Below are 55,840 nucleotides of genomic sequence, written 5' to 3'. Positions count from 1 at the left end.
ACCTCAGCGCCGCGGTTGCGGCCGTGCGCCGCCCTGTGCCTTGATCGCGCGCAGCACTTTCTCCGGCGTGATCGGCAGATCGTCGATCCGGACGCCGACGGCATTGAAGATCGCGTTCGCGACCGCGGGCAACACTGGATTGGCGCACATCTCGCCGGGTCCCTTGGCGCCGAATGGGCCGTCCGGCGCCGGGCGTTCCAGCACCGCAATGTCGTGCGGGCAGATGTCGCCGGGGCCCGGCATCAGGTATTCGACGAAGTCGCGCGGGCCATGCACCGGCTCCGGATAATACGGCTCCGGCGTCTCGTAGAGCGCGTGGCTGACGCCCATCCAGGCGCCGCCGACCAATTGCTGCTCGACCAGCCGCGGATTGAGCGCGCGGCCGAGCTCATAGGCAGAATCCATCCTGACCATGTCGACCTCGCCGGTCTCGTCGTCGACCTCGACCTCCGCGACGAGACAGGCATGCGCATAACAGGTCGCCGGCGACATCTCGCCGGTTTCAGGGTCCACGTCGGACAGCGGCACCAGGAAGATGCCGCGGCCGGAGATCGTCTTGCCCTGCTTGAACTGCGCGGCGATCGCGACGTCCTTGGTCGAGATCGAACGATGCGGCGCGCCCTTGACATGGATGTTGCCGCGGCCGTCGGTCTCGAGGTCGGCGGCGTTGACCTCAAGTTCCTCGGCGGCCGCCTCCATCATCACGCCACGGGCCTCCCGCGCCGCCGCCATCACGGCGTTGCCGACGCGGTGGGTGCCGCGCGAGGCGAACGAGCCCATGCAGTGCGGACCGGTGTCGGAATCCGCGGTGTCGACATAAACATCCTCGACCGGCACGCCGAGCGTCTCGGCGCAAATCTGGCGCGTCACCGACTTCATGCCCTGGCCGAGATCGATCGATGACAGCGCCACGGTGAACTTGCCGCTCGGGTTGGAATGTACCAGCGCCTGGCTCGGATCGCCGCCGAGATTCATGCCGATGGGATAGTTGACCGATGCGATGCCGCGTCCGCGATGCCGGGTCATGGTCAGCGCCTCCTGGTGCCGAAGACGGAAGAGAAGCGGGTGGCGCCATGCGACGGCGAGGCCGGCCGCGGTGGCGGCGGCGATGACGGGGGCGGCGGAGAGGGCGGCGGCGGCGGTGGCGGCTCGCGGGTTGCGGCCGGCGCGCGGTCATACGTCGTGCGCTGCTGGGACGGTGCGGCGGGCGGTGCATGCGACTCCCGCGGCGTCAGCGTCACGGCGGCACGGAGACCGCCACCATCCTTGCGCGACGACATCCGCTTGAACTCCTCGCGGATCGGCCATTTGGCCTTCTCCGCGGCGACCTGCACGCATTCGATCAACGCCGTGTTCTTGGCCTCGCGCCGATGCGCCTTCATGTCGCCGTCGCGATACGCATTGAGGATCCGGAACTCCATCGGGTCCATGCCGACCAGGTGGGCGAGCTTGTCCATCTGGCATTCGATGGCGAAATCCATCGCCGTGACGCCGAAGCCGCGCATCGCGGTGGCGGGCGTGCGGTTGGTGAAGACGCAGTAGACGTCGCCATGGACGTTCGGGATCGTGTACGGGCCAGGCAGATGCGCGGCGCATTTCACCGCCGCATAGCTCGACAGCCGCGTATAGGCGCCGCTGTCGAAATAGGCGCGCACCTTGCGCGCGACCACGCGTCCGTCGCGCATCACGCCGTCCTTGATGTAGATGCGCTCGGCGCCACGCGGCGGGCCGTATTGCATCTCCTCTTCGCGCCCGAACACGTAGCGCACCGGGCGCCCCGTCAGCATCGCGCCGAGAATGCACAGCGGCTCGGTCAGGGTATCGACCTTGCCGCCGAACCCGCCGCCTACCGTGCCGCCGATGAAGTGGAAGGTGTTGGAGGGAACGTCGAGGATCTTGGCGCAGGTGTCGACCGAGAAGAACAGCGCCTGCGTCGAGGTATAGACGATATAGCGGCCGTTGGTGTCGGGTGCTGCGATGGAGCCGTTGGTTTCGGTCGGCGCGTGCTCGATCGGCGACATCTGGTAGCGCTGCTCCAGCACATGGTCGGCCGTGGCCAGTGCGCGATCAGCGTCGCCGAAGCGCAGCTGCTGGCGATCATAGGTCTCGTGATAGGTGAAGGTGTTCTTGGGGTAGACCTCGTTGACGACGGGCGCGCCGGGCTTCAGCGCCTCCTCGACGTCGAACACCGCCGGCAGCGGCTCATAGTCGATCTTGACCTTGGCAATGGCTTCGAACGCCTCGCGCGGACTGTCGGCGACGATGGCGACGATCGGTTCGCCCTTGTAGCGCACTTTGTCGACCGCGAGCGACGGCTCGTCGTCCTTGCCGAAATTGATCAGACTGAGCAGCGTGTTCAAATTGCGCGGCACGTCGGAGGCGCGGATCACGCGTCGCACCCCCTGCGACCGCTCGGCCTCCGAAGTGTCGATGCGGCGCAGCCGTGCATGGGAATGGGCGCTGCGGACCACCTTCAGGTGCAGCATGCCTTGCAGCTTGTGATCGTCGAAATAGGGCGAGGTGCCGGTGACATGGCCAAGCATGTCCTGACGCTGCGTGCCCTTGCCGATTTCCTTCAGATTGTCGTCGCGCTCGTCGGCGAAGATATCCTTGCGCAATTCCAGCATGGCACTGTTCCCTTACGCGCGGGCCCGGCCGCCGGAAGCGGCCGCCAGCACGGCGTTGATGATCGGCTCATAGCCGGTGCAGCGGCAGATATTGCCGGAGATCGCCTCGACCACCTCCGCACGGCTCGGTTGCGGATTGCGATCGAGCAGCGCTTTCGCGGCCATCAGCATGCCCGGCGTGCAGTAGCCGCACTGCGCGGCGAAATTGTCGGCGAAGGCGCGTTGCAGCGGATGCAGGGTGGGACCGTCCTTGATGCCGTCGAGCGTCTCGACGGAGCGGCCGGCGACCGTCTCGGCGAGCGTCAGGCAGGAGAGATGCAGCTCGCCGTCGATCAGCACGCTGCAGGTGCCGCAGCCGCCCTGGCCGCAACCGAATTTGGGCGTCATGTCGCCGATCAGCTCGCGGAGCGCGACCAGAAGATTGGTGCCGCCGTCGACGAAGATCGCGACGTCGCGGCCATTGTGGCTGAATTGCAGAGGGGTCTTGGCCATGACGATCTATTCCTGACCGGACAACAGGCGCCTGAGATGCACGCCGACGATCTCGCGGCGATACCAGGCGCTGGCGAGCGCATTGTCGCCGGGCGAAGTTCCTTCGACGGCTGCCGCCGCCGCCGCGCTGATCGTGGAGGCGTCGAGCGAGCGTCCTTCCAGCGCGCGCTCGGCGGCGCGGGCGCGGATCGGGGTCGGCGCCATCGAGCCGAGCGCGACGCGGGCGCCGACGATGCGGCTGCCGTTGACCGGCAGATGCGCCGCGAGCGTGATCACCGCGCCGCCCTTGGGCTTGATTCGCGCGATCTTGCGGTAGCGGAAGGCCTCGGTGCTGCCGGGCTTGGCAAAGGAGATCGCGAGCACCAGCGTGCCGGCCTGCCGGTCGCGCGATTGCAAAAATTCCTCGATTCCGACCTCGCGGCCGCCAAGCCCGCCCTGCACCGACACGACGGCATCGAGCACAAGCATCGCGACCGTGAAGTCGCCATATGGCACCGGCGCGAACAGATTGCCGCCGACCGTGCCCATGTTGCGCACCGCCGGTCCGCCGATCGAGCGGGCGGGGGCGTGCAGGAAGCCGAGATCGCGCTCGGCCAGGATGCGCGCGAAGGTGACGCCGGCGCCGAGCGTGATACGCGAGCCGGACGCGTCGATCCGCGTCATCGCCTGGTCGCTTGCGCGCACGACGGTCGAGATCGAGATGTCGCCCTCGTTCAGCGCCCGCATCACCAGCGTGCCGCCGCCGAGATAGCGCGCGCTGCGATCCGACGACAGCGCCGCCGCGGCGTCATGGGTGCTGGTGAAGGTCTTCACCGTGACTGGCATGATGTCCTTCCCCGCTTACGCGGCCTCCTTCAGATGCCGGCGGATGGCGTCGAAGCCGGCCTGGTAGATGTCTTCCGAAACCATGTGCGTGATGCGGTCCGTGTCCTCGGTCCGCGTCGTGAAGCGCGACTCCCAGTGCCAGAATGTGCGGTCACCATCGGTGACCGGCAGCAGGCGGACATGCGCCACGTAGTTGAACATCGGAACCGGCGTGTCGAGCAGGCAGTAGCTGAACGATTGTTCGAGATCCGATAGCGCCAGCAACTGCTCGCGCAGCTCGGAGCCGTCCTTCAGCTTGAAGCGCCTGACACAGCCGATCTTGTCGGACGGCTGCGCCCGCTCGATACCGCTGGTCGCGACCGCCGGGTGCCAGCGGTCATGGCCGTTGAAATCGCGCAGCACGGCCCACACCGCATCGGTCGGTGCATCCAGGATCGTGCTCTTGACGATGTGCGGCACGGTCAGCTTCCAATATCTCGCGTTTGCATCAATGCGGCCGCGCGTATCACCTCTCCCGGACGGGGAGAGGTCGGCGCGTAGCGCCGGGCGAGGGGGCTCCGGCCCCACGAGGGACGGCAACCCTTCACCCGGATCGCATCATGCGATGCGATCCGACCTCTCCCACAGGGGGAGAGGTGGACCGTCTGCACGGCGATATCTGGCCTATGCATTTCGCTATCCCCCGAACGCACGCTTCAGCGCGTCGAACCCGCCCTGAAACACAGCGCCGCCGATATTGTTGACCAGTTCCGTCTCGCGCTCCGGCGCGCAGTCGAACTCGGCGGTCCACTCCATGAACGTCTGGTCGCCATCGGTGACCGGCGTCAGCCGCAGCGTCGCGACGTAGTTCTCGACGCCCATCGGCGATTCCAGGATCGAGTAGGTGCAGAACATGTCGTAGTCGGACAGGCCGAGCAGCTTCTCGCGGATGCGATCGCCGTTGCGCAGGCGGAAATCCCTGACGCAGCCGATCTTGTCGGAGGGCTCGCCGCCCTCGATCCGGCTTTCGGCGATCGCAGGGTGCCAGTTCGGCAGCCCGTTGAAATCACGGACGCGCGCCCAGACCCGGTCGTTGCGGGCGTTGACGACGGTGGAGACGTAAACCCGTGCCATGTTCCCAGCTCAGTCCTTCTTGCGCGGCGTGCGTTCGGGGCGCGGCTCGCCGCCGCCTTCGGGCGCTGCCGGCTTGGCGTCGGCGCCGCTTTTGCGTGCGGAGTCCTTGATGCCCTGCATGTCCCGAGCCTCGCGGATCAGGCCGGGCATCTTCGCGAGGCTGCCGCCCTCGACGCCGATATCCGACAGGATGGAGTCGATCAGCGGCGCCTGCACGCGGTAGCGCAGCGCCGAATCGATCACCTCGTCGGTGGCGCTGCGCGAGGTGCCGCCGCCATTGCCGTTGCCGTTGAGCCCGTCGACCTGGAGGATACGGATGCCCTCGATCTTCTCCATCGGCTTGACGCTCTCGCGCACGATGCCCTCGATCCGGTCGAGCAGCTTGCGGCGGAACAGCGAGTAGCGCGCCTGGTCGGTCAGCACGTTCTCGGCCTCATTGAGCAGGCGCTGCGCCTCGGCCTCGACGGTAGCACGGACCCGTTCGGCCCCGGCCGCGATCCTGGTTTCCTCGGCCTGCTTCTCGGCGAGCAGCACCTCGACGGTCTTGCGCCGCTTGGCGATCTCGCTCTCGCGCGCGGTGACGACGCGCTCGGCCGCCTCGGTGGCATGGACCCTCGCGTCCTCGGCGGCGGCGCGCGCCGCGGATTCCTCCAGCGACTTCTGGTGCAGCGCGATGGCCTTCTCCATCAAGGCGGTCTCGACGTCCTTCTCCCTGTTCACCTCGAGCTTGCGCAGCTCGCGCTCGCGGCCGATCCGCGCCTCGTCGAGGCCGCGGTCGGAGGCGATGCGGGCGCGCTCGACCTCCTCACGCGCCGCGATCTCGGCCTCCTGCAGCGATTGATTGCGGGCGACCTCGAGTTGCTCGATCGCGCGGCGCCGTGCGATGCGCGCCGCCTCCAGCGCCTGCTCGCGGGAGACGTCGGTGGTCTCGACTTCCTTGCGCGCCGTGATCTCGGCCTGCTTCACTTGCCGGTCGGCATCGATGCGCTCCGATCGCTTGGCGGCGAGCGCGATCACGCGCTCCTCGTCGGCGAGCTCGATCGCCCGCTTCTGGTCGATGTTGAGCACCTCGCGGGTCCTGGAGGAAGCGATCCGCTCGCTCTCCAGCGCCAGCTCGACATCGATCCGCTGTCGCTCGATTGCGTCGCGGCGCTTCAGCTCGGCGGCCTCGATCGCTCCGGTGCGCTCGATCTCGAGCGCGCGGGTCTCGCGCTCGGCACGGATGCGCTGTGCCGCGACTGACTTTTCTTGCGAAATGCGTGCCGCCTCGATCGATTCGCGCGAGGCGATGTCGGCTTCCTCGATCGCGCGGGTGCGCGCGATCTCCAGTGCACGGACATGTTCCTCCTGGGCGATCCGGGACGCCTCGGTGGCGTCGCGCGCGGTGATCCCGGCGATCTCGATCGCCTGGTTGCGCTCGATCTCGAGCTTGCGCGTGGTGTGATCGGCGGCGATGCGCTCGGCGGCAAGCGTCTTCTCTCTGATGATCCGGGCGGCCTCGACCGCCTTCTGCGCCTCGATCTCGGCTTCCTGGATGGTGCGAACCTGCTGGATCTCCAGCGCGCGGGTGCGCTCGTCGGAGGAGATGCGCTCGACATTGACCGTCATGGTCTGGGCGATGCGCGCTTTCTCGGTCGCCTCACGGGCCGCGATCTCGGCTTCCTCGACGGCGCGGGTGCGCTCGATCTCGCGGCGACGGGTTTCTTCTTCGTTTGCGATGCGGGCATCGGTGACGACGCGATCCTGCTGGATGCGGGCCTTTTCGATCGACTCGCGGGCCGCGATCTCGGCCTCTTCCACCGTGCGCATCCGCTCGATCTCGCGCTGGCGGACCTCGCGTTCCGAGGCGATGCGGGTGGTGTCGACCGAGCGCTGGTTGGCGATCCTTGCTTTCTCGATCTCCTCGCGCGCCAGCAATTCCCGTTCTTCCACCGCGCGGGTGCGTTCGATCTCCCGGTGCCGCGTCTCACGCTCCGACGCGATCCGGGCCTCGGTGATCGCCTGCTCGTTGGCGATGCGCGCCTTTTCGATGGCTTCGCGCGCGGTGATCTGGGCCTGCTCGGCCTCGGTCTCGCGCAGCGCGCGCTCGCGTGCGACTTCGGTGCGCTGCAGGGCGCGGCGCATCTCGATGTCGCGTTCCTGTTCGAGGCGGGCGGTCTCGCTCTCGCGCTCGATGTCGAGCGCCTGCCGCTCGGCCTCCAGGTTGCGGGAGCGGATCTTGATCATCGAGTCCTGCTCGATGTCGTTGCGCAGCTTGCGCTTGGCCTCGATGTCCTCCATCAGGCGAGTCAGGCCTTCGGCGTCGAAGCGGTTCGACGGGTTGAAATGTTCGAGGTCGGTCTGGTCGAGATCGGTAATCGCGACCGACTCGAGCTCGAGGCCGTTCTGCGCCAGCGCTTCGGCGGCGTTGGCCTTGACGCGGGCGACATATTCGCCGCGCTGCTCGTGCATCTGCTCCATGGTCATCTCGGAAGCAACCGAGCGGATCGCGGAGATGAACTTGCCAGAGAGCAGGGTGTGCAGCTGCTCCGGTTCCATGGTGCGGCGGCCAAGCGTGGCGGCGGCGATCGAGACGGCTTCGCGGGTCGCCTGCACCCGGACGTAGAAATCGGCCTCGATGTCGACGCGCATGCGGTCGCGGGTGATGACGGCATCCTGCCTGGAGCGTACGATCCCCATCGGCAGCACGTTCATGTTGACCGGCGTGTAGTCGTGGATGAACGGCAGCACGAAGGCGCCGCCATTGATCACCACCCGTTCGCCGAGGAAACCGGTCCGGACGAAGGAAATTTCCTTCGATGAGCGGTGGTAGAGCCAGTTCACCACATAGACGATGATGACGATCGCGACGATTGCGACGATGAGCCAGAGGATCAATTCACCGACCAGCATCCCCGACATGTCTTCCTCCCTTGGTCACGGCGCGTTAGCGCGCGCCGATCGCCTTGAACTTGCGAACCTGATCCGTCAGCGCCCGCTCGACCGGCAAGCGCTCCATCGAGGAGGCGCCGTAGAAGCCGTGGCAGTTGCGGGTCTGCTTCATGATGAAATCGGCATCCGCGGGGTCCGCGATCGGGCCGCCATGCGCGAGCACGATGATGTTCGAATTGACGCTGAGCGCGGCCTCGGCCCAGGCCTCGATGCGGGCAGGGCAGTCGGCGAGCTTCAGCGCGGTCTGCGCGCCGATCGTGCCGCCCGTGGTCAGGCCCATATGGCAGACGATGATGTCGGCGCCGGCGATCGCCATCGCGGTCGCCTCCTGCTCGCTGAACACATAGGGCGTGGTCAGCATGTTCTTGTCATGCGCCTTCGCGATCATGTCGATCTCGAGCGCATAGGATATCCCGGTCTCTTCGAGATTGGCGCGGAAGGTGCCGTCGATCAGGCCGACGGTCGGAAAGTTCTGCACGCCGGCGAAGCCGATCGCCTTGAGCTGGTCGAGGAACACATCCATGTCGCGGAACGGATCGGTGCCGTTGACCCCGGCGAGCACCGGCGTCCTGGTCACGACCGGCAGCACCTCGCCGGCCATCTCGACGACGATCGCATTGGCATCGCCATAGGGCATCAGGCCGGCGAGCGAGCCGCGGCCGGCCATGCGGTAGCGGCCGGAATTGTAGATCACGATCAGGTCGACGCCGCCGGCCTCCTCGCATTTTGCCGATAGGCCAGTGCCGGCGCCGCCACCGACGATCGGCTCGCCGCGGGCGATCATGGCGTGAAACTTCTTCAACAGCGCCGCGCGTTCAAACCTGGGCATGGGTCACCTCGCCACTCTCCGCCGGCCACCGGCGCGTCCGAGCAGCGGACGGAACGCGCTGACGATGGCGGCGGTGAACTCGGCATCGTTGATGTTGCGCTTGATGCGGATGATCTGCCGGTTGGCGGTCTGGCGCACGGTGCGCTCCAGCGCGCGGAACAGCGCCGTGTCGGCATCGGGGTCCCAGAACGGCTGGCCGGGCGCATCCAGCGCGGAGACGCCGCCTTCGGGCAGGAAGAAGCGCACCGGCCCGTCCATCTGGTTGAGGCGTTCGCCGATCCAGCGGCCCATGCGCTCGTTCTCTTCCGGCGTGGTCCGCATCAAGGTGACCTGCGGATTGTGGACGTGGAATTTGCGCTGCCGGTAGCGCTCCGGAATGGTGTCGGGCGCGCCGAAGTTCACCATATCCAGCGCGCCGACCGAGCCGACATAGGGCACGCGGCTGCGGATGATGGCGCCGAAGCGGTCGTCGGTCGCCGGGAACACGCCGCCGATCAGGAGGTCGCAGACCTCGGTCGTGGTAAGATCGATGACACCGGCGAGCTGGCCGGATTCGACCAGCTTCTCCATCGAGCGGCCGCCGACGCCGGTGGCGTGGAAGACGAGGCACTCGAAATCGTCGCGCAGGTCAGCCGCGATCTTCTGCACCGCCGGCGTGGTGACGCCGAACATGGTGATGCCGATGGCCGGAAGATGAGCGCCCGTATCACGCGGCTTGGCGGCCTGTTCGTCGAGCCGCGCCTTGACCATGCCGACCATGGCGTGGGCGCCGTTGCCGAGCACGCTGCGCGAGATCGAATTGAGGCCCTGCACGTCGGTCACCGAATACATCATGGTGATGTCGGCGGGCCCCACATAGGGACCAACGTCGCCGGACGCGACCGAGGAGATAATCAGCTTGGGCACGCCGACCGGAAGCGCCCGCATCCCTGGGGCGACCAGCGACGCGCCGCCCGAGCCGCCCGCGGAGATAATGCCGGCGACATTGCCCTGGCGGCGCAGCCATCGCTCGAATGCCTCCGCCATCGCGGTCACCGAGGCGCCGCGATCGGTGCCGAATACGCTGGAGCCGCCACGGCCGTGGTTGAGGGCAATCTCCTGCGCGGTGACGTCGCAGCTCGCCGCCTTGCCGCTGGTCGAGACGTCGACCAGCCGGGTGCGCAGGCCGCTGCCCGCGACGATATCGCGGATGAAGCGCAGCTCAGCGCCCTTGGTGTCGAGCGTGCCGACGACCAGCACGACGGGCGGCCCCGATGTCCTCGACGTCGCCGGTTCGCGCCGCGTGCGGGTCGTCTCCTCGAGACGCGTGACGGCGATGGACTGCGTCCGTGCAGCGGCCTCGATACGGGCGATCGGCACCGGTTGCGACCAGCGCGTCGGCAGCACGGGATTGGAGACGTAGATGCGAACCGGACCCTTGCGTTCCAGCTGCGGCGCGCCGGCCGCCTCAGCTTTTTTCGGCGCCGTCTCGGCATCGATCTCGTCAGCGCCGTGGGTGCCGACGCCGAGCAGCCGCTGCTGCAGCTCGCGGTCGGTCGCGAGGCGGGCGGAGGCGATGATGCGATTGATCCGGCCATTGACCATGATGGCGACGTTGCGCGACACCGCGGTCGCCACGCCGATGTTCTGCTCGATGACCAGCACGGACATGTCGCCTTCGTCGCCGAGGCGCAGCAGCATCTCCTCGACTTGCGCGACGATCACAGGCGCAAGGCCCTCGGTCGGCTCGTCCATGATCAGGAGCTGCGGGTTGGTGAGCAATGCGCGCGAGATCGCAAGCATCTGCTGTTCGCCGCCGGAGAGCTGGTTGCCGCCGTTGTTCTTGCGTTCGGCAAGGCGCGGGAAGGTGTCGTAGATGCGCTCGACGGTCCAGGCGCCGCGGCGCAGGCCGCCGGCGAGCGCCAGGTGTTCGTCGACCGTCAGCGAACGCCACAGCCGCCGGCCCTGCGGCACATAGCCGACGCCGAGTCGGGCGATCCGCGCCGGGTTCAGCCGCGTGGCCTCTTCGCCCCGAATCCGGATCGAGCCGCTGCTGGCGCGCACCAGTCCCATGATCGCCTTGCACAGCGTGGTCTTGCCCATGCCGTTGCGGCCGACCACCGAGAACACGCCGGAATCGAGCGTGAGGTCGACGCCCTGCAGTGCATGCGAATGCCCGTAGTAGACGTCGAGGCCTTTCACCTCGAGTGCGGGAACTGGGCGGCGGTCATTCATGGCCGCCTCCGAGATAAAGCTCCTGCACCTCGGGATCGGACTCGATTTCGCGCGGCAGGCCTTCCTTGAAGATGCGGCCGTTGTGCATCATCGTGACGCTCTCGACGACGCGCAGCGCGACGTCCATGTCGTGCTCGATGATGATGTAGCCGATATGCGCAGGCAGCGAGGTCAGGATCTCGATCAGCTCGCGCCGCTCGGTCGGCGACAGTCCCGCCGCCGGCTCGTCGAACAGGATGAAGCGCGGCGCGCCGGCCAGTGCCAATGCGATCTCGAGCTGCCGCTGCTGGCCGTGTGCCAGCTCGGCGACGCGCTGATCCTTGACGCCGGCAAGGTGCACGGCCTGCACCAGCGTTTCGGTCGCGTGCATCAGCGCATCGTTCTGCCCGGGGCGCAGCAACGAGAACCGGCCGCGGGAGACGCCGCGGCAGGCGAGATAGACGTTGTCCTGCACGGTGAGGCCGGGGAACAGCGCCGAGATCTGGTAGGTGCGGCGCAAGCCCCTGCGGATTCGCTCATAGGGCGGGAACTGGGTGATGTCCTCGCCGAAGAAGCGGATCGTGCCGGAGGAGGGCGGGAAGTCGCCGGTGATGCAGTTGAACAGCGTGGTCTTGCCGGCGCCGTTGGAGCCGAGGACCGCGCGCCGCTCGCCCGGACGCACGGTGATGGTGACGTCGGTCAGCGCCGCCAGCGCGCCGAACAGCCGGGTCACGCCGCGCAGCTCCAGGGCTGCCCCGGCGCCGACCACGGACAGTCGCTGCGCGACGCTATCCATGGCGGCCTCCGCCTGAACGTTGCGTCGAGGCTGCGCTGCGGCGCCGCCAGCGCTCCCAGAGGCCGATCACGCCATCCGACGACCAGAACACGATGGCAAGGAAGCCGAGTCCGATCAGCAGCCGGAAGCGGTTGCCGTCGAGCCCGAACTTGATCAGCACGTCGAGCGCGAAGGTGCGCAGCAGGACGAAGATCAGCGCGCCGATGAACGGGCCGATCGGCCGGGTGATGCCGCCGACCACAGCGATGATCAGGACGTCGATGCAGGCGCCGACGCTGACCGAGCCGGGCGAGATCTGCCGGTAGTTCCAGACTTGCAGCACGCCGCCGAGTGCCGCGATGAAGGCGGCGAGGGCATAGGCCGCGATGCGATGCGCGTTCGGATTGAAGCCGAGTGCGGCCATGCGGCGGGGGTTGTCGCGGACGCCTTGCAGCGCGAGGCCGAACGGCGCGCGCGAGACATACTGGACGGCGAAGTAGCAGATCGCGGCGACGCCGAGCGTCACATAGTAGAAGGCGATATCGGCGCGCCAGTCGACGCCCCAGAAATGCGGCGTCGCGACGGTGTTGATGCCGGTGTGGCCGTTGAAGATCGCCCAGTTCTGGTTGGTGAAATAGTAGAAGGCCGCACCGATCGCCAGCGTGATCATGATGGTGTAGATGCCCTCGGTGCGCACCGCGAGCGCGCCGCCGAGTGTGCCGAACAGCGTCGCCAGCGCCAGCGCCATCGGGGTCGCGAGCCACCACGGCCAGCCGAGGCTGATATTGGCGTTGCCGCTCATGCCGAACACCGCGACCATGTAGCCAGCGAAGCCCGCGATGGTGAGCTGCATCAGGCTGACCATGCCGCCATAGCCGGCGAGGAACATCAGGCTCAGCGCGATGATGCCGAGGATCAGCGTGGTGGCGAAGATCTCGATCAGGAAGAAGCCGTTGGCGATCAGCGGCATGATCACGAGGATCAGCGCGACCAGCCAGGCCGCCGGATTCTGGAATTCCGGCCAGGTGCGGATCAGGGCGCGGCGGGTCGCGTTGGCGGATGGGTCGGGGCGGAACTGGGTGCTCTGCAGCAACGACATCTCATCGCCTCGCGAGCAGGCCCTGCGGCCGCAGCGCCAGCACCACGACCATGATCAGGAAGGTGACGACGATGGCGTAGGTCGGGATGTAGACCGAGCCGAGTTGCTCGGCGAGGCCGATGATGACGGCGCCGAGCGCAGCCCCCGGGATCGAGCCCATGCCGCCGACGATCACGACCACCAGCGAGGCGAGCAGGAAGCGCGTGTCCTCGCCCGGCGAGAGCGACTGGAAGGTGCCGCCGACGACGCCGGCGATGCCGGCAAGGCCCGCGCCGAGTGCGAACACCAGCACGAACACCAGCTGGATCCGCACCCCGGTCGCGGCCAGGATGTCGCGGTCGTCGACACCGGCGCGCACGATCATGCCGATCCGGGTGCGGTTGAGCGCCAGCCACATCGCGATGCCGATCACGACGGAGGCTAAGAAGATCACGAGCCGCACCAGCGGATATTGCAGATAGACCGGCTCGCCGGATGATTTGATCGCGGTCAGCAGCGGCAGCTGCACCGGGCCGATCAGCCAGCTCGGGGTCTGGACCTGGTAGAAGTCGCCGCCGAACACCCAGAGCATCAGATCAGCGAACACGATCGAGAGCCCGATCGTGACCATGGTCTGGCGCAGGTCCTGGCCCTCCATGCGGCGGAACACGGCGAGCTGCAGGATCACGCCGACCAGCGCCACCGCGATGAAGGCCACGACGAAGCTGAGGATCCACGATCCCGTCCAGGTGCTGATCGCATAGCCGATATAGCCGCCGAACAGATAGAGCGAGCCGTGCGCGAGGTTGACGTTGCGCATCAGGCCGAAGATCAGCGTGAAGCCGCTGGCCACCAGGAAATACAGCCCGCCGAGCGTGATGCCGTTCAAGACCGCGTTCAGGAACACGCGCTTGCGGCCGATCGCGGCCTCCAGTCCGGGCGGCCAGATCGCGAACACCAGCCACAGCAGCACCGCGACCGCGATGATCACGATCAGCGCCCAGGCCGGATGGCGTTCGATGAACCTGGCCATCTCCGTCGCGTTCCCTCTGACGTCGCGGCCGTCTGCCGGGCCGCGTATCAGTGCATCCTACCGAGGGCGAAAGCGGCGGATTTGATCGAGAGTATCTTTTATCGTTTCAGATGGAACCTCCGTTACGGCCGCAACACCTTGGCGGCGCGGCGATAGTCGGTCGGGGCCATGCCGACATTCGCGGCGAAGAAGCGGGTGAAGCCGCTCTGCGAGGAGAAGCCGAGATCGAAGCCGATATCGGCGATCGGCGCCTCGGTCGCCACCAGCGCATCCAGCGCCTGCTCCATGATCAGCGTGTTCATGTAGAGGTGAGGGGTGACGCCGGTCTGGGTGCGGAACAGCCGGTAGAAGTGCGGCCGCGACAGGCCCGCTTCGCGCGCGATCGCATCGAGCTCGATTTCGGCGCCGGGGCTTTCCGACATCAGCTTGATCGATTTGCGGACCCGGAAATCGGTCACCGCGGCGGCGGCGCGCGCGTCCTGCGCGGCCTGCCAGCTCTCCTCGTAGCAGGAGTCGATCAGCTGCCTGAGCTCGCAATCGAGGCTGCGCAGTGACGGCGCGCCGCACACCAGTGCTGCGGTGCGGCGGATCAGCCGGTCGAGCGCCTCGGTGCGGGGAAAGAAGGTGCGGCCGAACCGCAGGCCCTGCGCGCTCGCCGGCTGCGGCGCGAACCATTCTGAATTGACATAGAGCACGAAGAAGATCGCGCCGTGGTCCATGTCGGTCGGCAGAAAATTGTGCGGTTCCCACGGGTTGACCGCAACCACGGTATCGTCCTTGAGCAGCAGGCGCTGCTCGGAGACATCGATCTGCGCCGGCGTTCCGCCGACATGAAAGATCAGGTGCCCTTCGCGGTGCGCATGCACGTTGAAGGGACGGTTCAACTGATAGACCGTCGCGCGACCGAACCGGCCGTGGAAGACGGCAAGCGCCCTGCTCATGCCTCCCCTCCCGCGGGATGTTCTTGTCTTTTCGACAAGCGTTGATCATCCGCCCGCGGAAAGCAAGGGCGAGCAGGGCTGCTCATGCAACCGCGCGGTTTGGTCACGGCTGGCTTGCTCGCACCTGCAACAAATACGTCAGTACTTCTTGCACTCCGGGACCGTGCGGCTCGGCAGGCCGATCTTGGCGAACACCGCCGGATCGTAGCCCAGCGTCTGGTTGACGTTCGGGATCACCTTCACGACTTTGCTGAACAGCGCGCCTTTGCCGTCGTCGACGACCTCGGTGACGAAGTTGGTGCCGATCGCCTGGCGGTTGGCGTCGAGCCTGATCTTGCCGTTCGGCGCGTCGATCTCGATCTTGGCCAGCGCGTCCTTGAGCTTGGCCTGGTTGTTGGAGAGATCGCCATTGACCTGCCGCAGCGCCAGGATCAGCGCCATGGTCGAGCCGTAATAGTTGGTGGCCAGCAGCGACGGGCTAGGGAAGCGTTTGCTCTCAGGGAACGAGTCCTGATAGGCCTTCACGAACTTCTGCCAGCCCGGATCCTCCCAGGTATCGGCCTGGCCGCTCGCAGCGATGGTGCCGATCAGCGCGTTCTTGGCGCTGCCCTTCGACGACAGGATAGTCTGGTCGATCATGATCGAGCCGCCCATCAGATGCGCCTTGCCGCCGGCCTGCTGATACTGGTTGAGGAAGTTGACGGCGTCGGCGCCGCCGAGGCCGAGATAGATCGCATCGACATCGTCGGGAAGTGCTGCGATGACAGAGGCGAAGTCCTTGGTGCCGAGCGGCACCCATTGCCGGTTGGTGACCTGGCCTCCGGCGCCGCAGAACTCGAGCACCAGGCCGAACACCTGCGTGTAGATGAACGAGTAATCCTCGCCGACGGTCGCAATCTTGCGATAGCCCTTGGTCTCATAGGCATATTTGCCGAGGCCGACCTGCCATTGCGCGCCGTCCATGTTGAAGCGGAAGAAGTTCGGCGCCGGATCGACATAGGTCGTCTCCTGCGCGCCGGAGGCGGCGTTGACGAAGGTCAGTTCCGGATGGGTCTTGGCAAAATTCTTCACCGCGATGCCCTCGTCGCCGGACAGCGGCGATAGCAGGATCTGCACCTTGTCCTGCTCGATCAGCTTGCGCACCGCGCGCACCGCGGAGTCCGGCGTCGCGTCGGTCGAGGCGACGACGAATTCGAGCTCCTTGTCGCCGATCTTCTTGCCGAGCACGTTGAGCGCTGTCTGGTGGCCGCGCATGCCATCCTCGCCGAGCACCGTGTAGGTGCCCTCGAGCGTCGCGGTGACGCCGACCTTGATCTTCTCCTGGGCGAATGCCGTGCCCGAAAGCAACAGGCTGCTCAACGCAATCAGTCCCAAACTGCCTTTCAACATCGCTCTCCTCCCTCTGTGTTGTCGCCGGCGTCCACTTGGCCTCACGAGGGCTGATGGGCGTCCGGTTGTTGCCGGCAAAGCTAGCCGAAGCCAGGCGCGGCGCGGATGTCGTCGCAGCGGGGGTGCTTAACGGGCAGTCTCATTTTGATTGTTGCGCCGCAACGAGACTCGCGGCGCCATGTCGCGGAGGTTCGGCGTAGTAGTTCCGTCATCCTGAGGCGCGCGCGTAGCGCGTCTCGAAGGATCGACGGCCACCGGCCGGGCCGTGCATCCTTCGAGGCTCGCTGCGCTCGCGCCTCAGGATGACGGGATATGCGTTTGCGTTCTCGCGACATGATTTGTCCGAGCTTTTGCTTTTCGTTTCGTCCTCTGTTCGGAGGGCGCATGGGAAGCTCGGTGTCGATCGCACCCACGGGTCCCGTTCAACAAAGCACGGGAGGTAGGACCACATCGCCTTGCTACGTCATGTGGTGGCCGGCGGCCTGTCCGCCGTCGACGTGGAGCACTTCTCCGGTCACAAATCCTGCGCCATCGAGGTAGAGCACCGCGTCGGCGATGTCGGAGATCTCTCCCATCCTGCCGACCGGGTGAAGCGCTGCCAGAGCTTGATGCGCCTCCGCCGGGTGCATCGGGGTCTTGATGATTCCGGGCGACACTGCGTTGACGCGGATCCCGCTCCTTGCATATTCGATCGCGAGCGCGCGGGTTGCGGCGTTCAGGGCGCCTTTGGTCAGCGAGGCGAGGGCGGCGGGAACGCTGCTCATCGGCTGGTCGACGAGACTCGTCGTGATCGTGACGACGTGACCGTGGCCCTGCTTGCTCATCAGTTCCAGCGCGCGCCGGGTCATGTTGAAAAAGCCCGTCACGTTGGTCGAGATGTAGCTGGCGTAGTCATCCTGCGTATAGTCGGTGAATGGTTTCGCCATGAAGATGCCGGCGTTGTTGACCAGCGTGTCGACGCGGCCGAAGCGCTCCAGCGCCGCCTTGAATACGTTCTCCGCCGTATCGGCTGCACCGACGTCGCCCGCCACCGTGACGATATCCGCGTCAGTCGCCGGCTTGATCGAGCGCGACGTCGCGACGACCCGGCAATTGCGATCCCTGAAGGCCTGAACGATGCCGGCGCCGATCCCCTGCGATGCGCCGGTGACGATTGCCACTTTCCGTTCCGTGCTCATGATTGCACTCCTTTTCGCGCTACGCCGCGCCGCTTGCAGCCAGCGGGCTGTAGTCGCGGCTCTTGAACATCGTGTGCAGTTGCCGCCGTCGGATGCCGAGATTGCCGCCGTCGAAGATCGGCAGCGCGAGCGCGTCCTGCAGCAGGCCACCGAATGGCGCCTCATGATCGTAGCTGTCGATCCCGACCACCCGCATCAGATCGGTGATGACGCGCACGGCGGCCTCGGAGCCGAAGATCTTGGCCTGCACCGCCAGCTCCTCGGCTGCCGGCGATTGCGTGTCGAGGGCATGGCAGGCGCGCCAGCTGAGAGTGCGCGCCGCTTCGATCGTGGTCTTGGCATCGGCGAGCGCGTATCCGACCGCTTGATGCTCGATGATGGGGTGAACGCCGCCGCGCTTTTCGCTGCGTGCAAAATCCAGTGCGAACGCGAAGGCCGAGCGCATCAGCGCGACGCCGAAGATTCCGACCAGTGCCGCGGTGCCGGTGAACGCCGCCGCGGTCAGCGCCAGGCCGGCACCTTGCTTTCCGAGCAGATTGTGGTGGGGCGCCGCGACATTCTGAAAGCCAAACTGCGGGACGAGGTGCGCGCGATGACCGATGCTGTCGATCGCGCGTTCGAATACAAGGCCGGTCACCGGTCCTTGCACGGCAATGATCGAGATCGCCGCATCGGGTGCCGCTGCCGGATCGGTGCGGCACACGACGGTCAGAAGATCGGCGCCCTCGCGATTCCAGCCGGTGGCCGAGGACACCCATTTCTTGCGGCCGTTGATCAGCCAGTTGTCGCCGTCGCGCCGCGCGGTGGTGCGGACGCCCTCGCCGGGCGGCGGCGAGGCGGCGTTGGCGCTGCCGCCCGGCTCGCTGGAGCAGAAGGCGGCGAGCGGCGCGCCGCTGGTCTTCAGGAACGGCGCAAGCAATCGCTGGCATTGCTCGGGCGTGCCGCCGAGCAGCAGCGGCAGCAGGCCGAGCACGCTGCCGAGCATCGTGAGGGTCACGCTGGGGTTCACGCTGTAGAATTCCTCGGCGAGGATCGCCATGTCGATCATGCCGGCATTGTCGCCGCCCGCCGGCACCGGAATGCATTTGCGCAGATAGCCGGCCGCCACCATCGCCTCGTAGGTCGGCTTGGTCGCGAGAAAGCGCTGCTCGGGCGTCGCCAGCTTTTCGGCGGCCCTGGCATCGGCCAGCACCTCCCTGGCAAACTTGCGGGAGGCGAGCTGCAGCTCGCGCTGCTGTGCCGTGAGCGTGAAATCGATCGCCATGCCAATGCCCTCCGTGTCGGCGGTTCGGACTATGGCTAGCGCGGTGTGGTCAGGAAATCTTGGACGGCAGTGCCCGATTTCTTGGCGCGGAGTGAACCTATCTCGTCGCGCCTCAGTGCGCGGCGGCGCGGCGGAACTCGCGCGGGGCGAGGCCATTGTGGCGCTTGAACAGGCGGTTGAAATGCGAGATGTCGCGGAAGCCCGCGGCAAAGGCGATTTCGGCGATGGTCTTGTGCGCTGAAGTGCGATCGAGCAGGGCGCGCGTGCACGCCGCGATCCGCTGTTCGTTGACGTGTTCGCCCACGGAATGGCCGGTGCTTGCAAACAGGCGGTGCACGTAGCGCTCGGAGCAGCGGAATTTCGTAGCCAGCGCCGGCGCCCCAAGCTCGGGGTCGTCGCTGTGACGCGCGATATGGTCAAGCATGACAGACAGCAGCACCGGCGTATGCACGCGCTCCGCGGACAAGTCGGCGAGGATGTCGGGTGCGTGCGCGATCAGTTCGGCGATATGCGTGCCGACCATCGCCGAGGTCGTTGCGAGGCGAGCGCCGCTCAGGCAGAGCTCGGCGTAACTCGCCAGCGTCCGCGACAGCGCGCGGCCGGTTTCTGTCGCAGACAGACCGAGCCGCGGGCGATCGAACAGCGTGTCCGGCAACAGGTGCCGCGGCACGGCAAAGCAGAACAGCTTGAAGTGATGCCGGTGGGCGATCTCGAACGGCTGGGTCGTATCGGCAATCGCGAGGTCGCCGGGGGCGCTGATCTGCTCGTGGCCGCGCTGCGAGGTGCGTCCCAGCCCTTCGAGCTGGAGGTTGACGAAGCAGAGGTCGTCGGTGCTCGCAGCGATGTGCGAGGCGAGCCGGTGCACGATGTGTCCGCTGGCCGTGACCCGTGATATCTGAAGCGGCGCGGCGTCGACCTTGCAGATCGCGCCAGCGAACGATTCCTCGGCAATCCGGCGCGGCTCCAGTCGCACGAAGGCAGCTGCGAGGTCGTCCGCCCAACTACCGAAGGGCTGATCCGGACGGGCCGGTCTGGTCGACCATTCCATGCGCGCCTCGAATAGACCGTCACTGCGAAGGGTCCAGCGGGGCGGAAGATATCGCCGGCCAAACCGGCGGTCAAATTCCGCCGGCGGTCTGTTTTCCATGCAAGGAAAGGCGCGTGCGCGCAGGGAACGGGGACCTCACTTCATGGTGTAGCCGGCCTCGGGCTGTTCCAGATTCCCGCCTACGACGTGAAGCGGCATCTCGATGTCGGCGAGCTGATGCCGCAGCACCGCGCGGCGCCGATGACCCTGCTCTATCCGCATCGCCAGCATCTGTCGCGGCGGCTGCAGTTGTTTGCCGATTGGCTGGCAGCGCTGCTGAAAGAGCAGCTCCGTGTCGCGGGCTAGAACTTCGGCGTGACGCCGGCCTGGAAGCCGCGGCTCGTCATCGCCTGCTGTTGGTGGCGCGGATCGAGGCCGTCCTCGCGCGCTTCACCTCGGCCTTGGGCTGGAAAAACAGGCCGGGCATCACCGAGACCAGTCCGAAGGTCATTCCGAGGAATGCCAGGAACGTATCGAGAAAACTCATCTCCATTTCAGTTGTCTCCATTCGGCTTGCACCGGGCTGCCCCGGTGCAATGCGTTCGATGAACCTAGATATGGTCCGGTACATTACTCGGTACAATAGAAACATTGATCTCGGAGCAATACTTTCAATGCTCCGCGTCTAGGCGGCAATCCGGCCCCGAGGAAGCGCATGGGCCTGCCGCTGCTCGATGGCTTTGACGGATTTTTCGAATGCTTTCTCCAGGACGCCTCTGCCGATGGACCCAAGCATGAGACCGAGGACCCATCCCCTGAGATTCCTGCCTTCGCGCACCACGACGACGTCAATGTCGGTCGTGCCATCGGACCGCCGCGTGAAGGTGTAGGTGTGGCCCGACCTGCCGCCCCACACATTGGAGTCGGTCGTTGTCAGGACGACATGGTCGGGATCGGACCAGTCGTAGTGCAAACGCTCCCAGATGCCGTTCGAGCCTTCGGTCACGTCAGCATCCGAGGGGCCGCGATGATGCACCTTGAGATAGGCGTCGGCGCTGTTGCCGAACAGTTTGGAGCGGCTCGGCCCGAAGTCGGTGAGACCGGTGACGTACTGCTCGGGCGTCAAGCTGGTCGTTCGATGAAGGTGGATCGTGGACATCTGTCGCTCCTGCACCTGTGATGGAAGGCTCCGCTGTGGGGACTAGTTGGAGAGTGCGCCCGACTTGCGGACGGTCACGCTGTCGCCGCTCCGGCTGATCTCCAGTGCGCCTGCATGGTTCGGCGTCGAGAGCAGGGCACGCTGACCGGGCGCCAGCACCGAGACGAAGCGAACCGGCGTTCCGGCCTCGCCTTGCGCGAGGGTGGTCACGACGCGATATCCGTCGGGCTCGACCGTGTAGTAGGCGACGCCGGACACGTCGCCCAGATGAATGCTTTGGGCCTCGATCGGCCTGAGCCCGCGAGCCTGCGCGGCTCCAAGCGAGGTTCCAAGTGCGGTCAGGGTGACGGCGGCTGCGAGAACTGTGCTGCGGATCGACATGGGATCCTCCATTGGCTTGAGTGTCAGAACCTGGGCGGCGAGCGATTGCCCGTCTGCTCCCTTGCCGGAGGAGTTGGTCAGGCTATGATCATCGATCAAACAGATAGGATCGATAATGGCCATCGATACCGTCAATTTGGGTCGCATCGACCTGAATCTGCTCGTTCATCTCAATGCGCTGCTCACCGAACGGAGCGTGACCCGGGCGGCCAGCTCCGTCGGCATCGGCCAATCCGCGATGAGTCACAATCTCGCCCGCCTGCGCGAACTGTTCGATGACGAGCTGCTCACGCGAGGGGCCGATGGCATGCGCCTCACCCCGCGCGCGATGAGCTTGCTCGATCCGGTGCGGACCGCGCTCGCACAGGTCGAGGCGGTGCTCCGGCGCGACCAGTCCTTCGATCCGGCTACGGCGGTGCGAACGTTCAGGCTCGGCCTGTCGGACAGTATGGAAATCCTGATCGTGCCGCGCCTTCTGGCGCGCATGCGCGAGATCGCGCCGGGCATTCACTTGCGGCTCTATAACGTCGATACGTCCCGGCTGCTCGACGACCTCGACGCCGACGAAGTGGATCTCGCGCTCTCCTATGGGCCGATCCAGCAGGGACAATTGCATCACATGCAGCGCGTGCTGTTCACCGAGAGTTTTCTTTGCATGTTCAATGCCGAGAAGACCGGTGTCACGCCGCCAATCTCGCTTGAGGACTACATCCGGATTCCGCACGTGCTGACCAGCCTGCGGCCGGGGCGCAGCGTGCGCGGCTTCGTCGATGAAGCGCTCGAAGAGCTCGGCCTGCAGCGGTCCGTTGCGCTGACCACGCCGCGTTTCCTGACCGTGCCGTATCTGGTGGCGCAAGCGCCCGTGATCGTCACCATGGGCGCGCGGCTGGCGCGCCGCTTCGCCGCCGATCTCGGGCTCAGCCTCAGTCCGCCGCCGGTGAAGGTGAAGGACGTCACGGTGTCATTGCTGTGGCATGCGTCCTACCATCACGATCCCGCCCATGTCTGGTTGCGGGACCAACTGGTCAAACTGGTCGCCGAACTGTGAGCCGGCACGGCGGGCGCGCGCCGCACGCCGCGCCCGCTTCTGGGTGTCGCGAACCCTGGCCTCGTCAGAACTTCTGCGTGATGCCGGCGTAGAAGCCGCGGCGCGGGCCGTATTGCGGCGCGAACACGCCGATGCCTGAGCCGTCGCGGATCTGGTAGACGGTGTCGAACAAATTGACGACGTCGAAGCGCAGCGTGGTCGGCTTGTTCGGCGCGACAATGTTGAAGTCGTGCGAGACGCCGACGTTGACCTGCGCGTAGGGCGGCACCGTGCCCGTATTGGCAAAGCCGTCGCGCAAGCCTGAGCCGTAGATCACCGACGCGCTGAATTTGGTGTCGCGCCATTGGTACCAGCCGCCGACCGATGCGGTGAGCGTCTGGGCATGGTCGGTGTTGACGTAATTGTTGGCGATGTAGGCCAGTTCGTCCGGATCGAACAGATACTGGTTCGAGACGACGTTGGTCGCAACCTGCCTTGCGATCGCGACGTTGCCGTAGAGATGCAGATTGTCGTGGTCGTATCGCGCCGTCAGCTCGACGCCCTCGTTGGTGCCCTTCGCATAGTTGAAGGCGGTCAGGACGTAGGCCTGGCCGAACTGGCCGTCGTCGAGCAAATCGGTCGCGATCTTGTAATAGGCGTCCATGCCGACCTCTAGGCCGGGAATCGCATATACTTTCTGCGTGACGCCGATGTCGAACACGTGCGAGCGCTCGGGCAGCACGGGGTCATTGGCCGTGGTCGCCGGCTGCGCCGTCGTGTTCTGCACCAGCGCAAGATTGGTCGGTGCCGCCAGCACCTGTTCGGGCGGCGTGAAATTGCGCGCATAGCCGGCATGGAAGGTCGTGCCGTCATAGGGCTTCCATGTCAGGCTGATCCGCGGGCTCAGCTGGTTGGCATCGACATATTGCCACATCTGGTCGAAGCGCAGGCCGGCATTGAGTGTCAGCTGGTTCGTGATCTTCCATTCGTCGGCGATGTAGGTGGAGAACAGATATCCGGTCTTGGCGCTGGAATCGAACACCGAAAGCGGCGCATCGATCGGGTTGCCGGAATCGTCGAGCGGCAGCACAGTCGAGCCGTTGTTGACCAGCGAGCGCTCGGCGCTGACCGCGACGCCAAACTTCAGCGTATGCGCGAAGCCCAGCCTGTAGGACGTATCCTCCTGGATGCCGTTGATGAAGCTCTGGCGATACACGTCCGACGCGACCCCGTTGAACACGAGATCGCCGACCGGATCGGGCATGAAGTGCAGCTGGCTGTAGCGATTGAAATAGGCGACCTGGTAGTCGAACCCGTCGCCCGACTTCTGATAGGCCACGACGTTGAACTGGTTGAATTCGTGTTGCCGTTCGTTCAGCAGCGCGGAATCGAAATTCGAGACGCCGTAGGCGGTGAAGGCGGGAGCCTGGCCGGGATTGTTGGGGATCTGATAGCCGCCGTTCGAGACGCCGCCGATATAGGTCAGCCGGCTGGTCGGATCGATGGCCGTCGAGACATAGGCAAAGCCCCTTTCCTGGTCGGTCCGGTCGTGGATGGCGTTATAGGCCGGCGTCGGGTTCTCGATGCCGACGTCGCTGCCGAAATAGCGGCCGGAGACGTAGTACTGGGTTTGTCCGATCGTGCCGCCATAGTCGACGCTGGTCGTGAAAGTGCCGTGGCTGCCGCCATAGACACTGACGCTGCCGGAATTGTTGAAGGCATCCGTCTTGGTCTGGATGTCGAGCACACCGGCGGTGCGCAGGCCATACTGCGCGGGCAGCGCGCCCGTGATCAGCGCCATGCTGCCGACGATCCCGGTGTCGATAATCTGGCCGAAAGCGCCGACGCCGTCCGGCAGCATGATCCCGTTGATGCGGTATTGCAGGTTAGCGTGCTCGTTGCGCACATGCAGTTCACCGCTTGCGGCCGAGTCCTGCGAAACCCCGGGCGCCTGCAGCAGGGCCTTGTCCAGGGTGGTGTTGGTGCCCTGAGGCAGCGACTCGAGGCGCTGCTGGTTCATCTGGTAGCTGTTGGCGCCGGTGGGCGCCAGCAGCGCGGCGCGGGCCTGATCGAGCCGCGTGTTCTGGCTTGCGACGGCTTGCGCCTCGGTCTGTTCTGGAGATTCCGGTGTAGCCGATACCGCGCCGGTCCTTCGCGCGCGGCGACCGCCGCCAGTCGCAACGCGCGTCTTCGGCTTGTTCGACCCGGCTGGCGCGGTGTGGCGCTGTGGCGCCGTCACCGTGATGTTGGGAAGTTTGGTGGTCGGCGCGGCCGTCTGCGCGAATGCGGCGCCGTTCATCCCGTAGACAAGGAGCGATGCAGCGCCGGCGGCTGCGTGTCGTCTGATAGTTCCTGACATGTTGATTCCAGATCTCACAAGGCTGCGATCCGGATCCTCCCCGAGGACGCGGTCGAGCCCGCCGTCGATGCGCGACGGCGAAATTCCCCATTGATTAAACGGCAGCCGAATGGTGGCTGCGTTCGAAGTTCAGTCGTGCAGGGAGTTCAGGAGATCGGAGGCGCGCGCGGCTGATAGTGCAGCCGGCCGATGTCGAGCGGCGCCGCATAATTGTCGATCTGCCAGGCGAGCAGAGCTGCGGCATCCGGCAGTTGCAGTGGAGGCAGCGCCGGCACCGGCATTGCCGAGTTGACCATCGCCACGACGGCGCAGATGGCGCAAAGGTCGGCGGCCTGATCGGAATCGGGATTTGAACGAGGCCCGTCGCGCGAGACGTTCTCGACATGCGCCGCGAGCGACGTTGTCGCATGTGTCGACGCGATGGCATGAAAATGGCCGAACGACAGCACGAACTGGATCGCCAGCGCCAACAGCGCCAGCCGAGTCCCGTGCCTGATGTTCGAACGAAACCACTTCATGACGACACCATTTCCGCGTCGAGAGGGTCAGACGACCGATGGACGGCGCCTGCGACGCGGTGTCGCACAGTTTCGAAGCGGTGTCGCACCGTTTCGAAAACGAGCCGGCCTGTCAATCCGCATTGCTTATGGATGCGATCAATTTCCGGCCGTCCGGGTGATCGTGCAACACCGCGACGTTGGCACACAACTGCTCCACGATCGCGTCCCTGGTCCCGGCCGTTCGTCGATGCGACGTCGATGCTTCCCGCGACCAGGCCTGGCCGCTTCCTCCCGCCGAGGGTCGTCAGCGGCTCGCGGGAGCTTGGCGAGCTACGTCCCGATCGGGCGCCGCGCTGGCATTGTCGACGTCCGACGGGTATAGTTTGGCCGCACGTGACGGTAACCTGATGTCGACTTTCGCAAGCAAATCCGGTCTCGCAATCATCGCCGCGGTGCTCTGTCTCGGCGCCCAGCAGGCCAACGCCCAGGCCGGCCCGGTGCGCTACTGGACGCCGGGCTCGCTGTTCGGCTTCGGCGGCAGCCTGGCCGACGGCCAGAAGGCGGACACTTACGGCAACTTTCCGGGCTTTGACGCCACCGCCCCGCAAGGCGGCGACTTCTCGTATCTGAACGGCCGTCCGGATGGCTGGTTTGTCGGCGGCGAAGGCGGTCGCGCCGGTTGGAACACGCTCGGTCAATCGGCGGCATTCGGTTCGCTCGAATATCAGGGCGCGCAGGTCGGCTACAATTTCAAGGGCGTCGGTGATACGCCGGTGACGTTCTTCGCCGGCTTCGACTCGTTGAAATACAATCCCCCCGGCGCCGGCGGGCCGCTGGCGCCGTTCAGCGGCAATCCCGGCGTCAACGCCGGGTATACGGCGCGTGCTGGACTGGAGTTCCGCCCGACCTCGAATGTCACCCTGTCGTTCGGGGCCGGTTTCACCCAGCTCGGGGCGGAGCGCATGGACAGCGACATCCATTCGCAGCTGCTGCCTGGCCAGTCACCGGTTCTGTTCGGCGGCCGCTAGCGCGATGAGACGAGGTCGAATCGTCATCGCGCTTTAGCTCCTTGTTTGAGCATGGTCTTTTCGGAAAACCGCTTCGCACTTTTCCGGATCATGCTTTAGCGCGTCCGAACAGATCGAGGACATGAAGTAGCGCTTCAGCGCAAGACTTTGGCGTTGCGGTCCTGATCCAACCAAAACTTCAATCAGAACCAAGAAGGCTCGAGCTCGCGAGCACAATCAGGATCGAATCATGGACATGCAAGGCAAGATCGCACTCGTCACCGCCGCGGCGTCGGGCGCCGGCCGCGCCGGCGCGCTCATTCTCGCGCGCGAGGGCGCCGCGGTCGCGGTGGTCGACCAGAACGAGGCTGGCGCGAAGGCGGTAGTCGACGAGATCAAAACGGGCGGCGGCCGCGCGCTCGCGCTGACCGGCGACCTGCGCGACGACGGCTTTGCGCGCGACATCGTCGCTGCAACCGTGAAGGAGTTCGGCGCGCTCGATTGCGTCTGGAATCATCTCGGCATTCCCGGGCCGTCTGTCATCGACGATCTGGAAGGCTGGGACCTCAGCGTCGATCTCAATCTGCGCTCGCAGCTGATCACCACCAACGCCGCGCTTGGGCAGATGACGGCGCGGCGCAAGGGCAGCATCCTGTTCACCGCATCGACCTCGGGCCTGGTCGGTTCGCCGTGGAGTCCGACCTATTCGGCGGCCAAGGCCGGCGTGATCGGGCTGGCGCGGGCGCTCGCCAAGCGCCACGCCAAGGACGGCGTGCGCGTCAATGCGATCTGTCCCGGCGCGATCGACACGCCGATGCTGCGGGTGTTCGTCAACCGGCCCGACCAGCCGGGCCACAACGAAGCCGACCCCGAGGAATTGATCAAGGCCGCGGTGACCCGCAACCCGATGGGCCGCGCCGCGCGCCCGGAGGAGATCGCCGAGGTCGCGGCGTTCCTGCTGTCGGACAAGGCCTCGTTCGTCACCGGCATCGCAATGCCGGTCGACGGCGGGACGGTGGCGTAGCGTCGCTTCTCAGAAAACCGTCCTAAAACTTCGCCCTGATGCCGGCATAGGCGGCGAGCGGCATGCCGGGCACGAAGGTGCGCGGATCGCTCAGTTGCGCCATCAGGTTGGGCAAGCCGCCCGCACTGGTGAAGCCGCCCGTTTGATAGAATGCGCCGTGCAGGTAGTAGTGCTGGTTGAACACATTGTTGATCAGGCCGAACACCTCGATGTTCTTCGTGACCTGGTATGACGTGTGCAAATTGACGACCGAGTAGGCCGGCACCTTCGGGCTCTGGTTGGTGTCGTCATGGATGATCCACTGGCTGCCCACCACGTTGAGATCGGCGCCGACCTTCCACGCATCTGTCACGTTGTAGTCGACGCCGGCCTTGAAGCGGTGCGCGGGAATGCCCGGGATGTGGTCACCCGGCGTGACGTTGACAAATTGCGCGCCGGCATCGTTGGTCAGCGCATTCGGATTGTTCGGCGAAGACAGCGTGATCGCGCTTCGATAGGTCGCGTCGACATAGGTGTAGTTGGCGTAGGCGTTCCAGCGATCGATGCGATAGTCGAGCTTGGCCTCGATGCCCTGCCGCAGGGTCTGTCCGGCATTCTGGAAGAAGCCGAAATTGTTGACGCCGAGCGGGCTTGCCACCTGGATGATGTCGTCGTCGGACAGGGTGTGGAACACGCCCAGGCCCCAGCTCAGCACGCCGGTCCTGGCATCGCGGCCCCAGCTGCCGCGCAGGCCGGCCTCGACGGTGTGCGCCACCACCTGCTTGAGCGGCGGGTCGGCCACCAGGAAGCTGTCGATCATGCAGGGATGGTTGGGATCGGAGCAGCCGAGCTCCAGCGGCGTCGGTGCGCGGTTCGCTTCCGAATAGCCGGCATAGGCGGTGAGGTTCGACGTGATCTTGTAGGTGCCGCCGATCACCGGGTTGAAGCGCTGGAAGCGGTTGCTGCTGTTCAGCAGCGGATTGGTGCCGGTCTGGTCCTGCAGCTCGATCTGGGCATAGTTGAACCGTCCACCGGCGGTGACCGAGAACCTGTTCGTCACGTCGAACGTATCGGTGAGGTAGACGCCGGTGTAAGTGTTGGTGGCGCGCAGATCGACCGGGCTGAGGCCGGCGTCGGGCTGGTTGATGAAGATCCCGGTGCCGGTGACGAACAGGTTGTTCGGATCGATCGTGCCGAGCTCGCTGGTCGCCGTGAATTTGGTGTTGCCGTGGTCGACGCTGACGCCCATCACGACGTGGTTGTCGTGCCCGAACAGCCTGTCCGAGTTGGTCAATTGGGCCGTGCCGCCGTAGCTGTTGGTAGCGGCGCGGTTACGGTCGACTTCGCCAAGAAAAGCGTTGCCCAAGGTGTTCGGAACCGACGGACCTCCCGCCGGACCGAAGATCGGAAGGTCGTCGCCGATGCACAGATTATCCCCTCCGTCGCACGGCGCAACGTCAGTGCCGTTGCCGTCGACATGGGTCTGCCGGAAGCCGCGGAAATAGGCGTTGCCCTGGAACGACCAGGTGTCCGAGAAATTATGGCTCAGCGTGGCGTTGACGAAGGCGAGCTGCAGCATCGTCGATTGCGGCCAGGTGTAGACGCTCGACCAGCGCTGGTTGAGCATCTCGACCGGCGTTGCGGCGACGTTGCCGAGCAGATTGCGGGCGCCGGTGAAATTGACGTGGAATTCGGTGTCGTCGTTGCGTGCGCCGATGTCGACATACATGCGGTTGACGTGCGAGGAATTGGCGTAGTCGCGCCAGCCGCGGTCATAGGCGGATTCGAACGCGGCATAGGCCGAGATATTGTCCCGCTGGCCGCCGGCCTGCACGCTGCCCTGCACGCGCCCGTATGAGCCGCCGAACACTTCACCCTCGACGCCCTGATAGGTGAAGCCGTTCTTCATCTGGATGCTGAGCGCGCCGCCGATCGCGTTGAGGCCGAACACGGGGTTGTTGGGAACCAGCGACACCCGGTCGATGGCCTTTTCCGGGATGAAATCCCAGTTGACCACATCGCCCCAGGATTCGTTGATGCGGACGCCGTTCTGATACACCGCGATGCCCTGCGGCGTACCCTGAACCGGCGAGGCAACGAAGCCGCGATAGTCGAGATTGCGCTGGAACGGATTGCCGGTCTGATCGGTCAGCGTGACGCCGGGCAGCTTGCGGTTCACCGAGTCCAGAAAGTTCGTCGAATAGTTGTGGCTGAAATCCGCCGAGGTCAGCACCTCGCTGTTGGACGGGATCTTGTCGCGATCGAGCAGGCTCGAATCCCGGTCGGAAGGGCCAGGGACCCCGGTGCCGCCCTCCGGCGCCGCCGCGGTTTGGGCCGGCGCGGCCCGTGTTCGGGCGGTTCGCGAGGTCCGCACCACCGGCCGGGCGGCAGGCTTGATGCTGCGTGTGCCTGAAAGCGGCGAGGGGGCAATCACGGTGACCGGCGGCAGTTCGGTCGGGGCGGGGGTCTGGGCCTGCACCATCGTCAGCGGCGCTGCGGCTCCGATGGCGGTGAGCATGGCCGCAGCGCCGCGCGTCGTGACCGAACCAGACAAAAATCGTGTTGCCGTACGCAACAACGCACCAGCCATAACGCCCACCCTGTTGTGCCGGTTCGGCTTTTATCCCCGACGAACCTTGGTTTTGGAGACTGCGGGAGCGCTGGTGCTTTGGCAAACAAGATGTGTCCCGGAGGTCCGGGATTCTTTTCCATCTGTAATCGGGAAAAATTCCCGATGCCGGTGGAGGGACGCGCCAACCGGTTGCGGGGTGGTGATTCTCGCCGATTTTGCGGAGACTTTGCCCAAGAGGCAGGCATCCCGCCTCCCGGGCAGCGGCGGCTAAGGCGCGATGAGATAGGCGGAGAAGGCGGCGGCGCTGCGCTCCCTGTCCCCGTTCTTACGGGGAGAGGGTTGGGGTGAGGGGCCGTCTCCGCGTATTCGGCGATAGCTGTGTTTGCGGCGACTCCCCCTCACCCGGAACGCATCCAACGATGCGTTCCGACCTCTCCCCGCACGCGGGGCGAGGTGCGGCGGGATCCGTTGCTCGCTTCGGAGCAAAGTCATCTTGTTCTAGTCCTTGAACTCGCAGCCGAGGCGCTGCAGGGCCTCATCGACCCAGCGGCGGTCGCTGGTGCCGGCGAGGATCTGCTGGATGGCCTTTTCCTCGGTCGCCTTCTTGGCCTCGGTCAGCTTGCAGACGGCCTCGGCCTCGTCGTGCGGCACGCAGAGCACGCCGTCGTCGTCGGCCACGAGGAGATCTCCGGGCTCGACGATCATGCCGTCGATCGAGATGGCGCAATTGATCTCGCCTGGGCCGTCCTTGTAGGGGCCGCGATGGGCGACGCCGGCGGCGAACACCGGGAACGATCCGGCGCGGATCGCGCCCGCATCGCGGATCGAGCCGTCGATCACGAAGCCCGCCACGCCCTTCTTCTCGGCCAGCGTCGACATGATCTCGCCGATGATGGCGTTGACCAGGATGCCGCCGGCGTCGACCACGATCACGTCGCCCGGCTGGGCCAGGTCGATCGCCTTGTGCACCATCAGGTTGTCGCCGGGCCGGGTCTTCACGGTCAGCGCCGGGCCGCCGAGCCAGCCGCCGGCATGCATCGGCCGCAGCCGGTTGGTGCCCGCGATCCGCGACATCACGTCGCTGATATTGGCGACCGGAAGCGTGCGGTAGCGCGCGACGAGGTCGGGCGACACTTTCCGCTTCGCCTTGTGAATTGCAAATCCTATGGCCATCGGTGTTCTCCGGTGTGTTGTCGGCGCGGTCGCTCAATGCGTGCCGCGGTCGAGATGGGCGTTGAGGCGCGCATAGACGCGGCGGGCGTTGCCTTCGAATATCTTGGCCTTGTCTTCCGCGCTCAGGGGCAGCGCATCGATGTAGCGGCGGGTGTCGTCGAAGTGATGACCGGTCTCGGGATCGATGCCGCGGACCGCGCCAACCATCTCCGACGCAAACAGGATGTTCTCGACCGGGATCACCCTGGTCAACAGCTCGATGCCGGGGAGGTGATAGACGCAGGTGTCGAAGAACACGTTCTGCAACAGATGCTCCGACAGCGGCGGCAGCTTCATGTCCTGCGCGAGGCCGCGGTAGCGGCCCCAGTGATAGGGGACCGCGCCGCCGCCATGCGGGATGATGAACCGCAGGGTCGGGAAGCGCTTGAACAGGTCAGAGGTCAGGAACTGCATGAAGGCGGTGGTGTCGCCGTTGAGGTAGTGCGCGCCGGTGCCGTGGAAGCAGGGATTGCAGGACGAAGAGACATGGACCATCGCCGGCACGTCGAACTCGACCATCTTCTCATAGAGCGGATACCACCATTCGTCGGTCAGCGGCGGGTCGCACCAATAGCCGCCGGCGGGATCGGGATTGAGGTTGCAGCCGACGAAGCCGAGCTGCGTCACGCAGCGCTCGAGCTCCTCGATGCAGTTGGCGGGCTTGACGCCCGGGCTCTGCGGCAGCTGGCACACGGGCACGAAATTCTGCGGAAACAGCGTGCAGACCCGGTGCACGAGGTCGTTGCAGATCGTGGTCCATTCCCGGCTGGTCGCTTCCTTGCCGACATGGTGCGCCATGCCGGCGGCGCGCGGCGAGAAGATGGTGACGTCGGTGCCACGCTCCTTCTGTAGGCGGAGCTGCGCGCCCTCGACGCTGGAGCGAATCTCGTCATCGGTGATGCCGAGATTGGTGGTGAGCGGCCGGCGCGATCTGTCGGCGAGGCCGGCGAGCTGCTTGTCGCGGAAGATCTGCAGCTTGACCGGCTCGGTGGTGTAGTGGCCGTGACAGTCGATGATCATGGTTGCGTCCTTGGCAGGGTTGTCAGTGGGCGACGGATGACGGGATCGCGCCCGTCAATTCGGTCTCGCGCGGTTTGACGCGCATGGTGGCGGCGATGGCGGATGCGACGAACAGGAAGCCGGCTTCCGCGACGCCGAGGCCGAACCGTATCACGTAGAGGCTCAGCGGATTCCAGACAAAGGCGGTCAGCGTGGCGACGAGGCCCCGGGTGATCAGGATGCGCGCGAGCCAGATCCGGGCGCCGAGCCAGTGCAGCATCAGATTGCTCGGCACCTCGAGCACCATGTAGCCGAGGAAGAAGATGCTGGCCGCAAAGCCGAGGGTCGCGGGGCTGAGGCCGAGGTCCTTGTTCATCATCAGCCCGGCATAGCCGAGATTGATGCGGTCGAGATAGTTGAAGAACATCATGACGAAGAGGATCGGGATCAGCCGCCAATAGACCCGGCGGATGGTTTGCCGTTCGAGCTCGCTGAGGGACGCTTGGCCCATTGGAATCCTCCCTTGCTTTTTGTTATCGCGCCTGTGATCCGAACCTAGCGGAGCGCCTGCTATTTGCGGCGATTTCGCATGGCTGACCGGCTGCGCGTGTTGCCCCTTGGAGCATCCGCGTTTTGTCGCCAAGATCGGGAAACGGAGCTGGCGGGTCAAATACCGCTTTGGCCCGTCCCTTATAGGGAAACGGAATAAGCGTCATGAACGTTGTCGCGAAGGCGCTGGACACGCCGGATGCGGAGAGCCGCATGCTGGTGGCGATGCGCTCGAACGCCTCGCTGCTGCCGCGCCGGTTCGTCGAATGCGCGCTGCAGGCGGCGTCGCGAAGCGCACCGCCGCTGGTCCCCGAGGTCGCTGCGGCGATCCGCTGATCGAGCCGCGCCGAAGCCGAACGCGCGCGCTTGAGATGGCGAGTTGCCGTGCGCGGCATGCGACGGCCCGCGCCCCCAATACTTTCGTCGGCCGTAGTCTCCCGGAATGCAGTCTGGCGTCGGTCTTGCATACTTGAATACAAGGTGCTGGGGCGCCGCTTCGTCGTGTTTCGCCCGCAACGGCAATGTTGCCGGCGAACGGTAGTTGATGCTCGCCCGCAGCTGGATCAGATCTGCGGAGACGACACCATGCACGCCATTACGCGTGCGGCACTGCTGCTGGGGGCGATGTGGTTGACATCGCCGACCCTGGCGCGCGACGACGGCCGCTACGCCAATTCACCTCTGAAGCCCTGGTTTGAAAGCCTGCACAGCGGCTACGGGCAGTGCTGCTCAGATGCCGACGGATATGTGGTCGCGGATCCCGATTGGGAGTCGGATCACGGCCACTATCGCGTGCTCATCGACAGTGAATGGGTTGTTGTGCCCGATGAGGCCCTTATCACCGAGCCGAACAAGATCGGGCGAACCATGGTGTGGAAGCACTATATCGACGGCCACCCGCGCGTGCGCTGCTTCATGCCGGGCAGCATGACCTGAGGCGCTGTCTTACGCGGGCTTATGGCCGGTGAGGAAGCGTGTGACCACGCCGCCAAGCGTCGCGTGGTCGAGCGGTGCGGCGAGCGATGCCTTGGCCGTCTCGACCACGACATCGGGCGCGAGGCCGCGGCGCAGGTCGCACAGCGCGTCGGCGTAGTCGACGGTGAATTCCGGATGCGGCTGCACCGACAGTGTGGTGCCGTTGGCATAGAGCAGCCCGGCATGCGGGGTGAACGCGGACGCCATGATGGTGCGTGCGGAGGCGGGCGGGGCGATCACCTGGTCCTGATGCGAGGCGGCCGCCGCGATCGTCTCGCCGTCGATCAGCCCGTTGTCCGGCGCCAGCTGATAGACGTGACGGCCGATGCCCCAGCCCTTTTCCGATTTGCGCACCGTTCCGCCGAGCGCTTGCGCGATCAACTGGTGGCCGAAGCAGACGCCGACCATCGGAATGCGCTTGTCATGGGCGGCGCGCACGAAGGCTTCGAGCGGCGCGATCCATGCGACATCGTCATAGACGCCGGCCGCCGATCCCGTGATCAGGATCGCATCCAGCGTGGCCGGATCCGGAAGTGCCTCACCGTTGGCAACGCTGACGACGTCGCAGGCGATCGACGGATCGGCTGCGGCCACCATCCGCTGGAACATCTGCGGATAGCTGCCGTGGCGCTCGCGGAATTGCGGACTGACGAGCCCGGTTTCGATGATGGTGATGCGGGGCATGGAACGCGCTGACGGATGGGCGGGATGCCTCCGCGTTTACTCCGGAAGCGCCGACGGCCGCAAGCCGCGCGGCGCGGCCGCCGCTCAATTCCGCGAGGGCGCCGCCGCGTCGATCGTTGCGGTGTGCTGCGCCGCCGGCGTCGTGCTGAAGATGACCGGTGTCGGGCTTTCGATCGCCGGCGTGGTCGCGACGATCGCAGGCTCGGTACGGTAACGCGGCAGCTGATCCTCAAGCGAGTAGCCGACGCAGAGCGCGAGGCTCGACCAGACCGCCATGCTGAAATACAGCGACATCCAGGCGATCTCCTCGCGCCATTCGGCGATGTCGTGGGTCACGACCCAGCGCCGGCTGACGTCGCGCAGGCCGTCGAGCGGATGCAGCAACGTGCCGCCGGCGGCGAGGTTGGCGCGCCAGCGGTTCAGATACATCGGGACGTCGACGGTCATCAGGAAGGCGAGGAAGGCGGCGATGCCGACGATCGCGACGATGAAGGCCCAGCGCACCGGCCCATGAAACTCGGGCAGCAGCCGGCACAGCGCGATCCCGACCAGGAAGAACACCACGGCCCAGATCGAGTTCTCGATTGCGTTGCAGAGATAATGGGTGGTCAGCACCGCATACCAGGAGAAGCATTCCGCCAACACGATCAGCGGCACGATGATCCAGGCGATGTTGATGGTGGTCTCGGCGCCGGTCATGGTGCCGAGCTGATACAGGATGATCGCCCATTGCGCGGCGAAGCAGACCTCGGCGACGGTCGCGACGGTGCGGCCGACCACGACGCTCGACAGCCAGGTGTCGAACAGGCAGATGCGCTGCACGTCGGCGCGCGGCAGCACCGAGCGGAAGGCGCAGCCGAACACATAGGCCGCGCAGAGCAGCAGCATCAGGCCGATGCCGGACGTATTGCTGAGGCTGCCGTTCGACTGCTCTTGGAACTGTCGGTACAGCGCGAACCAGATCGCGATGTTGGCGGCGCTGACGAGGCTCAGGAAGCCCCACCACCGGACCACTGGATTCGACCAAGCCAGCGAAACCGGCTGCGCCCGCTCCATGCTCATTCACCGCTCCGCGTGTAACCGAATTGATATTGAACTGTAGTAATTCTGTCATAGAAGGCGGCGAATCACGACTAAAAAATGCGTGTGGGGCGGGGCCGGGCGGCTCCGATTGTGACAGCGTTTGTGACAGCGACCGCGGTTTATGACAGCGAGCGCGTGGCGAGCCCTCCGTTCGTCATTTCGGGATGCGCGGTAACCTCTTCGTCGTTCCGGGATGCGCCGAAGGCGCAGGCCCGGAATCCATCGGGCTGCCGTGCTGCGGTTGAATGGATTCCGGGCTCGCGCTTTGCGCGCCCCGGAATGACGAGGGAGGGAGCCCCGGCCTTCGCGATCGTGATCGAAGGTGACGCCCGCGCCGGTAGGCAGGCGTCGCGCGATCATCTATGGAACGGCTTCCTTTTTCGGGCCGAACCCGCACGGGCCGGCTTCAAGCGAAGGCGCCTTGTGACGACGGACATGACGGCCAGCTACGATCCGCTGTTGCGCAGGATTCACTGGGCGACGGCGGTGCTGTTCATCGCGGCGATGCTGATCGGGCTCTATTGCGGGCTGCAGCCGGCAGGGACGCCGCCGCGGCGCGAGCTGCTCGAGGTGCACAAGTCGCTCGGCGTCACCCTGTTCTTCCTGGCGATCCTGCGGCTGATGGTGCGGGCCGTGACCACGGCGCCGCCGGAGCCGGGCTCGTTCTCGCCGCTGATCAGGATCGCCGCACGGCTCAATCACTGGGCGCTCTACGCCATCCTGTTCGTGATGCCGGCGACCGGATACATGTTCTCGTCGGCCGGCGGCTATTCGCTGCGCTATTTCTGGACCTTCAGCTGGCCGCGCCTGTTCGCCGACAACAAGGCGGTGGCGGAGGCGGGCGAGCTGGCGCATGGCGCGCTGGCCTATGTCGTCTATGCCCTGGTCGCGCTGCATATCGCCGCGGCGCTGTGGCATGTCGTCGTCAAGAAGGACGAGACGCTAGCGCGGATGTGGCCGCGCGCGAGGGCGCAATGAGCAACTTTGTCCGCGGGCTCCGTTCACCTCTCCCAAGGGAGAGGTGGGTCGGAGCAGCCCTCGGCGATCAGCCGCGCAGCGCGGTTTCCGGAATGGTGCGGCGGACCACTTCGCGCATCGCGAAGCTGGAATGGATGCGGGCGACGCCCGGCATCCGCGACAGATGCTGCTTGTGGATGCGCTCGAAGTCGGCGATGTCGCGGGCAATCACTTGCAGATGATAGTCGTCGCTGCCCGACATCAGGTGGCAGGACACGACGTCGGGGCAGCGTGAGATCGCGGCCTCGAAGGCTGCGAGATAATCCTCGCTCTGCTTCTCCAGCGTGATGGTGACGACGACGGTTGTCACGAGGCCAAGCGTTGATGGTTCGAGGTCGACGCGGTAGCCGCGGATCACGCCGATTTCCTCGAGATGGCGGATGCGCCGCGCGCAGGCGGTCGGCGACAGCCCGACCTTCTCGGCAAGCTCGATCTGGCTGGCGCGCGCGTCGGCGACCAGCTCGGCAAGGATTCTGAGATCGATACGATCGAGACCGTCCACGCAGTTTTCCTTCGAGCGGTGAGCTGGAAACGAAGGATATGAGCGTATCTGTATGTGCACAAGCCGGAAATCGCTGAGAAACGCCATGTGACGAGGAATAGCCTTGCGGTTAACGGAAACGAATCCTTCAAGGAGCAGACCATGCGCATCGGCGTGCCCAAGGAAATCAAGGTCGAGGAATATCGGGTCGGGCTGACGCCTGCCTCGGTGCGGGAATATGTGGCGCACGGCCACGAGGTCATGGTCCAGCGCGGCGCCGGCGACGGCATCGGTGCCGGCGATGACGTCTACACCCAGGCCGGCGCACGGATTGCCGACACCGCCGAAGAGGTTTTCTCGGTCGCCGAGATGATCGTGAAGGTGAAGGAGCCGCAGCCATCCGAGTGGATCAGGCTGCGCGAGGGGCAGATCCTGTTCACCTATCTGCATCTCGCGCCCGACGTGCCGCAGACCGCGGGGCTGATCGCCTCCGGCTGCACGGCGGTCGCCTATGAGACCGTGACCGACGCGCATGGCGGGCTGCCGCTGCTCGCGCCGATGAGCGAAGTCGCAGGCCGGCTGGCGATCGAGGCCGCGGGCGCCGCGCTGCGCAAATCCGCCGATGGCATGGGCAAGCTGCTCGGCGGCGTGCCGGGCGTTCCGCCGGCGCGCGTTGCGATCATCGGCGGCGGCGTGGTCGGCACCCATGCGGCGCGCATGGCCGCCGGGCTCGGCAGCGACGTCACCATCCTTGACCGCTCATTGCCGCGGCTCCGCGCGCTCGACGACCTCTTCCTCGGGCGTGTCCGCACCCGTTACGCCACGCTGGAAGCGATCGAGCAGGAAGTTTTCGCGGCTGACGTTGTGATCGGCGCGGTGCTGGTGCCCGGCGCCAGCGCGCCAAAGCTGGTGTCGCGCGCACAGCTTGCAGGCATGAAACGCCGTGCGGTGCTGGTCGACGTCGCGATCGATCAGGGCGGCTGCTTCGAGACCTCGAAGGCGACCACGCATCAGGCGCCGACCTATCTGGTCGACGACATCGTGCATTATTGCGTCGCCAATATGCCGGGCGCGGTGCCTGTCACCTCGAGCCACGCGCTCAACCACGCCACCTTGCCGTTCGGCCTGGCGCTGGCCTCGAAGGGGCTGCGCGCGCTGGTCGAGGATCCGCATCTGCGCGCCGGCCTCAACGTCCATCGCGGCCGCATCACCAACCGCGCGGTGGCCGAAAGCCAGCATCTGTCGGCCGTGATGCCCGAGGAAGCGCTGGCGTCGTGAGGCGAAATCCGAAAGGTCTAATTGCAGCGCGGGTTCAACCTCCCCTTGAAAAGGGGAGGTCGCTTTGCTCGCCAGAGCAAAGCGGGTGGGGATCGGCGTTCTCCACATAGAGCGTCGCTGCGGCGGACCCCCATCTCGACCTTCCCCCTTTCAATGTCGGCTATGTTTTCCAGCGCGACACGCTGTTTCCCGAGGGGAAGCCTCGGGCATGATGGTCGCGGTCGTGGTGCTGATGCTGGTCGGTGTCGTGCTGTCGGCAATCATCTGGCGGCCGCAGGCCTATCTGCTGCGCTGGCAGCGGCAGCGCAGCGCCGAATAAGAAGCGGCCCGCGGCGACGTTTCATTTGTCGCGCGCGGGCCATTTCCAGATTGGGATTTTCAGACTTGGGCTGGCTTCGATTTGGGCTGGCTTCGATTTGGGCTGGCTCCGATTTGCGCTGCGGTTTCCGACGGAGCTGCGGCTGCGGTCTCCGACGGCGAGGTTTCGCCGTCGAGCCAATCCTGCTCCTTGGCCAGCGCTCGCCAGGCCGCCTCCATGCGCTTGAAGCGATTGTAGGTCGGCTCGTCGTCGGCGCGCACGGCAAGCTGCGCGCAGTTCTCTGCATTGTCGAGGAAGTGCTGCGATTGTTTCATGGAACGTCCTCCTGTTGATGGGGACGTGGGCCATCAAATCTGGCTATTCAACGTGTGGAACATGAGCATTTCGCCACACAGGTGAATGTCTGTTCAGCGAGGTTCCCTACAGGATGCTCCGCATTTGCGCCGGGGCGATTGCACTCTGATCGACATAGGAACACTATGTCGCACCCGACGTTCCTCCTCTCATCGCCACTCGAGGAGGAGAGACGTCATGAGAAAGTATCTGTTTGCCGCGGCCATGGTGACCGCGATCGCATCGCCTGCATTCGCCGATGAAATCGGTGTTCGTGCCGGCCCCGTCGGCGCCGGCGTCACGGTCGGCGAGTCGCATGAATATCGCGATCGGGATCGCGACCGCACCACCGTGATCAGGGAGCGCGAGCCGCGTCATGACCGGACCACGGTCATCAAGAAGCAGGACGAGCTCGGCAATCGCAGCAAGACCGTGATTCATCACGACGACGATTGATGCCGATCAAGAAAAATGGAAGTCCGCCGCTGACCTCGTCGCGGCGGACTTTCATGTTTTAACGCGATAATTGGCAGATCGGCGAAGCAGCACTCGGAGGGCCGAGGTAATTCGTCGCGATGCGATTGCGGCATTCTTCGGCGTAGGCGCGCAAGCGCTCGGCGGTCACCGGGTCCATGCCGGTGCGCGCCAGTCGTTCGGCGCGGTCGGCCTGATCCTTTAGATCGTTGATTGTCGGGGTCATGTCAGCCTCCATGTCCAGACAATTTGAATCGAATTGCAACGTTCCCCGGCCACTCGGAGCGTGGCTAACAGGCGGTTAATCCGTGACGGGATCGCCCTCAAGTCACCGGCGCCGGGTTGAACAGCGTCAGATCGTTGTGGATACCCCAGCGGTCCGACCACGGCTTGGTTCGGCCGCTCGCGACGTCGAGGATCATGCGGAACAGGTCCCAGCCGGTTTCCTCGATCGTCTTCTCGCCGGTCGCGATACAGCCGGCGTCGAAATCGATCAGGTCCTTCCAGCGCCGCGCGAGCTCGCTGCGGGTCGCGACCTTGATGACGGGCGCGGCCGCAAGACCATAGGGCGTGCCCCGGCCGGTGGTGAAGACCTGCAAGGTCATGCCGGAGGCGAGCTGCAACGTGCCGCAGATGAAATCGCTGGCCGGTGTCGCGGCAAACAGCATGCCCTTCTGCCGCGCCTTCTCGCCCGGCGACAGCACGCCCGCGATCGGGCCGGAGCCGGATTTCACGATCGAGCCGAGGGATTTTTCGACGATGTTGGCGAGCCCGCCCTTCTTGTTGCCCGGCGTGGTGTTGGCGCTGCGGTCGGCGCCGCCGCGGGCGAGATAGGCGTCATACCAGGCCATCTCTCGGATCAACGCGCGGCCGACATCCTCGTTGACGGCGCGGCGGGTCAGAAGCTGGATGGCATCGCGCACCTCGGTCACTTCCGAGAACATCACGGTAGCGCCGGCGCGAACCAGTAGATCAGCGGCGAAGCCGACTGCGGGGTTGGCGGTGACGCCGGAGAACGCATCGCTGCCGCCGCATTGCAGGCCGATCACGAGATCGGCGGCCGGGCAGGTTTCGCGCGTGCGGGTGTTGAGCACCTTCAGGCGGGCCTCGGCCTGGGTCATGATCGCATCGACGATGGCGCCGAAGCCGTCAAAGGCTTCGTCCTGCATCCGCACGATGGCGTCGCTGACGCCTTCCGGCACCAGCCGTTCCGGCGCGAGCTTCTCGCAGCCGAGGCCTACGACGAGAATCTCGCCGCCGAAATTCGGATTGAGCGCGAGGTTCTGCAGGGTACGGATCGGCACCACGGCGTCGGGCGCCGTGATTGCGACGCCGCAGCCATAGGCATGGGTCAGCGGCACGACGTCGTTGACATTGGGATATTTCGGCAAGAGCTCGGCGCGGATGCGCTTCACCGCGTATTCCATCGTGCCCTTGACGCATTGCACCGAGGAGGAGATGCCGAGGATGTTCTTGGTGCCGACCGAGCCGTCGGGATTGCGATAGCCTTCGAAGGTAAAGCCTTCGAGCGGCGGCAGTGCCGGCGGCACCGCGGTCGCGATCTCGAGCTGATCGAGCGGCGGGGCGTCGGGCATGCGGATGCGCGCCTCGTCGACCCATTCGCCGGCTAGGATCGGCGACAGCGCATGGCCAATCACCTCGCCATAGCGGATGATCGGTGCGCCCTCGGCGATGTCGTCCAGTGCGGTCTTGTGGCCTTGCGGCACGAAGGCGCGCAGCGTCAGGCCGCAGGCGAAGCGCGAGCCGGCAGGCAAGCCGAAATCATTGACGACGATCGCGACATTGTCGCGCGCGTTGAGCGTGATGTAGCGCGGCTGCTCCTGCGCGCCGATCGACTGGTCCATGCCGTATTCCTCCTGGCTTGGCTTCACCTCCCCCGCAAACGGGAGAGGGGGCGCACCTCCCGTGCGGTAAGACTCAACCCGGGAACGTGTAAGCCGTCTTCACCGTGGTGTAGAACTCGCGGGCATAGGCACCCTGTTCGCGCGCGCCGTAGCTCGAGCCTTTGCGGCCGCCGAACGGCACGTGGTAGTCGACGCCGGCGGTTGGCAGATTGACCATCACCATGCCGGCCTCGCTGTTGCGCTTGTAATGCGAGGCGTATTTCAGACTGGTCGTGCAGATGCCCGAGGCGAGGCCGAACTCGGTGTCGTTGGAGATCGCCAGCGCTTCCTCGTAGTCCTTGGCGCGGATCACGCAGGCGACCGGGCCGAAGATCTCCTCGCGGGCGATCCGCATCCGGTTGGTCGCCTCGGTGAACAGCGCCGGCTGCAGATAGAAGCCGGGCGTCTCGCGGTTCAACAGCTCGCCGCCCCAATGCAGGCGGGCGCCTTCGTCCTGGCCGATCTTGATATAGCGAAGGTCCTGGTCGAGCTGGCTCTGGTCCACGACAGGGCCGACATGCACGCCGCTCTTCAGCGCGTCGTCCACCGAAAGCCCCTTCATCCGCTCGGTCATCGCGGCGACGAAGCGATCGTGAATCCCCGCGGTGACGATCAGGCGCGACGACGCCGTGCAGCGCTGGCCGGTCGAGAAGTAGGCGCCGTTGACCGCGACCTCGACCGCGACCTTGACGTCGGCGTCGTCGAGCACGACCAGGGGGTTCTTGCCGCCCATCTCGAGCTGGAATTTCTTCATCGGATTGGAGAGCACGCAGGCCTGCGCGATCTTGCGGCCGGTCTGCACCGAGCCGGTGAAGGAGATCGCGGCGACGTCGGGATGCTCGAGCAGGGTCTGCCCGACCACCGAGCCCGAGCCGACCACGAGGTTGAACACGCCGGCCGGAATCCCGGAGCGCGCGATGATCTCGGACAGCGCGTGCGCGGAGCCCGGCACCAGTTCGGCCGGCTTGAACACCACCGTGTTGCCGTAGCAGAGTGCCGGCGCGATCTTCCAGGCCGGGATCGCGATCGGGAAATTCCACGGCGTGATCATGCCGATGACGCCGACCGGCTCGCGGGTGATCTCGACATCCAGGCCGGGCCGCACCGATGCGCCCTTCTCGCCCATCAGCCGCAACGCCTCGCCGGCGAAGAACGCAAAGATCTGGCCGGCGCGCGCCACCTCGCCGATGCCTTCCGGAAGCGTCTTGCCTTCCTCGCGCGCCAGCAGGCGGCCGAGCTCTTCCTTGCGGGCGAGGATTTCGACGGAGATCCTGGTCAACGCGTCAAATCGCTCCTGCGGGGTCGCGCGCGCCCAGGCCGGGAAGGCGGCCTTCGCGGCGGCGATCGCCTTTTCGGTCTGTGCCTTGTCGGCCTTGGCGTATTCGCCGACCACGTCGGCCGTGTTGGAGGGGTTGATGTCCCGCGTGATGCTGGTTCCGTCGACCCATTCGCCGGCGATGAAGTTCTTCTGATGAGCGGTCATGTTTCCAACCTTTCTTGTTAGCGCACGAGGCAGGGACGCTTGTCGTCGAAGGTCCAGCCGGGGATCAGGAACTGCATGGCCAGCGCGTCGTCGCGGGCGCCAAGGCCATGCTGCTTGTATAGCGCGTTCGCCGCCTCGATGGCAGCGCGATCGAGCTCGATGCCGAGGCCCGGCCGATCCGGGATCGCGATCTTGCCGCCCTTGATCTGCAGCGGCTCCTTGGTCAACGCTTGGCCGTCCTGCCAGATCCAGTGGGTGTCGATCGCGGTCACCTTGCCGGGCGCGGCGGCGCCGACATGGGTGAACATCGCCAGCGAAATGTCGAAGTGGTTGTTGGAGTGCGAGCCCCAGGTCAGGCCGTTGTCGCGGCAGGTCTGCGCTACCCGCACCGAGCCCTGCATGGTCCAGAAATGCGGATCGGCCAGTGGAATGTCGACCGCGCCGAGCCGCAGCGCGTGGCTGAGCTGGCGCCAGTCGGTCGCGATCATGTTGGTTGCGGTCGGTAGCCCCGTGGCGCGGCGGAACTCGGCCATGATCTCGCGACCCGAGAAGCCGGCCTCCGCGCCGCAGGGATCCTCGGCATAGGCGAGAACGCCATGCATGTTGCTGCAAAGCCGGATCGCCTCGTCGAGCGACCAGGCGCCGTTCGGGTCGAGCGTGACGCGGGCTTTCGGAAAACGCTTGGCGATCGCGGTGACGGCCTCAATCTCCTCTTCGCCCACGAGCACGCCGCCCTTGAGCTTGAAATCGGCGAAGCCGTAATGCGCCTGCGTCGCCTCGGCGAGGCGCACGATCGCCTCCGGCGTCATCGCTACCTGATGGCGTAGGTTGAACCAGTCGGGCTTGCCGGTCTCGCCTTCGACATAGGGAAGGCTGGTCTTCCTGCGGTCGCCGACGAAGAACAGATAGCCGAGCGTCTCGACATCAGCGCGCTGCTGGCCTTCGCCGAGCAGCGCCGCGACCGGGAGATTGAGATGCTGGCCGAGCAGATCGAGCAGCGCGGATTCCACCGCGGTGACTGCATGGATGGTGACGCGGAGGTCAAAGGTCTGTTTGCCGCGGCCGCCGGCGTCGCGGTCGGCGAAGGTCCGGCGCATCGATGCGAGGATGTTGTTGCAGGCGCCGATGGTCTGGCCGACGACGAGGTCGCGGGCGTCCTCGAGCGTCTTGCGGATCTTCTCGCCGCCCGGCACCTCGCCGACGCCGGTGTGGCCGGAGTTGTCGGTGAGGATGACGAGGTTGCGGGTGAAGAACGGCGCATGTGCGCCGCTCAGATTGAGGAGCATGCCGTCGCGGCCGGCGACCGGGATCACCTCCATCGCCGTGACGATGGGGGCGCCGGCAAAGCCGGTGCGGATCGTGTCTTGCACCATCTGCTCCTCCCTTGGTCGTTGGCCGTTCGGCTTATTCCGCCGCCTGCCGGGTCGCGGCCTGCGGCAGCTTCGCCACCAGCGCCGCGAGCTCGGCGATCTCCTGCTCGGTGAGCTCGGTGAGCGGCGGGCGCACCGGGCCGGAATCGCGGCCGATCACCTTCATGCCGGCCTTGATGATCGACACCGCATAGCCCTTCTTGCGGTTGCGTATCGCGATCAGCGGCAGAATGAAATCCTTCAAGCCTGCATGGATGGTCTGATGATCGCGCCGGCGCACCGCGGCGTAGAATTTGGTGGCGAATTCCGGCACGAAGTTGAACACCGCCGACGAATAGGTGGTCACGCCCATGTCGAGATAGGGCAGTGCAAAGGTCTCCGCGGTCGGCAGGCCGCCGATATAGGTCAGGCGGTCGCCGAGCCTGGTGTAGACCCGGGTCATCAGCTCGATGTCGCCGATACCGTCCTTGTAGCCGACGAGGTTCGGGCAGCGCTCGCAGAGCCGCGCCAGCGTGTCGGGCTGCAGGATCGCATTGTCGCGGTTGTAGACGATGACGCCGATCTTGACCGACGAACACACCGCCTCGACATGGGCGGCGAGGCCGTCCTGCTCGGCATGGGTGAGATAGGGCGGCAGCAGCAAGAGGCCGTCGGCGCCGGCCTTCTCGGCGCCAACGGCGATCTCGCGCGCGATTGCGGTGCCGTAGCCGGTGCCGGCCAGCACGGGAACGCGGCCCTTGGTCTCGTCGACCGCGATCTTCACGACGAGGGGAACTTCAGCCGGCGTCAGCGAGAAGAACTCGCCGGTGCCGCCGGCGGCGAACAGGCCGGCGACGTCATAGCCGCACAGCCAGTCCATGTTGGCGCGATAGGTCGCCTCGTCGAACGAATAGTCCGGCTTGAACGGGGTCACGGGGAAAGACAGGAGGCCGCCACCGATTCTCGCGGCCATCTCCTGAGGGGTCAGCTTGCTCACGGCGCCACTCCTGGAATGATGTTGGGATAAGGGATGCGCGAGCAGCGCGCGTCCACGGCCGAATTCTTAAGGAATGCTTCGATGCGCGTCCAAGCCAAACGCGGTATCGAGCGATGCGCAATCGGCATCAATCGGCGCGCAGGTGCGGCGCTGCGATTTCGGTTGCGATCTCGATCAAGGACGGCAGCAACTGGTTCTCGTGATCGCGCCGCCACACCATGAACAGTTCGACCGGCACCGGCGTGCGCAGCTTCAGCGGCTTCAGCTTGACGTCCGCGATCTTCAGGCTGGCGGCGGCTTCCGGCACGATCGCGATGCCAAGCCCGGCGCGCACCATGGCGAGGATCGAGTGGATCTGGCTGAGATGCTGCACATAGCGCGGCAGCACGTCGGCGCGCGTGAACAGCGACACCAGCAGGTCGTGGAAGTAGCGCGCCTCATAGGGCGAATACATCACGAAGGGCTGGTCGTCGAAATCCTTGATGCCGACGGCGTCGGCTGTGGCCAGCGGATGCTTCTTCGGGATCGCGGCGAGCAGCGGCTCGGCCACGACGCGCCGGCTGGCGAATTCCGGCCGCGCGATCGGCGGCCGCAGCAGCCCGGCATCGATCTGGCCGGTGGTGAGCGCCTCGAACTGATCGCCCGAGACCATCTCCTTCAGGGAAAAATCGACCTCGGGCAGGCGAGAGCGGGCGGCCGCGATCAGATCGGGCAGGAAGCCATAGGCGGCCGCGGCGGTGAAGCCGATCTTGAGCGAGCCGGTCTTGCCGAGCGCGATGCGGCGGGCGACCTGCGAAGCGGATTCCGCGAGCTTGAGAATGCGCCGCGCCTCGGGCAGGAAGCTGCGTCCCGCCGGGGTCAGCCGCACCGAGCGGCTGGTGCGTTCCAGCAGCGGCGCGTCGATGATGTGCTCGAGTACCTGGATCTGCCGGCTGAGCGGCGGCTGCGTCATGTTGAGCCGCGCCGCGGCGCGGCCGAAGTGCAATTCCTCGGCCACCGTGACGAAACAGCGAAGCTGGTTCAGGTCGAACATCGATGCTAGCCTGGAATGGATCGGTCGAGGGTTTGTTCGTTCTAGCATCGATGCCTCCCACTGGCCAAGAAGACAAACAAGAAGACAAAGACGGCGGCCGAAGCCGCCGTTGATGTGTTGTTGCTGCTGCGGCGGCCTGGCTCAGGCCGCCTTCAGCTGCACCCGCTTGATCTCGCCGACGATGAACAGATAGGCGATCGCCGCGACCAGCGCGTTGGCGCCGACGAACACCAGCGCGCCATTGAACGAGCCGGTGGCGGCGAGGATGTAGCCGATGATGATCGGCGTGGTGATCGAGGACAGATTGCCGAAGGTATTGAACAAGCCGCCGGAGACGCCGCCGGCTTCCTTCGGCGAGGTGTCGGAGACGACAGCCCAGCCGAGCGCGCCGATGCCCTTGCCGAAGAAGGCAAGCGCCATGAAGCCGACCACCAGCGCCTGGCTGTCGACGTAGTTGCAGGCGATGATCGTCATCGACAGCAGCATGCCGCCGACGATCGGGATCTTGCGCGCCATGGTCAGCGAGCCGGTGCGGCGCAGCAGATAGTCCGAGATCACGCCGCCGAGTACGCCGCCGATGAAGCCGCACAGCGCCGGCAATGTCGCGACGAAGCCGGCCTGCAGGATCGAGAGCCCGCGCTCCTTCACGAGGTACACTGGGAACCAGGTCAGGAAGAAGTAGGTCAGCGTGTTGATGCAGTACTGGCCGATATAGACGCCGAGCATCATGCGGTTGGCGAGCAGCTGGCGAATATGGTCCCAGCCGGGGCCGCTGTCGTGCGTCTTGCCGGCCTTCGCCGCGTCCATGTCGACCAGCGCGCCGCCCTGCTTGATGTAGTCGAATTCGGCCTCGTTGATCCCGGGATGGTCCTTCGGCTCGTAGATCGTCTTGATCCAGGCGATGCCCATCACGATGCCAAGCCCGCCCATCACATAGAACACGTGGCGCCAGCCGTATTCGTGCGCGATCCAGCCCATCAGCGGCGCGAAGATCACGGTCGCGAAATACTGTCCGGAGTTGAAGAACGCCGATGCGGTGCCGCGCTCATTGCCGGGGAACCAGGCCGCGACGATGCGGGCATTGGCCGGGAACGATGGCGCCTCGGCGAAGCCGACCAAGAAGCGCAGCCCGAACAGCAGCGCCACGGCCGCGCCCGCAGAGAGGAATCCGACCAAGCCCTGCATCGCGGTGAAGATCGACCAGACGATGATGCTGATCGCATAGACCCATTTGGAGCCATAGCGGTCCAGCAGCCAGCCGCACGGCACCTGCGCGATCACATAGGACCAGCCGAACGCCGAGAACACGTAACCCATCGCGACGGGATCGAGATGCAGTTCCTTGGAAAGGGCAGGGCCGGCGATCGAGAGCGTGGCGCGATCGGCATAGTTCACGGTGGTGACGAGAAACAGCATCGTCACGATCAACAGCCGGACGCGGGATCGCCGCGCGTCCGTGCCGGACACAATTGCGCTCATTCGCGCCTCCTTGAAAGATTTCCTCGGGGACTGTCCTAGAGAGATGACGACAATGGGTCCAAGCCGAAACGGGTATTGATCCATACCAATTTTGAATGGATCGGTCCGGTGTCATTCCACCTTCGCCGCTCTTGCTTCGGCTCCGAATTAATGTACTATAAGTACAGTTATTGAGGGCGCAGCGTCGCGCCCTGCCGATCGAGGTCGAATGCGCATGACCGCGTCACGTGACTGCGAGGTGTTCGAGGCAGGCAGGGTGACCCTGCAGGGCGGCGCGGTGTTTCCGCAGCTTGCGCTCGCCTACCAGACCTACGGCACGCTGAACGCGGCCAAGGACAACGTCATCCTCTATCCGACGTCGTTCGCCGCGCAGCACACCGACATCGAATGGCTGGTGCAGCCGGGCGGGGCACTCGATCCCGAGCGCTACTTCATCATCATCGCGAACCAGTTCGGCAACGGCCTGTCATCCTCGCCGTCGAATTCGAGCGAGCTGCTCGGCGGCGCACCGTTTCCCGCCTTCACCTATCATGACGCGGTCGCCATCCAGCGGCGGCTGCTGGTCGAGCGGTTCGGCGTGACCAGGCTCGCGCTGGTCTACGGCTGGTCGATGGGCGGCATGCAGGCCTATCACTGGGCCGCCCGCTACCCTGACATGGTGGAGCGCGCGGCCGTGGTCTGCGGCAGCGCGCGGTGCTCGCCGTATAATCATGTCTTCCTCGAAGGTGTGAAGGCTGCGCTGACCACCGATCCGGCCTATCAGAATGGCCGCTTCGTCACCAAGCCGACCGCGGGCCTTCGCGCGATGGGGCGCGTCTATGCCGGTTGGGCGATGTCGCATGAGTTCTATCGCGAGGAGGTCTGGCGCGAGGCCGGCTTCAGCTCATTGGAAGACTACCTCGCGCGATCCTGGGACGGTGCCTTCGCGCGGCGCGATGCGAATGACCTGCTGGCGCAAATCGCGATCTGGCAGGCCGGCGACATCAGCCGCTGCGATGAATTCGGCGGTGACTTCGATCGCGCATTGGCCGCGATCAAGGCGCATGTCCTGCTGATGCCCGGCCGCACCGACCGCTATTTCGACCCGCGCGACAACGAGGATGAGCTAGGCCGCCTGGTCAATGCCCGCTCCGCGGCGCTGCATCCGATCCCCTCGAACCATGGGCACCGGGCCGGCAATCCGGTCAACAATGCCGAAGACCGCGCCTTCATCAACGCCGAAATCGCGGCGCTCTTGCAACGCTGACAGGTGAGACGACCATGAGCACCGCAGAGACCAGTGACGCCGGACCCCGCCTGAAGCCGCTCAGCCCGCTGACCTTGCGCGAGCTATCGACCAAGTCGAACCTTGCCGGCGCGGTGCGCGCGGCCAGCCATTACGGGATGATCGTTGTGGTCGGCGCACTGATCTGGCTGGTCTCGTCGCACTATGGTCTCGCGTGGGCGTTGCCGCTGATCGCCATCCAGGGCTACTTCGTCGCGTTCCTGTTCATGGTGGTGCACGAGACCGCGCACAAGACGGCGTTTCGCAGTCACGCGCTCAATCTTGCCGTCGGCAATCTGTCCGCCTTCATGATCGGATTGCCTTACCAATATTACTGCCTGTTTCACTGGGACCATCATCGCTACACGCAGGATCCGGAGAAGGACCCGGAGCTGATCGTAGGTCCCAAGCCCGCGTCGGACACCCAGCTTGCGATCGCCTATTCGGGACTGTTGCAGGTATTGGTCCGGATCCGGCTGATGTTCCGGCATGCACTCACCGGGAAGGTGAGCGTGCCGTGGATTCCGGAACACAAGCGCGCCTCGATCGTGCTGGAAGCAAGGCTTTATCTTGCAGGTTATCTGCTTTTGCTCGTGGCATCGCTTGTGCTGCACAGCGCGATCCTGTTCTGGGTGTGGGTCGTGCCGCTGCTCGCCGGTCAGCTCATCCTGCGCCCGTATCTCTATGCAGAGCACACCGGTTGCGAGCGGACGCGCAGTGCATTCGAGAACACCCGCACCACGATGACAGGCCGGATCATGAAATGGTTTGCCTGGAACATGCCGTATCACGTCGAGCATCATGCCTATCCGACGGTGCCGTTCCATGCTTTGCCGAAGCTGAACGCGATCGTCGATGGCCACATCGTGTATCGCGGCAGCAACTACCGCGCCGTGACGCGCGAGACCTGGGCCTGGTTCCGCCGTCAGCGGCAGCATTCCGCTTGATATTCACGCCTCGGCGTGCGGCCGCAGCACCAGATTGACGAGGTTGCGGGCATAGGCCGGCGTCAGCGGCTTGATGCCGAAGACATAGCGGTAGAACAGGCTGCCGTAGATCGCGTCATAGATATCGCCGGGTACGCCCGGTGCGCCGATGCTGCCGTCCTTCTGGCCGGCGGCGATGATTTCCAGCATCCGGCTGCGACGAAGGCCGAGGTAGCGCTCATAGAACAATTCCGCCGTGCCAGTCTGCGAGATGCATTCCGAGATCACCGCGAGCTGCACCCGTCCGAACTCGCCCTGCAACGCCTCCACATACGTCGCGACGTGGCGGCGGATGCGGGCGACCGGATGGCCCGCCTCAGGCAGCGGCACTGCGCGCGAGGCCTGGTCGAGGAAGGCATCGATCAGCAAGGCCTCGCGCGACGGCCACCATTTGTAGATCGTCATCTTCGAGACGTTGGAATGTCTCGCGATCGCGTCGATGGTGGTGGCGGCAAGGCCGGTGGTCGCCATCAGGCTATAGGCGCTGTGCAGGATCGCGGCCGTGGTCGCGGCGGAGCGCGGCCGGCCGCGCCGCCCCGTTGCCGTATCCTCCGTCTCCACCTTGCTTCCCGCCATGGCCGGGATTCGTATCCTGCGTGTTCGTTGTGCTGCTTGCGGACATAGCATGAAATCGCGCGCTGTTTCAGATCATGGCCGCCGCTGATACTGTACATCTCGCCGGTGAAGGCTCAGCTCAACTGCTCATCGAACAGGAGTATCCCGTGAAGGCCGTCTACAGTGATCTGCACCGCAGCCATGATCCGCAATTCTTCCTGGTCCGCGGTGTGGTCCAGCGCACCACAGAGCAGCCCGAGCGCGCCGACCGCCTACTGGCAGGGCTGAAGGCCGGCAAGCACACGCTGATCGAGCCGACCAAATTCGGGCAGGGGGCGCGGGCGCGTGTGCATAGCCCCGAATATCTGAGCTTTCTCGCTGACGCCTGGGACGAATGGTCGGCGCTCGGCAATGCCGGGCCGGAGATGATCGCGAACATGCATCCGGTGCGCAACGCCGGTACCTACCCCACCCACATCGTCGGCAAGCTCGGCTGGCATACGGTCGACACCGCGGCGCCGATCGGCCCCGGCACCTGGGCCGGCGCCTGCGCTTCGAGCGACGTCGCAGTCACCGCGGCGCAGATGGTGCTCGACGGCGAGGACGCCGTCTACGCGCTGTGCCGTCCGCCCGGTCACCACGCCTATCGCGATCTCGCCGGCGGCTTCTGCTTCCTCAACAACAGCGCGATCGCGGCCGAGCATCTGCGCCAGCAGCACGAGCGTGTCGCGATCCTCGATGTCGACGTGCATCACGGCAACGGCACGCAGGGCATCTTCTATGAGCGGCCGGACGTCTTCACCGTCTCGATCCACGCCGATCCGTCGTTCTTCTACCCGTTCGTGTGGGGCTATGCGCATGAGCGCGGCGCCGGGCCCGGGCTTGGCACCAATCTCAACATTCCCCTCGCCAAGGGCACCGGCGACGACGACTACATCAGGGCGCTGGCGACGGCGGAGAAGGCGATCCGCTCCTTCGCGCCGACCGCGCTCGTGGTCGCGCTCGGGCTCGACGCCTCCGAGAAGGACCCGCTCGCGGGCCTCGCCGTCACCACCGACGGCTTCCGTCGGATCGGCGAGGCGCTCGCCCGGTTCGGTCTGCCGACCGTGCTGGTGCAGGAGGGCGGCTATCTCTCCGACATCCTCGGTGCCAATCTGACGGCGGTGCTCGGCGGATTCGAAGCTGCACGCTAGCGCGGTTTCGAATGGGAGCGGTGACCGGTTCGCGTGAAGAAAACCCGTCAAAACAACAGTCTGAAGTATCGGTTGTGATGCATCAGGACCGATTCCCCCGCCGTGGGCCGTACAACAAAGCGTCGTGGAGCTGCGCCTTTGCAACCAAAGCCGGATCATGCCGTTGGTATCCGGCGCTGGCCTATGACCTTGCCTGGCGGCATCGGCCGTCCGGGCGGGCAGCAACGCGAGGACGGCCATGAGCGATCTGCTTCGCATCGCCATCGTCGGTTTCGGGGAGATCGCGTGCCGGCAGCACGTGCCCGCGATCGCGAAGACATCAGGTGCTGCGCTCGTCGCGGTGGCCGATCCGGCGAAGAGCCCATCCGGCCTGCCGCATTTCCGCGATTTGCAGGAGTTGTTGCGCGACGGGCCGGAGATCGATGCGGTTGCGCTGTGCACGCCGCCGCAGGCGCGTCACGCGCAGGCCGCCGCGGCGCTCGCCGCAGGCAAGCATGTCCTGTTGGAGAAGCCGCCTGGGTCTACGTTGAGCGAACTCACGCCGTTGATCGCGGCCGCGGGCGAGGCGGACCGGACATTGTTTGCGGCATGGCACTCGCGCCACGCACCCGCGGTTGGACCGGCGCGGCAATTGCTCGCCGGACGCGCGATCAACAAGGTGACGATCATCTGGAAGGAAGACGTCCGCGTCTGGCATCCAGGCCAGGCCTGGATCTTCGAGGCGGGCGGCTTCGGTGTGTTCGATCCCGGCATCAACGCGCTGTCGATCCTGACCGAGATCCTGCCGCGTCCCGTCTTTGTCAGGAGCGCGATGTTGGACGTTCCTTCCAACCGGGAGGCGCCGATTGCCGCGGCAATCGAACTGTCCGATGAGAACGGCCTGCCGATCTACGCCGAGTTCGATTTTCGCCAGACCGGGCCGCCGAGCCGGGACATCCTGTGCGAGACCGAGGCCGGGCCTGTGACGCTGTCGAAAGGCGGACGGCAGCTGCGCGATGGCAGCAGGTTGGTGGTCGATGCCACGGATGAGGAATATCCCGCGTTGTATCGCCGCTTCGTCGCGCTGACGTCGGACGGAAAGTCCGAGGTCGACCTCGCGCCCTTGCGGCTCGTCGCCGATAGCTTCATGCTGGGGCGACGGCGCTCTGTCGTGGCGTTCGGGGACTGACAATGACATCAGCCAGCATTGCTCGCGCGCCCTTCGGCAAATTGCCCGACGGCACCGTGGTCGAGCGCGTGACGCTGCGAGGCGCGCACGGCTTCGAGGCCAGCATCCTTCCCTTCGGCGCCACGCTGCAAACGCTGCTCGCGCCCGATCGCGGCGGCCATTACGACGATGTCGTGCTGGGCCACGACGCGTTCGACGGCTATCTCGCGCAGCGCAAATTCTTCGGGGCGACCATCGGGCGCTATGCCAACCGGATCGCCGCCGCGCGCTTCGTGCTCGATGGCGAGACGGTGAAACTCGACGCCAACAACGGCCCCAACGCGCTGCATGGCGGCCTGCAGGGCTTTGATCGCAAGCTGTGGCGGATCGCCGAACTATCCGATGAACCGGGGCCGGCGCTGGTGCTGGAGCGCGAAAGCCCGCATGGCGAAGAGGGCTATCCAGGCAATCTTCAGACCCGGGTGACCTATCGCGTGCGCGCCCCGATGGAACTCGCGGTCACCTTTGAGGCGACAACCGACCGGCCGACATACGTCAACCTCACCAATCACAGCTTCTTCAATCTCGACGGCGCGCGCTCGGGTACGCAGATCCTCGATCATCTCTTGACGATCGCTTCAGACCATTTCCTCGCGGTGGACGCCACTGCGATCCCGTTGCCGGGCCCGCCGCGGCCGGTTGACGGCACGCCGTTCGATTTCCGCAAGGCCATGGCGATCGGCGCGCGGATCAGGATGAACGACGAGCAGTTGCGGCTCGGGCGCGGCTATGACCACAATTTCTGTCTTGCCTCGGGGACAGGCCTTCGCCTCGCCGCGCGCCTCGAGGCGCCGCACAGCGGCCGCGTGATGGAGCTGTTGACCGATCAGCCGGGGTTGCAGTTCTATTCCGGCAACTTCCTCGATGGCTCGAGCGCCGGCAAGGGCGATCGGCTCTATCGCCAATCCGACGCGCTATGTCTCGAGCCGCACGCCTGGCCGGATACGCCGAACCGGCCCGACTTCCCGGCGGCGCGGCTCGATCCCGGGCAGATCTATCGGCGCACCGCAATTTATCGATTCTCGACCATGTGAGTGACGCCATGACCGACCGTGCCGCCGAGCCGCTGATCGAACAGGTGCCGACATCCGTGCTGTCCGCCGAGCGCTGTCATCTCGGCGAGGGCCCGACCTATGACGCGGCGACCGACACCGCCTGGTGGTTCGACATCCGCGAGTGTCGCCTGTTCGAACATCGTTTTGCAAGCGGCCGCACCGTCGTTCACGAGTTGCCGAAGATGGCGAGCGCATTGGCGCGGATCGACGGCGAGCGGCAGCTGATCCTCACCGAGGATGGGCTTTACGTCCGGCAGGTCGCCAGCGGTCGCATGGAGCTGTTCGTCGCACTCGAAGCCGACAATCCTTTGACGCGCTCCAATGATGCGCGCGTGCATCCGTCGGGCACCTTCTGGCTCGGCACAATGGGGCGCCAGGCCGAGCACGGCGCCGGCGCGATCTACGCGCTGCATCACGGCCGTATCATGCGGCTCTATCCCGGGATCACGATCCCCAATGCGATCTGCTTTTCGCCCGCAGGCGACGCCGGCTATTTCGCCGATACCGCGACCAATGTGCTGCATCGCGTGCCGCTCGATCCATCAACCGGATTGCCGACCGGCGAGCCGATCGACTTGATCAGGCATCAAGGCACCGGCGGCCTCGACGGCGCGATCGTCGATGCCGATGGGATGATCTGGAACGCGCGCTGGGGCGGCGGCTGCGTCGATGTCTACGATCCCGCCGGCCGCCACCTGCGCTCGCTGAAGGTGCCGGCGAGCCAATCGAGCTGCCCGGCCTTTGTCGGCCGCGATCTTTCGCGCGTGCTCGTTACGTCAGCCTGGCAGGACATGGACGAGGCCCAGCGCGCGGCCGATCCCGGCCACGGCCAGACCTTTCTGCTCGATGCCGCGGCACGCGGCCGTGCCGAGCCTGACGTCAAACTGTCCTGAATGCGGGCCTGCCGTCGCCTCGTTGACCTGACCTGATTATTTGCACGATAGTACAAATATGGTCCGCAAACCTGCGAAGTCCGGCATGAAGGCCGACGCCAAGGCCGCCGGCACCCGCAAGCCGAACATGCGCGAGGCGATCCTCGCCGCGGCGGAGGAACTGTTCTCGACCTACGGCTTCAACGCGGTCTCGGTCCGCGACATCGCACAGGCAGCCGGCGCCAATCCCGGCAGCGTGACCTATCACTTCAAGACCAAGGACGGCCTGCTGCTGGAGATCTATCGGCGGCATTGCGGCCCGATGAACCGGCGGCGCTCGGAGCTCCTAGCGGCGGCGCGGCGGGTGCGCGAGCGGCAAGGCTGGATCGCCGATCTTGCCGATGAAGGCGTGTTCGGGCCCAAGGGAACGCCGGAATTCGCCCGCAGTGCCGATTGGCGCACCGAGGCCGACCGGATTCTCGCGCGCATCAAATCCTGACCTCTCGCGCGGAGAATCCGCCGCGTTCCCTGCCGACGCGCAATGCGCTATTGCTCTGCGAACAGTTTTGTTCTGGAGGCACTCCCATGAAGAATTCCGGCAAGGTCGTCGCCATCACCGGAGCGGCGCGCGGCATCGGCAAAGCCTGCGCCGCGCGCTTCCTGTCCGATGGCGCCAGGGTCGTCATCTCGGATGTCGACGCTGCGGGGCTCGTCCACGCCGCCCAGGAACTCGGACATGAGGATCGGTTGCGGGCCGTCGAGGCCGACGTCAGCAAGCGCGCCGATGTCGATCGCATCGTGGCTCACGCGGTGAAGGAGTTCGGCCGGCTCGACGTCATGGTCAACAATGCAGGCGTCGCGCGCAACCGCGACTTCCTCGATATCAGCGAGGCCGAGTTCGACGACGTGATGGGGATCAATCTCAAGGGCGCGTTCTTCGGCGTTCAGGCCGCGGCGCGCCAGATGATCGCGCAGGGCGGCGGCGGCGTCGTCGTCAACATGTCGTCGGTCAACGCGCTGCTGGCGATCCCCTCGCTTGCGACCTATGCGATGTCCAAGGGCGCGATGAAGCAGCTCACCTCGGTGGCCGCGGTGGCGCTGGCGCCGCACGGCATTCGCGTCGTGGCGGTCGGCCCCGGCACGATCCTGACCGAGATGGTGGCGACGGCGATCTTCTCGTCGGAGGACGCGCGGCGCAGCGTGCTGTCGCGCACCCCGGCCGGCCGTTGCGGCGAGCCGAGCGAGGTTGCCTCCGTCGTGGCGTTCCTCGCCAGCGACGACGCCTCCTACATCACCGGCCAGACCATCTATCCCGACGGCGGGCGGTTGATCCTCAACTACACGGTCCCGGTCAAC

General features: G+C 65.7%; 53 protein-coding genes and 3 pseudogenes (1 of these 56 running past the window's edge). 18 read left to right on the top strand and 38 right to left on the bottom strand.

Annotation, left to right across the window (positions count from 1 at the left end):
- Positions 1-3: 3 nt before the first annotated feature.
- The 17 genes from ACVW1C_RS10795 to ACVW1C_RS10715 all read right to left on the bottom strand — a co-directional run bounded on the left by ACVW1C_RS10795 (position 4) and on the right by ACVW1C_RS10715 (position 19,716).
- Complete coding sequence (locus tag ACVW1C_RS10795; RefSeq protein WP_028333322.1) at positions 4-1,026, bottom strand: xanthine dehydrogenase family protein molybdopterin-binding subunit; 1,023 nt, start codon at positions 1,024-1,026, stop codon at positions 4-6.
- A gap of 2 nt (positions 1,027-1,028) precedes the next feature.
- On the bottom strand, positions 1,029-2,627 hold the full coding sequence (locus tag ACVW1C_RS10790; RefSeq protein WP_456758406.1) for a xanthine dehydrogenase family protein molybdopterin-binding subunit: 1,599 nt from the start codon (positions 2,625-2,627) through the stop codon (positions 1,029-1,031).
- Positions 2,628-2,639: 12 nt separating this feature from the next.
- Positions 2,640-3,119 carry a (2Fe-2S)-binding protein gene (locus ACVW1C_RS10785; protein WP_456758405.1) on the bottom strand — a complete coding sequence of 160 codons (480 nt, stop codon included), beginning with the start codon at positions 3,117-3,119 and terminating at the stop codon, positions 2,640-2,642.
- A 6-nt stretch (positions 3,120-3,125) separates the two neighbouring features.
- Positions 3,126-3,944 carry an FAD binding domain-containing protein gene (locus tag ACVW1C_RS10780; protein WP_456758404.1) on the bottom strand — a complete coding sequence of 273 codons (819 nt, stop codon included), beginning with the start codon at positions 3,942-3,944 and terminating at the stop codon, positions 3,126-3,128.
- Positions 3,945-3,959: 15 nt separating this feature from the next.
- Entirely contained in the window at positions 3,960-4,403 is a 444-nt protein-coding gene (locus tag ACVW1C_RS10775; RefSeq protein WP_456758403.1) for an SRPBCC family protein, read from the bottom strand.
- Positions 4,404-4,619: 216 nt separating this feature from the next.
- Positions 4,620-5,057: an SRPBCC family protein gene (locus ACVW1C_RS10770; protein WP_456758402.1), complete on the bottom strand. Its 438-nt coding sequence runs from the start codon at positions 5,055-5,057 to the stop codon at positions 4,620-4,622.
- Positions 5,058-5,066: 9 nt separating this feature from the next.
- Positions 5,067-7,958, bottom strand: a complete 2,892-nt coding sequence (locus ACVW1C_RS10765; protein ID WP_456758401.1) for a flotillin domain-containing protein — start codon at positions 7,956-7,958, stop codon at positions 5,067-5,069.
- Positions 7,959-7,983: 25 nt separating this feature from the next.
- Complete coding sequence (locus ACVW1C_RS10760) at positions 7,984-8,817, bottom strand: phosphoenolpyruvate hydrolase family protein (protein WP_456758400.1); 834 nt, start codon at positions 8,815-8,817, stop codon at positions 7,984-7,986.
- Between the two features lie 3 nt (positions 8,818-8,820).
- Complete coding sequence (locus ACVW1C_RS10755; protein ID WP_456758399.1) at positions 8,821-11,031, bottom strand: Tm-1-like ATP-binding domain-containing protein; 2,211 nt, start codon at positions 11,029-11,031, stop codon at positions 8,821-8,823.
- The gene (locus tag ACVW1C_RS10750) at positions 11,024-11,806 is read right to left on the bottom strand and encodes an ABC transporter ATP-binding protein (protein WP_021075866.1); all 783 of its coding nucleotides are present in this window, start codon (positions 11,804-11,806) and stop codon (positions 11,024-11,026) included. Before ACVW1C_RS10750 ends, ACVW1C_RS10755 begins: the two co-directional genes overlap by 8 nt.
- Complete coding sequence (locus ACVW1C_RS10745) at positions 11,799-12,884, bottom strand: branched-chain amino acid ABC transporter permease (RefSeq protein WP_456758398.1); 1,086 nt, start codon at positions 12,882-12,884, stop codon at positions 11,799-11,801. Before ACVW1C_RS10745 ends, ACVW1C_RS10750 begins: the two co-directional genes overlap by 8 nt.
- A 1-nt stretch (position 12,885) precedes the next feature.
- Positions 12,886-13,896, bottom strand: a complete 1,011-nt coding sequence (locus ACVW1C_RS10740; RefSeq protein WP_456758397.1) for a branched-chain amino acid ABC transporter permease — start codon at positions 13,894-13,896, stop codon at positions 12,886-12,888.
- Between the two features lie 122 nt (positions 13,897-14,018).
- The gene (locus ACVW1C_RS10735; protein WP_173641102.1) at positions 14,019-14,837 is read right to left on the bottom strand and encodes a helix-turn-helix transcriptional regulator; all 819 of its coding nucleotides are present in this window, start codon (positions 14,835-14,837) and stop codon (positions 14,019-14,021) included.
- 138 nt (positions 14,838-14,975) lie between these two features.
- Positions 14,976-16,226 carry an ABC transporter substrate-binding protein gene (locus ACVW1C_RS10730; protein WP_456758396.1) on the bottom strand — a complete coding sequence of 417 codons (1,251 nt, stop codon included), beginning with the start codon at positions 16,224-16,226 and terminating at the stop codon, positions 14,976-14,978.
- A 458-nt stretch (positions 16,227-16,684) separates the two neighbouring features.
- A complete protein-coding gene (locus tag ACVW1C_RS10725) occupies positions 16,685-17,404 on the bottom strand; it encodes an SDR family NAD(P)-dependent oxidoreductase (protein WP_456758395.1) in 720 nt (239 codons plus the stop codon).
- A 19-nt stretch (positions 17,405-17,423) separates the two neighbouring features.
- The gene (locus ACVW1C_RS10720) at positions 17,424-18,668 is read right to left on the bottom strand and encodes an acyl-CoA dehydrogenase family protein (protein WP_456758394.1); all 1,245 of its coding nucleotides are present in this window, start codon (positions 18,666-18,668) and stop codon (positions 17,424-17,426) included.
- A gap of 112 nt (positions 18,669-18,780) precedes the next feature.
- A complete protein-coding gene (locus tag ACVW1C_RS10715) occupies positions 18,781-19,716 on the bottom strand; it encodes a helix-turn-helix domain-containing protein (protein WP_456758393.1) in 936 nt (311 codons plus the stop codon).
- A 147-nt stretch (positions 19,717-19,863) separates the two neighbouring features.
- Between ACVW1C_RS10715 and ACVW1C_RS10710 the strand changes: the two are divergent.
- Positions 19,864-20,061, top strand: a pseudogene (locus ACVW1C_RS10710) (LysR family transcriptional regulator); the annotation flags it as partial.
- A gap of 37 nt (positions 20,062-20,098) precedes the next feature.
- Here the strand turns inward: ACVW1C_RS10710 and ACVW1C_RS10705 are convergent.
- The 3 genes from ACVW1C_RS10705 to ACVW1C_RS10695 form a co-directional block, all read right to left on the bottom strand.
- Positions 20,099-20,248 (bottom strand): hypothetical protein, encoded by a 150-nt coding sequence (locus tag ACVW1C_RS10705; protein WP_456758392.1) that lies wholly within the window; start codon positions 20,246-20,248, stop codon positions 20,099-20,101.
- 132 nt (positions 20,249-20,380) lie between these two features.
- Positions 20,381-20,854, bottom strand: coding sequence for a hypothetical protein (locus ACVW1C_RS10700; RefSeq protein WP_456758391.1), 474 nt, complete (start codon positions 20,852-20,854; stop codon positions 20,381-20,383).
- Between the two features lie 42 nt (positions 20,855-20,896).
- The gene (locus ACVW1C_RS10695) at positions 20,897-21,358 is read right to left on the bottom strand and encodes a hypothetical protein (RefSeq protein WP_456758390.1); all 462 of its coding nucleotides are present in this window, start codon (positions 21,356-21,358) and stop codon (positions 20,897-20,899) included.
- On the opposite strand from ACVW1C_RS10695, the gene ACVW1C_RS10690 reads away from it, so the two are divergent.
- Positions 21,351-22,283 (top strand): LysR family transcriptional regulator, encoded by a 933-nt coding sequence (locus ACVW1C_RS10690; protein ID WP_456758389.1) that lies wholly within the window; start codon positions 21,351-21,353, stop codon positions 22,281-22,283. The two genes, ACVW1C_RS10695 and ACVW1C_RS10690, sit on opposite strands and share 8 nt — an antisense overlap.
- Positions 22,284-22,347: 64 nt before the next feature.
- Here the strand turns inward: ACVW1C_RS10690 and ACVW1C_RS10685 are convergent, their stop codons facing one another.
- Both ACVW1C_RS10685 and ACVW1C_RS10680 read right to left on the bottom strand, forming a co-directional pair.
- Positions 22,348-24,621: a TonB-dependent receptor gene (locus ACVW1C_RS10685; protein ID WP_456758388.1), complete on the bottom strand. Its 2,274-nt coding sequence runs from the start codon at positions 24,619-24,621 to the stop codon at positions 22,348-22,350.
- A gap of 146 nt (positions 24,622-24,767) precedes the next feature.
- Positions 24,768-25,139, bottom strand: coding sequence for a DUF2946 family protein (locus ACVW1C_RS10680; RefSeq protein WP_456758387.1), 372 nt, complete (start codon positions 25,137-25,139; stop codon positions 24,768-24,770).
- A gap of 389 nt (positions 25,140-25,528) precedes the next feature.
- On the opposite strand from ACVW1C_RS10680, the gene ACVW1C_RS10675 reads away from it, so the two are divergent.
- A complete protein-coding gene (locus ACVW1C_RS10675) occupies positions 25,529-26,149 on the top strand; it encodes a hypothetical protein (protein WP_456758386.1) in 621 nt (206 codons plus the stop codon).
- A 229-nt stretch (positions 26,150-26,378) separates the two neighbouring features.
- Positions 26,379-27,152 carry an SDR family NAD(P)-dependent oxidoreductase gene (locus ACVW1C_RS10670; RefSeq protein ID WP_456758385.1) on the top strand — a complete coding sequence of 258 codons (774 nt, stop codon included), beginning with the start codon at positions 26,379-26,381 and terminating at the stop codon, positions 27,150-27,152.
- Positions 27,153-27,174: 22 nt separating this feature from the next.
- Here the strand turns inward: ACVW1C_RS10670 and ACVW1C_RS10665 are convergent, their stop codons facing one another.
- From ACVW1C_RS10665 to ACVW1C_RS10650, 4 genes are all read right to left on the bottom strand, one after another.
- A complete protein-coding gene (locus ACVW1C_RS10665; RefSeq protein ID WP_456758384.1) occupies positions 27,175-29,649 on the bottom strand; it encodes a TonB-dependent receptor in 2,475 nt (824 codons plus the stop codon).
- A gap of 552 nt (positions 29,650-30,201) precedes the next feature.
- Positions 30,202-30,876 (bottom strand): RraA family protein, encoded by a 675-nt coding sequence (locus ACVW1C_RS10660; protein ID WP_456758383.1) that lies wholly within the window; start codon positions 30,874-30,876, stop codon positions 30,202-30,204.
- A 33-nt stretch (positions 30,877-30,909) separates the two neighbouring features.
- Positions 30,910-31,935, bottom strand: a complete 1,026-nt coding sequence (locus ACVW1C_RS10655) for an amidohydrolase family protein (protein ID WP_456758382.1) — start codon at positions 31,933-31,935, stop codon at positions 30,910-30,912.
- 22 nt (positions 31,936-31,957) lie between these two features.
- On the bottom strand, positions 31,958-32,425 hold the full coding sequence (locus ACVW1C_RS10650) for an MFS transporter (protein WP_456758381.1): 468 nt from the start codon (positions 32,423-32,425) through the stop codon (positions 31,958-31,960).
- 203 nt (positions 32,426-32,628) lie between these two features.
- Between ACVW1C_RS10650 and ACVW1C_RS10645 the strand changes: the two genes are divergently transcribed.
- Together ACVW1C_RS10645 and ACVW1C_RS10640 are read left to right on the top strand one after the other, a co-directional pair.
- Positions 32,629-32,799: a hypothetical protein gene (locus ACVW1C_RS10645; RefSeq protein WP_456758380.1), complete on the top strand. Its 171-nt coding sequence runs from the start codon at positions 32,629-32,631 to the stop codon at positions 32,797-32,799.
- A 249-nt stretch (positions 32,800-33,048) separates the two neighbouring features.
- Positions 33,049-33,399: a hypothetical protein gene (locus ACVW1C_RS10640; protein WP_456758379.1), complete on the top strand. Its 351-nt coding sequence runs from the start codon at positions 33,049-33,051 to the stop codon at positions 33,397-33,399.
- A 9-nt stretch (positions 33,400-33,408) separates the two neighbouring features.
- Here the strand turns inward: ACVW1C_RS10640 and ACVW1C_RS10635 are convergent, their stop codons facing one another.
- Positions 33,409-34,122, bottom strand: coding sequence for a glutamine amidotransferase-related protein (locus ACVW1C_RS10635; protein WP_456758378.1), 714 nt, complete (start codon positions 34,120-34,122; stop codon positions 33,409-33,411).
- Positions 34,123-34,206: 84 nt separating this feature from the next.
- Positions 34,207-35,178 carry a hypothetical protein gene (locus tag ACVW1C_RS10630; RefSeq protein WP_456763046.1) on the bottom strand — a complete coding sequence of 324 codons (972 nt, stop codon included), beginning with the start codon at positions 35,176-35,178 and terminating at the stop codon, positions 34,207-34,209.
- A 462-nt stretch (positions 35,179-35,640) separates the two neighbouring features.
- Between ACVW1C_RS10630 and ACVW1C_RS10625 the strand changes: the two genes are divergently transcribed.
- Positions 35,641-36,183, top strand: coding sequence for a cytochrome b (locus ACVW1C_RS10625; protein ID WP_456758377.1), 543 nt, complete (start codon positions 35,641-35,643; stop codon positions 36,181-36,183).
- 67 nt (positions 36,184-36,250) lie between these two features.
- Here the strand turns inward: ACVW1C_RS10625 and ACVW1C_RS10620 are convergent, their stop codons facing one another.
- The gene (locus ACVW1C_RS10620) at positions 36,251-36,724 is read right to left on the bottom strand and encodes an Lrp/AsnC family transcriptional regulator (protein ID WP_456758376.1); all 474 of its coding nucleotides are present in this window, start codon (positions 36,722-36,724) and stop codon (positions 36,251-36,253) included.
- Positions 36,725-36,865: 141 nt separating this feature from the next.
- On the opposite strand from ACVW1C_RS10620, the gene ald reads away from it, so the two are divergent.
- Positions 36,866-37,981 carry an alanine dehydrogenase gene (gene ald, locus ACVW1C_RS10615; RefSeq protein ID WP_456758375.1) on the top strand — a complete coding sequence of 372 codons (1,116 nt, stop codon included), beginning with the start codon at positions 36,866-36,868 and terminating at the stop codon, positions 37,979-37,981.
- A gap of 378 nt (positions 37,982-38,359) precedes the next feature.
- Here the strand turns inward: ald and ACVW1C_RS10610 are convergent, their stop codons facing one another.
- Entirely contained in the window at positions 38,360-38,614 is a 255-nt protein-coding gene (locus tag ACVW1C_RS10610; RefSeq protein WP_456758374.1) for a hypothetical protein, read from the bottom strand.
- A 217-nt stretch (positions 38,615-38,831) separates the two neighbouring features.
- Here ACVW1C_RS10610 and ACVW1C_RS10605 point away from each other — a divergent pair, with 217 nt between their 5' ends.
- Entirely contained in the window at positions 38,832-39,089 is a 258-nt protein-coding gene (locus ACVW1C_RS10605) for a hypothetical protein (protein ID WP_097673301.1), read from the top strand.
- 58 nt (positions 39,090-39,147) lie between these two features.
- Here ACVW1C_RS10605 and ACVW1C_RS10600 read toward each other — a convergent pair whose 3' ends face one another.
- From ACVW1C_RS10600 to ACVW1C_RS10570, 7 genes are all read right to left on the bottom strand, one after another.
- Entirely contained in the window at positions 39,148-39,333 is a 186-nt protein-coding gene (locus ACVW1C_RS10600) for a hypothetical protein (protein ID WP_456758373.1), read from the bottom strand.
- 97 nt (positions 39,334-39,430) lie between these two features.
- Positions 39,431-40,972 (bottom strand): galactarate dehydratase, encoded by a 1,542-nt coding sequence (gene garD, locus ACVW1C_RS10595; protein WP_456758372.1) that lies wholly within the window; start codon positions 40,970-40,972, stop codon positions 39,431-39,433.
- 73 nt (positions 40,973-41,045) lie between these two features.
- Positions 41,046-42,494 carry an aldehyde dehydrogenase family protein gene (locus ACVW1C_RS10590; RefSeq protein WP_456758371.1) on the bottom strand — a complete coding sequence of 483 codons (1,449 nt, stop codon included), beginning with the start codon at positions 42,492-42,494 and terminating at the stop codon, positions 41,046-41,048.
- Between the two features lie 17 nt (positions 42,495-42,511).
- Positions 42,512-43,867 carry a glucarate dehydratase gene (gene gudD / locus ACVW1C_RS10585; RefSeq protein ID WP_456758370.1) on the bottom strand — a complete coding sequence of 452 codons (1,356 nt, stop codon included), beginning with the start codon at positions 43,865-43,867 and terminating at the stop codon, positions 42,512-42,514.
- Positions 43,868-43,898: 31 nt separating this feature from the next.
- Positions 43,899-44,840, bottom strand: coding sequence for a 5-dehydro-4-deoxyglucarate dehydratase (kdgD, locus tag ACVW1C_RS10580; protein ID WP_456758369.1), 942 nt, complete (start codon positions 44,838-44,840; stop codon positions 43,899-43,901).
- A gap of 127 nt (positions 44,841-44,967) precedes the next feature.
- Positions 44,968-45,873, bottom strand: a complete 906-nt coding sequence (locus tag ACVW1C_RS10575; protein ID WP_456758368.1) for a LysR substrate-binding domain-containing protein — start codon at positions 45,871-45,873, stop codon at positions 44,968-44,970.
- A 141-nt stretch (positions 45,874-46,014) separates the two neighbouring features.
- Complete coding sequence (locus ACVW1C_RS10570; protein WP_456758367.1) at positions 46,015-47,352, bottom strand: MFS transporter; 1,338 nt, start codon at positions 47,350-47,352, stop codon at positions 46,015-46,017.
- A 214-nt stretch (positions 47,353-47,566) separates the two neighbouring features.
- Here ACVW1C_RS10570 and ACVW1C_RS10565 point away from each other — a divergent pair, with 214 nt between their 5' ends.
- Entirely contained in the window at positions 47,567-48,598 is a 1,032-nt protein-coding gene (locus ACVW1C_RS10565; protein ID WP_456758366.1) for an alpha/beta fold hydrolase, read from the top strand.
- Between the two features lie 14 nt (positions 48,599-48,612).
- Positions 48,613-49,563, top strand: a complete 951-nt coding sequence (locus tag ACVW1C_RS10560) for a fatty acid desaturase (protein WP_456758365.1) — start codon at positions 48,613-48,615, stop codon at positions 49,561-49,563.
- A gap of 3 nt (positions 49,564-49,566) precedes the next feature.
- Here ACVW1C_RS10560 and ACVW1C_RS10555 read toward each other — a convergent pair whose 3' ends face one another.
- Entirely contained in the window at positions 49,567-50,178 is a 612-nt protein-coding gene (locus tag ACVW1C_RS10555; RefSeq protein ID WP_456758364.1) for a TetR/AcrR family transcriptional regulator, read from the bottom strand.
- Positions 50,179-50,324: 146 nt separating this feature from the next.
- Here ACVW1C_RS10555 and ACVW1C_RS10550 point away from each other — a divergent pair, with 146 nt between their 5' ends.
- From ACVW1C_RS10550 to ACVW1C_RS10520, 7 genes and pseudogenes are all read left to right on the top strand, one after another.
- Positions 50,325-51,350 (top strand): histone deacetylase family protein, encoded by a 1,026-nt coding sequence (locus ACVW1C_RS10550; RefSeq protein WP_456758363.1) that lies wholly within the window; start codon positions 50,325-50,327, stop codon positions 51,348-51,350.
- A 238-nt stretch (positions 51,351-51,588) separates the two neighbouring features.
- Complete coding sequence (locus ACVW1C_RS10545) at positions 51,589-52,518, top strand: Gfo/Idh/MocA family protein (protein WP_456758362.1); 930 nt, start codon at positions 51,589-51,591, stop codon at positions 52,516-52,518.
- A gap of 2 nt (positions 52,519-52,520) precedes the next feature.
- Positions 52,521-53,591: an aldose epimerase family protein gene (locus ACVW1C_RS10540; RefSeq protein WP_456758361.1), complete on the top strand. Its 1,071-nt coding sequence runs from the start codon at positions 52,521-52,523 to the stop codon at positions 53,589-53,591.
- Positions 53,592-53,626: 35 nt separating this feature from the next.
- The gene (locus tag ACVW1C_RS10535; RefSeq protein ID WP_456763045.1) at positions 53,627-54,505 is read left to right on the top strand and encodes an SMP-30/gluconolactonase/LRE family protein; all 879 of its coding nucleotides are present in this window, start codon (positions 53,627-53,629) and stop codon (positions 54,503-54,505) included.
- Positions 54,506-54,563: 58 nt separating this feature from the next.
- Positions 54,564-54,863, top strand: a pseudogene (locus tag ACVW1C_RS10530) (TetR/AcrR family transcriptional regulator); the annotation flags it as partial.
- Positions 54,849-54,983 (top strand): annotated as a pseudogene (locus ACVW1C_RS10525) (NAD(P)-dependent oxidoreductase); the annotation flags it as partial. The pseudogenes ACVW1C_RS10530 and ACVW1C_RS10525, both read left to right, overlap by 15 nt.
- A gap of 86 nt (positions 54,984-55,069) precedes the next feature.
- Positions 55,070-55,840, top strand: partial view of an SDR family NAD(P)-dependent oxidoreductase gene (locus ACVW1C_RS10520; protein WP_176533237.1) — the 5' portion only. It continues 12 nt past the right edge of the window; 771 of the gene's 783 nt are visible here — the first part of the coding sequence; it begins with the start codon at positions 55,070-55,072; its stop codon lies beyond the right edge, outside the window.

This window comes from Bradyrhizobium sp. USDA 4011 (genome assembly GCF_054063415.1).
This window is presented reverse-complemented; position numbering and strand designations above follow the sequence as displayed.

Bases quoted from the DNA above. Each gene is read 5' to 3' on its own strand.
- ACVW1C_RS10730 (WP_456758396.1), bottom strand. From the start codon at position 16,226: ATGTTGAAAGGCAGTTTGGGACTGATTGCGTTGAGCAGCCTGTTGCTT.
- ACVW1C_RS10590 (WP_456758371.1), bottom strand. From the start codon at position 42,494: ATGACCGCTCATCAGAAGAACTTCATCGCCGGCGAATGGGTCGACGGA.
- ACVW1C_RS10610 (WP_456758374.1), bottom strand. From the start codon at position 38,614: ATGAAACAATCGCAGCACTTCCTCGACAATGCAGAGAACTGCGCGCAG.
- ACVW1C_RS10665 (WP_456758384.1), bottom strand. From the start codon at position 29,649: ATGCTCACCGCCATCGGAGCCGCAGCGCCGCTGACGATGGTGCAGGCC.
- ACVW1C_RS10685 (WP_456758388.1), bottom strand. From the start codon at position 24,621: ATGTCAGGAACTATCAGACGACACGCAGCCGCCGGCGCTGCATCGCTC.
- ACVW1C_RS10700 (WP_456758391.1), bottom strand. From the start codon at position 20,854: ATGTCCACGATCCACCTTCATCGAACGACCAGCTTGACGCCCGAGCAG.
- ACVW1C_RS10750 (WP_021075866.1), bottom strand. From the start codon at position 11,806: ATGGATAGCGTCGCGCAGCGACTGTCCGTGGTCGGCGCCGGGGCAGCC.
- ACVW1C_RS10705 (WP_456758392.1), bottom strand. From the start codon at position 20,248: ATGGAGATGAGTTTTCTCGATACGTTCCTGGCATTCCTCGGAATGACC.
- ACVW1C_RS10690 (WP_456758389.1), top strand. From the start codon at position 21,351: ATGGCCATCGATACCGTCAATTTGGGTCGCATCGACCTGAATCTGCTC.
- ACVW1C_RS10575 (WP_456758368.1), bottom strand. From the start codon at position 45,873: ATGTTCGACCTGAACCAGCTTCGCTGTTTCGTCACGGTGGCCGAGGAA.
- ACVW1C_RS10650 (WP_456758381.1), bottom strand. From the start codon at position 32,425: ATGGGCCAAGCGTCCCTCAGCGAGCTCGAACGGCAAACCATCCGCCGG.
- ACVW1C_RS10755 (WP_456758399.1), bottom strand. From the start codon at position 11,031: ATGAATGACCGCCGCCCAGTTCCCGCACTCGAGGTGAAAGGCCTCGAC.
- ACVW1C_RS10715 (WP_456758393.1), bottom strand. From the start codon at position 19,716: ATGGAATGGTCGACCAGACCGGCCCGTCCGGATCAGCCCTTCGGTAGT.
- ACVW1C_RS10565 (WP_456758366.1), top strand. From the start codon at position 47,567: ATGACCGCGTCACGTGACTGCGAGGTGTTCGAGGCAGGCAGGGTGACC.
- ACVW1C_RS10765 (WP_456758401.1), bottom strand. From the start codon at position 7,958: ATGTCGGGGATGCTGGTCGGTGAATTGATCCTCTGGCTCATCGTCGCA.
- ACVW1C_RS10640 (WP_456758379.1), top strand. From the start codon at position 33,049: ATGCACGCCATTACGCGTGCGGCACTGCTGCTGGGGGCGATGTGGTTG.
- ACVW1C_RS10540 (WP_456758361.1), top strand. From the start codon at position 52,521: ATGACATCAGCCAGCATTGCTCGCGCGCCCTTCGGCAAATTGCCCGAC.
- ACVW1C_RS10745 (WP_456758398.1), bottom strand. From the start codon at position 12,884: ATGTCGTTGCTGCAGAGCACCCAGTTCCGCCCCGACCCATCCGCCAAC.
- ACVW1C_RS10770 (WP_456758402.1), bottom strand. From the start codon at position 5,057: ATGGCACGGGTTTACGTCTCCACCGTCGTCAACGCCCGCAACGACCGG.
- gudD (WP_456758370.1), bottom strand. From the start codon at position 43,867: ATGGTGCAAGACACGATCCGCACCGGCTTTGCCGGCGCCCCCATCGTC.
- ACVW1C_RS10660 (WP_456758383.1), bottom strand. From the start codon at position 30,876: ATGGCCATAGGATTTGCAATTCACAAGGCGAAGCGGAAAGTGTCGCCC.
- ACVW1C_RS10740 (WP_456758397.1), bottom strand. From the start codon at position 13,896: ATGGCCAGGTTCATCGAACGCCATCCGGCCTGGGCGCTGATCGTGATC.
- ACVW1C_RS10560 (WP_456758365.1), top strand. From the start codon at position 48,613: ATGAGCACCGCAGAGACCAGTGACGCCGGACCCCGCCTGAAGCCGCTC.
- ACVW1C_RS10670 (WP_456758385.1), top strand. From the start codon at position 26,379: ATGGACATGCAAGGCAAGATCGCACTCGTCACCGCCGCGGCGTCGGGC.
- ACVW1C_RS10795 (WP_028333322.1), bottom strand. From the start codon at position 1,026: ATGACCCGGCATCGCGGACGCGGCATCGCATCGGTCAACTATCCCATC.
- ACVW1C_RS10625 (WP_456758377.1), top strand. From the start codon at position 35,641: ATGACGGCCAGCTACGATCCGCTGTTGCGCAGGATTCACTGGGCGACG.
- ACVW1C_RS10735 (WP_173641102.1), bottom strand. From the start codon at position 14,837: ATGAGCAGGGCGCTTGCCGTCTTCCACGGCCGGTTCGGTCGCGCGACG.
- ald (WP_456758375.1), top strand. From the start codon at position 36,866: ATGCGCATCGGCGTGCCCAAGGAAATCAAGGTCGAGGAATATCGGGTC.
- ACVW1C_RS10655 (WP_456758382.1), bottom strand. From the start codon at position 31,935: ATGATCATCGACTGTCACGGCCACTACACCACCGAGCCGGTCAAGCTG.
- ACVW1C_RS10695 (WP_456758390.1), bottom strand. From the start codon at position 21,358: ATGGCCATTATCGATCCTATCTGTTTGATCGATGATCATAGCCTGACC.
- ACVW1C_RS10780 (WP_456758404.1), bottom strand. From the start codon at position 3,944: ATGCCAGTCACGGTGAAGACCTTCACCAGCACCCATGACGCCGCGGCG.
- ACVW1C_RS10635 (WP_456758378.1), bottom strand. From the start codon at position 34,122: ATGCCCCGCATCACCATCATCGAAACCGGGCTCGTCAGTCCGCAATTC.
- ACVW1C_RS10600 (WP_456758373.1), bottom strand. From the start codon at position 39,333: ATGACCCCGACAATCAACGATCTAAAGGATCAGGCCGACCGCGCCGAA.
- ACVW1C_RS10545 (WP_456758362.1), top strand. From the start codon at position 51,589: ATGAGCGATCTGCTTCGCATCGCCATCGTCGGTTTCGGGGAGATCGCG.
- ACVW1C_RS10675 (WP_456758386.1), top strand. From the start codon at position 25,529: ATGTCGACTTTCGCAAGCAAATCCGGTCTCGCAATCATCGCCGCGGTG.
- ACVW1C_RS10725 (WP_456758395.1), bottom strand. From the start codon at position 17,404: ATGAGCACGGAACGGAAAGTGGCAATCGTCACCGGCGCATCGCAGGGG.
- ACVW1C_RS10645 (WP_456758380.1), top strand. From the start codon at position 32,629: ATGAACGTTGTCGCGAAGGCGCTGGACACGCCGGATGCGGAGAGCCGC.
- ACVW1C_RS10630 (WP_456763046.1), bottom strand. From the start codon at position 35,178: ATGGAGCGGGCGCAGCCGGTTTCGCTGGCTTGGTCGAATCCAGTGGTC.
- ACVW1C_RS10680 (WP_456758387.1), bottom strand. From the start codon at position 25,139: ATGAAGTGGTTTCGTTCGAACATCAGGCACGGGACTCGGCTGGCGCTG.
- garD (WP_456758372.1), bottom strand. From the start codon at position 40,972: ATGGACCAGTCGATCGGCGCGCAGGAGCAGCCGCGCTACATCACGCTC.
- ACVW1C_RS10760 (WP_456758400.1), bottom strand. From the start codon at position 8,817: ATGCCCAGGTTTGAACGCGCGGCGCTGTTGAAGAAGTTTCACGCCATG.
- ACVW1C_RS10570 (WP_456758367.1), bottom strand. From the start codon at position 47,352: ATGAGCGCAATTGTGTCCGGCACGGACGCGCGGCGATCCCGCGTCCGG.
- ACVW1C_RS10790 (WP_456758406.1), bottom strand. From the start codon at position 2,627: ATGCTGGAATTGCGCAAGGATATCTTCGCCGACGAGCGCGACGACAAT.
- ACVW1C_RS10720 (WP_456758394.1), bottom strand. From the start codon at position 18,668: ATGGCGATCGATTTCACGCTCACGGCACAGCAGCGCGAGCTGCAGCTC.
- ACVW1C_RS10605 (WP_097673301.1), top strand. From the start codon at position 38,832: ATGAGAAAGTATCTGTTTGCCGCGGCCATGGTGACCGCGATCGCATCG.
- ACVW1C_RS10555 (WP_456758364.1), bottom strand. From the start codon at position 50,178: ATGGCGGGAAGCAAGGTGGAGACGGAGGATACGGCAACGGGGCGGCGC.
- ACVW1C_RS10785 (WP_456758405.1), bottom strand. From the start codon at position 3,119: ATGGCCAAGACCCCTCTGCAATTCAGCCACAATGGCCGCGACGTCGCG.